Raw genomic sequence first — 57,671 nt, 5'->3', positions numbered from 1 at the left:
AAAAGCCCAGCACCAAGGAAGTCAAGCGCAAAGCAGCCTGGTAGTCGATGGACCGCAAGCCACGATCCAGCAACTACGCAAGTTTAGTGAACAACAAGCAGCTTTACGGGAAGTGAACCAACAGTTGGCGGAAAAAGAAGCCCAACAACAACAAATCACTTCGTACCAAACCTTGACGCAAGCCCAATTAGTACATAGTAAAGAACAATTAGCAACAGCCCAAAAAGAATTGCAGAGCCAACAAGAGCAGCTGCAGCAAACGCAAGCGCAAGTACAAGACTTGCAAGAAAAAGTGGACAAAGAAGCAAAAGCCGCTGAAGAAGCAAAACAAAAAGCCAAAGAAGCAGCAGAGAAAGCGGCAGCCAGTGAATTTTCACTGCCAATCACGGGCTCCGTGTCGATCTCCAGCGGTTTTGGTACTCGAGCTGACCCAACTGGTTTTTCAGGGACGCAGCATGACGGGATCGACTTCACAGGTCAAGTGGGGGAGAAGATCGTCGCGGCTCGTGATGGACAGGTAGAAGATGCTGGCTATGGCCCAAGCACTGGAAACTACGTGATTTTGGCTCACGATAACGGCTTTTACTCGTATTATTTTCATTTAACAGCTGTCAGTGTCTCGAAGGGGGCGACCGTTGCAGTCGGCGACCAAGTCGGTACGATGGGGACGACTGGAAATTCGACAGGCGTCCATCTGCACTTTGGACTAAGTAAGATGTTGTGGTCAGATTTCGTTGATCCAGCAGCTTACTTGCCGCTATAAGCCAAAGCTCCGAGTAGAAACATTGAAAACAATCATCTGAAACCAAAAAGCATGACTGACAAGAGGGGGTTCCTCAAGTCGTCATGCTTTTTTTGTTTACCACAAGCCCGGTTGAGCGATGATCACTAACTGTTCTTTGGTAAAGGGATGCTCTAGATGCAATTCGTAGCCATGCAGCAGCAAACGCGGCGCTGGTTTGTTTTGGTAAAGCGGGTCACCAACGACTGGATGACCGATGCTGGCAAGGTGGACGCGAATTTGGTGGGTCCTACCCGTATCTAACACACAATACACATCGGTCGTCTTTTGTTGGGCGTGGGCGATGGTTACATGGGTGACGGCGGACTGACCGTTGCGGGGGTCAATGATCCGCTTGCGCCGATCGTGACGGTCACGACCGATTTTTTTGGCGATCGTTTGATCTTGCGTAAGTTTGCCCCAAACCGTGGCTTGATAGCGGCGAAAAATCTGTTTGGTTTCCAACATTCGGCCTAAGATCGGCAACACCAAGGGATTTTTTGCGAATAAAACGACACCGCTGGTTTCTTTGTCTAGACGATGGACCACATAAGGCTGCTGCTGTTTCGGCGCAAGGTAAGCAGCGGCATCATTCAACAGGGTATCTGCTTCTAATGGCTGATTGGGGTGCGTCTTGACCCCGGCCGGCTTGTTCAGTACCAATAAGTGCTCATCTTCAAAAAGTACGTCGACTTTGTCTGCTTGGCCTAACTGAATCGGCTGGTAGCTATAATCACTGTCTTCAATGATCAAAGTGATTTGATCGCCGCCACGAACTTCTTGATGAAACATCGCAGGCTGCTGATTGACGGCCACATTTTTCCGTGTGCGCAGAAAATGGCGCACTTTTCGTGGGACGAGCCACTCCTGTTCCAACAACTCGCGAAGCGGCATGGGCCGGTGATTTTCGGGTAAAGTCATGGTGTATTCCATAAAAACGTCCTTTCTTTGCTGTTCGCTACCGACTATTATAGCATCTTTAAGCTTTTCTTATAAAAAAAACAATAAAAAACAGAGTATTCAATGCTAGAATAATAAAGCATTCTTTTCGAATGAAATTACGTCTAGAGCCGTATAACAAAGAAAGTCATTTATGCTACACTTAACCAAAGGAGCGTGAAGTAATGGATTGGAAGCACATCCTTCACAAAATAAAAACCGGTTGGCTGACCTTTTGGCGCTGGTTAAAACCATATTTGCAGCAATTTCATCAATGGCGCAAACGGGTTTGGAAAAAATACCACGTAAATAAAATTTTTATTTTACTTAGTTTAGTTGCTATTTTAATCATGAGCGGGTATTTGTTTTATATCGCCAAAAATACGAAAGTTAGTGAATTAGAGTCAGGTCTGAAAGAATCAACGGTGATTTTTGATGCCAATGGCGATGAAGCAGGGCAATTGTACTCGCAAAAAGGCACGTACGTTTCTCTTGATGCCATCTCCAGTGATGTAGTCAACGCCTTGATCTCAACCGAAGACCGCAACTTCTATAATCACCACGGGTTTGATATCAAGGGGATCGCTCGGGCAGCCCTACGTATGCTGGTCAACCGCAGTGCCGAAGGCGGTGGGGGAAGTACCATCACCCAACAGCTTGCCAAAAATGCCTATTTGTCCTTGGATCAAACCTTTAGTCGAAAAGCCAAGGAGCTTTTCTTAGCGATCGAGATCGAGAAGAAATATTCCAAAGATGAGATTTTGGAAATGTATTTGAACAGTTCCTATTTCGGTAACGGGGTTTGGGGCATTCAAGATGCCTCGCTAAAATATTTCGGTGTCAATGCTTCTGAACTAAGCGTGGGAGAAGCTGCGACGTTGGTGGGGATGCTCAAAGGTCCTTCGATCTATAACCCGATCGACAATCTGGAAAACGCCACGAACCGTCGCGACACCGTCTTGAGTTTGATGGTGGATAACGGCAAGTTGGACCAGTCCGTTGCTGACCAAGAATCACAAGTTGCCTTAGCCAATTTACTGTATGATGGATTTGGCAATTCAGAATCTGGCTATAAGTATCCTTATTATTTCGATGCGGTCATCGATGAAGCCGAATCCTATGGGTTGGACGCCGATGATGTCATGAATCGTGGCTACAAGATCTATACAGCGCTGGATCAAAACTACCAAGCACAAATGGAAGCTGCCTATAAAACCGATGCCTTGTTCCCTGAAAATGCCGCTGATGGCACGATGGTGCAATCTGGCTCTGTCGCACTTGATCCGAATACCGGTGGGGTGCAAGCGGTGGTGGGTCGTCGTGGCGAGCACGTCTTTAGAGGCTTTAATTTTGCCACGCAAATGAAACGTTCACCAGGCTCCACGATTAAACCGATCAGCGTCTTCGCCCCTGCCCTAGAAGCTGGGTTTGAACCCGATAGTATCCTGAAAGACGAGCCCCTTGATTTTTATGATGCTCAAAACTTTGATGGGACCTATGCTGGCGAAGCAGTCATGTATCAAGCCCTCGCCCAAAGCTTGAATCTGCCAGCAGTTTGGCTGCTGCATGAGATCGGCTTAGATCGTGGGTACAGCAAAGCACAAGAATTCGGTCTTTCCTTGACTGAATCCGACAAATATTATGGCTTAGCATTAGGTGGTTTGGAAAAAGGGGAATCACCAATGACGATGGCAGCAGCGTATGGTGTTTTCGCAAATGGCGGGTATTACTACAAACCGCATTTGATCACCAAAATCGTTGATTCTACCGGTGCCGTGATCGTTGACAATACGTCTGTGCAAGGCAAACGCGTGATTTCTAAAGAGACCGCTGATAAAATGACGAGCATGATGCTGGGCACCTTCTCTAACGGGACGGGGGTTAGTGCCAGTCCGTACGGCTTTACGATCGCCGGTAAGACGGGTACGACAGAGACCAACTTTGATGCTTCTAAGGTCAATGACCAATGGATCGTCGGCTATACCCCTGATATGGTTCTTTCAACCTGGCTAGGATTTGAACATGTGAGTGAAGATCATTACTTAACGGGAACTAGCGGACAAGTTGTTGGGAAAATATTTAAAGCAGAGGCCGAAAGCTTACTGCCTTATAGTCAAGGCACCCAATTCCAAGTTGCAGACGCTTATTGGACAGGCGGAAAACTAATGGCAGCCGATGAGGTACCAGATCCTGATAGCAGTACGTCACAAAATGGCAATGATTGGCAGCAAACCATCGATGACTTTGCCGAAAGCGCCAAAGAAGGTATGAAGGAATTCGGCAGCAAGATCAAAGAAGGAACGAAAGAACTGTTTGGCGGCTTGTGGAATTCCATCAGCGGAAATTAAAGGAATTACGCAACTGCTAGTCTAGAACCTGAGAAGAATGGTATACTAGAAAAAAAGAGGAGGCGTCAAAATGGCAAATATTTATGATACAGCAAACCAATTAGAACGTGAATTACGGGAGTCAGAACAGTTTCAAGATTTGAAAGGTTCTTTCGACCGCTTGAAAGCAAATGAAGAAGCCTATGCGTTATTCAAAGAGTTTCAAGAGTTGCAACAAAGCCTGCAACAAAAAATGATGGCTGGCGAAGAAATGACAGAAGAAGAAGCGCAAAAAGCCCAAGAATTATCGCAAAAAATTCAACAAGACGGCATCGTTTCTGACTTGATGCAAAAAGAGCAAGCCTTCAGCTTAGTAGCCAATGACTTGAACCGCATCATCATGGGTCCTGTAAGAGATCTATACGAAGCGTAATCGCCAACAGACAAAGACCAAAGAAGCTAGTGAATCTTCAGAGAAATCGGCTGCAACTGCAAGAGCCGTTTCCAAAGAAGTTTCAAAAGCGCTTCTTTGGTTTTTTTTATGAAAAAGGCGAACAAATTTTCGTATTTTGCTGACGGGATGCCTGAGAAATGTTATGATAGAAGCATTAAGGAGGGAGAAAGAAATGCGATTTTTACATAGTGCAGACCTGCATATCGACCGGTCATTTGAAGGGGTTCATTTGTTATCTGAAAAAGTGAAGACCCAACTCCCTGCCATCAATCAAAAAATCATCCGTAATTTGGTGGATGTTGCCTTAGAAAAAGCGGTCGATTTTGTTTTGCTGGCTGGGGATACATTCCATCAAGCACGGCCGAGTCTAAAAGTGCAGCATGACTTTTTTGCTCAACTGCAACGACTAGGGGAAGCGCAGATCCCAGTCTATATGATTTTCGGCAACCATGATTATTATGATCCGCAACGGTATTGGTTTGCTTTTCCAGAAAACGTCATTCTCTTTTCATCAGAAGAAGTTCAAACGGTTCAAGGAACAACGAAAAACGGTGAAACCTATGCCATCAGTGGATTTAGCTACCAACATCCTTGGATCGCTGAAAATAAAGTAACAGAATTTCCCGCAAGAGCAGCGGTGGATTACCATATTGGGCTTTACCACGGGGATCAAGCCGGTGAACGGTATGCCCCCTTTTCAATCAGTGAAATGAAGCAAAAAGGCTATGATTATTGGGGCTTGGGGCACATCCATGTACCTAAGACACTCTCAGAGCAGCCGCCGATCCTCTATCCCGGTACACCTCAAGGAAAGACCAAGAAAGAACAGACGACTGGGGTGATTTTGGCAGACTTAACGCCGCAAGGATCAACGATCGAGCGCTTGGAGATCGCGGAAATCGCTTGGCAAAAGCAAGTGGTCTCCTTAGCGGATGTGACCGCCTCGAATGCCGTATTGCCAGCGATCATCGAGCGTTTAAAAAGTCCTCGTTCACGCTTGCTGCATCTGGTGTTGACCGATGTGCAGCAGCTGCCGCCAGATTGGTTTCCAGCTGCGGAAAAAAATGAATGGCTAACCTACCTCAATGAACGGTTGGCGCAAACAGAGCCACTGCAAGTGATCTATGCCCTTGAAGTCGAGCAAGCCAATGAAGACAAGATCGCATTGGCGGTATCAGAAGATTATATGCTGCAGTTTTTAGCGATGTATGAGTCACCAGAGATGTTTGCGGACCGACTGTCGGACCTATTGCAGCATCCGCTGATCCAGCGAGGGATCACCCATGAATCATTTCAAGAAGAAGTCTTGCAGCAAGCCAAGCAATTGTTGAGAGACGACTTTCAATGGGAGGAGCAGTCATGAGAATTTTAAAAGCAGAGATTACCGGTTTTGGGAAATACCATGAACAAAGCTTTGCCTTTCATCCGCAAAATCAGCTGCTCTTTGGGCACAATGAGATCGGAAAATCGACGTTGTATCAATTTATTGCCGCCATCTTGTTTGGCTTTCCGAAAAAGACAGCCAAGAAAAAAGACTATACCCCCAAAAACGGTGCTGCTTACGGTGGCAAGCTATGGTTGGCGCTGGAACCCTTCGGCGAAGTGATCGTCGAACGCTATCGGCAAGTGGACCGTGGTCGTGCCAAAGTCCATGTCGCTGGTCAGACGGTTGATGAGCAATGGCTGGCACAACACTTGCAGCCCCTCAATCGAGCGTTGTTCTTCGATGTCTTTACTTTTCAGCAAGAGCAATTGACCCAGATCGATAAGCTAGAAGAAAATGAGCTGCACCAAGCGTTGATTTCTCTAGGGATCAGCGGCAGTCAAAAAATGCTGCAGCAAGTGGCGCAATATGAAACCACCAATCAGCAGCAATACAAGCCGCGGGGGCAAAAGCTGCCTTTGAACCAGGCGTTAAAACAATTAGAAAAACTGCAAAAAACGATTGCGGAAAAAGAAAGCGAAGAAAGCCGCATCCAACAGCAGTATCAGCAGATCGCCCAGTTGAAAGAACAGATCCAAGACTTGCGACACCAGTATCAAGCATTGAATGACGCCTATCAGGAAAATCAGCAGCAGCTGAGTCATTGGGGTCTTTATGAAGAGTGGCAGCAAATGGCACCAGCAGATACGTTAGCCGATCCTCAGCAAGTCCAAGCCATCAAACAGTTTTATCAGCAGTATCAGCAGCTGACGGAAGAAATTCGCAAAAAAGAAGCTGAATTAGATCAGTTGGAGCAAGGAAAAGAATCAGACAAGTATTTCTTTTACCTTGATCATGAGCACCAAATCCATCACTTGCTGCAGCAGCAAGTGACGATGGCGCGTTTGGCAGATCGTGAAGCAGCGGCCAATCAACAAGAAACTGTCGCCATCACGGAGCTGAATCGCTTGATCGAAAAGCGCCAATGGAGCAGAGAATCGCCGCCTCTAGTAACGGCTTCGATCCATGAACAAACCACACGTTTACTACAAGAACGTGTGCAGTTAGAAGAGCTCGAAAAGCGCATGATGCGTTTAGAAGAAAAAGCGCAGCCTTTGCAAGCCACCGCGGCCCGCTTAGAACAGCAGCATCCTCAATTGATTGGCCGCAAGTCGGTTTCTCGCCCACTATGGCCGCTAGGGATCGTCGGTGGGCTGCTAGCAGTGATCGGTATCTTTTTGCCGAGTCCGTGGCGCTGGATTGCATTAGGTGTGGGGATCGCAGCGATTATCGGCAGTGTTTTACCGCTGATGAAAGCAGCGCCAAACAAGCAGCAAGGCATCAAGCAAGAATGGCAGACGGTCCTCATGCAGCTGGATCTGCTGGGCGAAGAGTTGGCACAGCTGGAAAATGAACAGCAGCAAAAGCAGCAGCAGATCAGCCGTGCCCACCAAGCGTTGACACCCTTTTTTGGTGATTTGCTGGTGGAAAACTGGCAGGCGTATCTATTGGCCTATGATGAAGATGTTGCTAGCTATCAAGCCTACTCACAACAACGCAAACAAGCCTATCAAGAACGGCAAGCCGTCGCAGAAGAACTGGCCCCCTTTGAGGAGCAGTTCCGTCCGTATGCGGAGTGGCTGCCGCTGCAAAACAAAACAGTGTTAGAAAAAGCAGCGATCTTACAGAAATTTCATGAAGAGATGCAAACGATCAAGCTTTCACGGCTGCAACAACCTAGCACACTGCTGGCTCAACAATTGAACCGCACCCGCAATGAACGCGACCAGCTGCTTTCCCAAGCCAGTGCGCTCTTGCAGCAACAAGGTTTAGATCACCCTGCAGAAATCAGCCTCTGGTTGAAGCAATGGGAAGCGGCGCAACGCACGCAGCAGCGAGCAGAAGAATTGGCGGAGATGTTAACACCGATCTATCCCAAACCAGTGACACAAGCAGAATTGCTGCAGCAAAAAGACCAGACCAAGCAGCAGCAAACACAGCTTCAAGCACAAATACAGCAGTTGACAGAGCAAAAACAGCGCTTGGAATTAGAAGCAGCAGCCAGTCAAAAAAACGGCACCTTGAATCAGCTTTATCAAGAAGAAAGTGAGCTGAAGGCGGTCATTGAAGAACTCGCTGTGGCATGGGGCAGTCGTCAGTTGGCGGCTTCAATTTTGACGGATGTCACGACCGAATTGTCAGAACAGCAATTGCCGCAGCTATTGTCAGCCGCTTCGACTTATTTTGAACAGCTTTCAAACGGACGTTATCAAAAGATTCTTCTGGAAAATGGTCTGTTAGTAGCGGCAAATGCCAGCGAGACCTTTTCGATCATCGACTTGTCCACAGGCACGAAGGATCAGTTGATCATGGCGTTACGTTTCGGTTATCTAGCGCTGCAAAAAAATCATCCGTTGTGCCCGATCATTATTGATGATGGTTGGTTGCATTATGACAGTGTTCGTAAGGAACGCTTCGCTGCGCTGTTAAAAGAGTTTGGTCAAAGTTATCAAGTAATTTGTTTGTCTTCTGACCAAGAAATGGTAAGCTATTATCAGAAGTACCAGCAGCCTATCCAGGATCTGAGTAAAGGAAGTGAAAGATTTGGCTGATCGGCCAAATAAGCCCATGAAAAAAATTCGTGAATTAACTGTTGATGAAACGTTTCAACTTTTCTTACTGATTAAGAATGCCGATGTACGAATCGCGAAAAACGGCAAAAAATTTATTGCCTTCACCTTTCAAGATACATCTGGCACGATCGACGGAAAGTTCTGGGATGCATCAGATGAAGAAATCGCCCGTTTTGAACCCGGGAAAGTAGTACTGCTAGATGGGAAACGGGAAGTCTACCAAGGCAATCCGCAAGTCAAAATCATGCATTTGCGTTTAGCGAAGCCGGAAGAACCCCACGAACCAAGCCAATATATGGAAAAAGCGCCCTTGCGAAAAGAAGAGATGGAAGAAGAAATCAGTCAAACCTTGTTTGAGATCACAAATCCTCATTGGAATCGCATCGTCCGTTTCTTGTTGAACAAGTATAAAAAGGAATTCTTTGACTTTCCAGCTGCGAAACGCAATCACCATGCCTTCGCCAGTGGATTGGCGTATCATACGACAACTATGCTGCGTTTAGGAAAAGCGATCGTCAAAGAATACCCTGAATTAAATGCTTCACTGCTGTATGCGGGCATTATTTTGCATGATTTAGGAAAAGTAATCGAGTTGACAGGTCCCATGACGACAGAGTATACCTTAGCAGGGAATCTAGTAGGGCATCTCGTCTTAGTGGATGAAGAAATCACACAAGCCTGTATTGCTTTGAAATTTGATGATAAAGAAGAAGATATCGTTGTTTTGCGGCATATGGTCTTAGCTCATCATGGGTTGCTAGAATATGGGTCACCTGTTCGGCCCCGCATAATGGAAGCAGAAATCCTCCATCAGATCGATAACTTGGATGCTTCCATGCAAATGATGCTGACGTCAATCCGTTTAACGGAACCTGGTCAATACACGGATCGTATTTTTGGCATGGACAACCGGAGTTTTTATGTACCGAAAGAAGTGTAGCAGCGACGTTGCAGCACGATCAACCAAAGTGAATGACGGAAAGAACAAAAACCACGCTAGGCTTGCTTAGTGTGGTTTTTGTTAGCTGCTGGAAAAATAGTTGAATCGTAGATAGAAATCTAATCGGCACAAAAAAAGAAGCGCCGCTATGACGGCACTTCTTTTTTCATTATTCAGCAGAAGAATCTGTAGCACTTTCACTCGTTGCAGTAGAGTCATCGGTTGCATCAGTAGCAGAAGAATCTGCTGCAGAACTGTCCGTTGCATCGGTTGCAGAAGAGTCAGCAGTTGAATCTTCTGTTTCGGCCGCTGTGATGTAATCAGAAAGCAAGTCTGCTAAATCAGAGTCTTTCATTTTCACGTTGGCTGCTTGCAATTCTTGACCGATCGTTGCTGCCACGAATGTTTGATCATTCAATAAGGTGTTTTGAGCGATCTCAGTCAAATCATCTTTGTATTTATCCATGTCGTTGCCTTTGTCTTGGTTTTTCACCATTTTCACGATGTAGTATTCTGTCGTGTAAGTTGATGTGTTGGTGGCAGAGATCACTTCAGAGATTTCACCATCTTTTAAGTCAAAAGCGGCTGTTTTTACTTCATTCGGTACAGCTGATGAAGTAGAATCGAATTTGATCGTTCCGCCATCTTCTTTTGTGGCTGCATCGGTTGATTTTTCTTTGGCAATTTCACCAAAATCAGCATCATCTTTTTTCACTTCTTCTAAGACATCTTTGGCATCATCTTCACTTGCTACTTTGATGATTTGTGCCTCTACCTCTGGGTGGAAAGAATCCCATGCTGTTTTCATGTCTTCGTCAGTAATATCCATGTTGGCTTTTAAACCTTCGCGTAAAGCAAGTTGTTGCTTCAATTCTGCCCGGTAAGACTTCACCGTATAACCAGAGGCAGTCAAGGTTGATTCAAAGGAATCATTCCCACCGTATTGTTCAGCCATATTGTTGAATTGCTCATCGATCATGTCTTCGGTAACATCATCACCATATTTTTCAGTAAAGACTTTTAAGACGATCATTTGACGCAACGCATTTTGGTTTTCTGAACTTGTTTTTGCTTGGTCATAAAAATCTTGAACAGTGATTTTACCGCCCTTCATTGTTGCGATTTCCTCACTTGAATTACCACAAGCCGCTAATGCAAAAAGACTCATTGCACTGACTGCTACTAAAATTAATTTTTTCTTCATTCGTTTAAGCACTCCTAATTCTAAAAAAGATTCATAATAATCACTGCACCTACTATACCACTTCTAGAAATGGTTGGGAAGAAAACAGTGGATGTTTCAAACAAAATTCATAAAAACTACAAATTTTCAATTTGTTTGGTATCCTCTGCGCTTTGGGCTTGAATCGTCGTGATGTGCTGATTCAACTGCTCCATTTGGGTTTTGATCCGAGCAAGGCGCGGTTGCGCTTGGAATTTGAAGGCTTCCAGATCTTTCGTAAAAGATTCGGTCACAACGGGGATGGTTTCGTCGATCGTTTTGCGGGTCACCATCACAGCATCCTTTAGCTGTTTAACGCTGTCATTGAATTCTAAGGTCGCTTCTGTCGTGTCATCTAAATAGCGAATCAATTCTTCACGAGTTTCATTGCCGCTTTTCGGTGCAAAAAGCAAACCACCTAAGCCGCCGGCGATGGAACCGAATAATAGTCCTTTAAGAAAATTGCCGATCATTTAATCCACCTGCTTTCCAATTTTTTCGGCGATTGCCGCTAGTTCTTCCCCCGTGTAGTTGTCTGCGTGATTGCCAAAATGGATCTTGAAATCATCGTCTTTGCTGTAACGAGGAATCAAATGGACATGGGAATGGAAGACCGATTGGTACGCCAATTCTTTATTGTTGTTGATGATATTTAAGCCTTCGATCTCAGGGAATGCTTTTTCGATCGCTCGAGCAATCTTAGGAATGCGGGCAAAAACCGCTGCTGCCAACGTTTCATCGTACTCAAAAATATCCGTCACATGAGTTTTGGGGATCACCAATGTATGACCCGGGGTGACTTGGGAAATATCTAAAAAGGCATAGACTTGCTCATCCTCGTAGACTTTGTAGCTAGGAATCTCACGATTGTTGATTTTACAAAAAATACAATTTTCCATTGTAAAAAAACCTCCTTGATCTAGTACCTCTACTTTACCATATTTTGCTTTTTTTCGTCTGGTTTCCTCTTTGAAAAAGTCGGAACAAGGCAACTGTTCCTTCAACAAAGGCGCTTTTTTAAAGAAATGCGAAAAGCGAGCGAGAAACGCTTGCATTTAGATTCCAACAACCCTAGACTTAATATCAGAAATCATTTGGAAAGAAGGAACCTATGAAACCGATCATTAGAGAAACCTTACAGAAAAAAACAACGACTTCAGCGAAGCTTCGCTACTTAGCCTATGCCTATAAAGAGTGGTTGATCGCGATCACGCTGTTTGTGGTGTTCGCAGGTTCGATCACCTATTCGCTAACGCGTCCAAAAGAAGAAGTAGTCAATGCCGCCATCGTCACTGAAACAGCGATGGACCCTACGGTGCAAAGTGAATTGGAGACAGCCGTTGAGACCTGGGCGATCGACCAAGGGTATCAAAAAGAAGAGCTGAGGATCAGTCTGGTTTCCTATGCTGAACCTGCGGCTGTTCAAGCCTTTACCACCCGTCTTGCTGCTGGTGCGATCCAAATGGTCGTCTTTCCAGCCAGCGAAGCACAAACGTGGCAAGAGCGCTTTGGCAGCCAAGAACTGCCGCAAGAACCCATTACAGTGGGAGAAAACGAATTTATCTTGCAAGTTACGAATAAAGAAAAATAAATAACTGTTTTGCCAGCTGACTGAATTGAACAAAAAGAGCCTACGTTGAAAAAGTGTCGTAATTAGGTGAATCGGAGGAAAAAAATGACTTTACAAGTAGCAAACGTGACAGGCGGCTATAATCAGCTGCCAGTCTTAAAAAATATTGATTTTACGATCGGCAATGGGGAACTCGTCGGCTTGATCGGCTTGAACGGGGCAGGAAAGAGTACGACGATCAAAGAGATCATCGGGTTACTGCAACCTCACAGCGGCACCATCACGATCGATGGCCTGACCCTGAAAGAAAACCCAGAGCAATACCGCAAACAAATCGGGTATATCCCTGAAACCCCTTCTTTATATGAAGAATTGACCTTAAGAGAGCACATCGAAGTGACGGCGATGGCCTACGATCTTCCGCAAGGAGAAGCCATGAAGCGAGCAGAACGCTTGTTAAAAACGTTTCGTTTAGAAAACAAACTCGATTGGTTCCCAGCAAATTTTTCAAAAGGAATGAAACAAAAAGTCATGGTGCTCTGTGCCTTTTTGATTGAACCAAGCGTTTACATCATCGACGAACCCTTCTTAGGATTGGATCCTTTAGCGATCAATGCATTATTGGAACTGATGAATGAGATGAAACAAACTGGAGCATCGATTTTGATGTCCACCCACATTTTAGCAACCGCAGAGAAGTATTGTGATAAATTCATTCTACTGCATAACGGTGAGATCCGCGCACAAGGGACCTTGGCGCAACTAAGAAGCCAATTTCAAGCACCGGAAGCCTCCCTTGATGATCTGTACCTCGCATTGACAAAGGAGAGTCAAGCATGAAGCAGTTTTTCTCGCAACGCTTACAGCGGCATCAAAAACAGATGACACGCTATTTGCGCTATGTCTTCAATGATCATTTTGCTTTGATCAGCACCTTTTTAGTCGGAGGCCTCGGTCTTTACTATTCGGAGTTATTAAAAACATTGCCGCGGCCGTTTCCCTTAGGCGGCGTCATCGTGGTGGCTGTTTGGTTATTTGTTTTACCGTTAGGACGCTTAGCGACATTGACAAAACGGGCAGACTTGATTTTTCTTTTAGCCAAGGAAGGACAAATGACAAGTTACCTCAGCCAAGCGTTACGTTATTCCCTCTGGCTGCCCTTTGGGGTTTTATTTTTAACCGTAGGGGCAACAATGCCTTTGGTCGTGGTAACAGCAAACAGCACCTTTGCCTCATTCCCATACTTTTTAGGGATGATGTGGCTCTTAAAACTGGGGGATCTTTCACTACAACGGATCCGTTTGTATCAAGAAACCCAGCAGCAAGTCAAACAGCAGCGAGGCATCTGGTTGGTCAGTGCGCTAGTTGCTGCACTTGCTAGTATTTATGTAGTACCTTGGCTAGGCTTGGTGATCAGCATTCTCCAAGCAATCTGGTTCCTCTTTGGACTGAAAGCCGATAGTCAGCTTTTAGATTGGGACTATATGATCCAAGCCGAACAGTCGCGCTTAATGCGGATCTATCGGTTTATCAACTTATTTACAGATGTTCCCCAAATCACGACGGAAGCCAAACGGCGCAAATACCTCGACTGGTTGCTGGCAAAGATCAAACCAGCCCAAAGCAATACGTATCTTTATCTTTACTTGCGCCGAGTGATTCGTGGTGGGCAATACGGCGGCCTTTATGTCCGCTTATCCTTGATTGGTGGGTTCGTCTTGTTCTTTGTCTATGAGCTTTGGATCAGTCTGCTGATCGGCTGCTTGTTTCTTTATCTGATCGGTTTCCAACTGATTCCTTTGATCAATGAATTTCAATACATGGTTTTGACCCATCTGTATCCCGTGCCAGAAAAACAAAAAGCCGCAGCGATCAAAAAAATTCTTGTGGCACTCTTACTGGTGACCGCAGTTCTTTTCGGCGTGATCTGTTGCTTGCGCTTGCCTTTTGTTTGGCAAGGCGGTATCGCGTTTCTTGGCTTCTTAGGGTTTGCGGGTCTCTTTTTAGGCATCTATTTACCAGGGCGATTAAAGAAAATGCATGCTTGATCTACAAGTGGCTTCTCTTACAAAAAGCGAACGCATATGCGCTTGACGGCGACCCTTTGGGAAGCTAGAATAAGAGGTACTGCGAAATAAGGAGAGAAGCTAGGATGGATATTCGCTTGGATCAAGATTGGCGTATGCGGCCGATCAAAGGCGACACCGGGAAAGCCTATATCGGGCTCAAGGACAACGACAAAGTCTTTATCAAACGAAATACGACCCCGATGCTTGCGGCACTCTCTAAAGAGGGCATTGCACCCAAACTCGTCTGGACGAAACGGACGGGAAATGGCGATACGCTCTCCGCACAAGAATGGCTGGATGGACGGGTCTTAGATCCCGATGAAATCGGCCAAAGAAATGACGTCATTGATGTGTTGTATCACTTGCATCATTCAAAAACACTGGCACAGATGCTAAGTAAAATAGGGGGACAAGTCAGATCTCCTGAACAGATGCTGATGGATTATCAGGATCAGCTGCCTTCTGCGGTCGCCCAAAACGGTTTTATTCATTTGGTCACCGAGTATTTAAAAGCTAATATTCCAGCTTTTGACGAGCAAAAAGCCGCGGTCGTCCATGGCGATGTCAATTATCGAAATTGGCTAGTTTGTCAAAATTATTTATATTTAGTCGATTGGGATTCCGTGATGTTTGCAGATCCAGCAATCGATATCGGGACTATTTTAGGTCACTATGTGCCGCTATCCAGCTGGTCCCATTGGCTGGTGCGCTATGGTATCCATAGCAGCAGCGAAGTGATCGAAAAGATTTATTGGTATGCATTGTTGAGTATGCTGCAAGAGGTCAAAAAATATTATCTGCGGGGCGATTACAAAGCCATGAATGCAGAGATTTTACAATTAAAACGAATTTATAGTGAATGAAGAGAAGATGGAGCGAGGCAATTTGGTTCCATCTTGTTTTTTCGGAAAGGAAGAAACATGAGAGTAAGAAAACGAGCAGGTGCAAAAGAGCTGATTGAAGCTCATCCACAATACGTCGTTGCAGAGCCTACCGAATGGAAAGGGCGTTGGCATGAACGCTTTGGCAATGATCATCCGCTACACATCGAAATCGGCATGGGCAAAGGCCAATTTATTACAGAAATGGCGAAAGCTCATCCCGAGATCAATTATATTGGCGTGGAGATGCAGATCAGTGTCGTTTCAATCGCATTGGATAAAATGATCGAGCAGGAGATCCCAAACTTGCAACTGCTGCATGTGGATGGTTCCGCATTGACCAACTATTTTGCGGACAATGAAGTAGACCAGATCTACTTGAATTTTTCTGATCCATGGCCTAAGAAGAAGCATGAGAAGCGCCGTTTGACTTCCAAAGCCTTTTTAGCGGTGGACGAGCAAATTTTACGGCCCAATGGCGAGATCCATTTCAAAACGGACAACCAAGGATTGTTTGAGTATTCCTTAGCGAGCTTTTCTCAATATGGCATGATCATCAAACAAGTTTGGTTGGACCTGCATAACAGTACCTTTGAGAACAATATCATGACGGAATATGAAGAAAAATTCTCCAGTCGCGGTCAGCGAATCTATCGGGTGGAAGCCCAATTTGTGGCAAAAGAACCACAGAAATAAACGAATGATGAAAGATGAAGCAAATTTGCTTCATCTTTTTTTCTATTCTCAAAGCGTTTGCGTATTTCTTTTTAGGAGGGATAAGTCGTGGATATTCAAGCATTCTCAGACGAGTTGATTCTTTATGGAAGACAAGAACGCATGCAGGATCTGGCCATTTTGCCGAGTAGTACACAGATGGAGGTGATTTTCAGTAAAAGCTATCTCAGAAAGACCTATCAAGTACTGACCAACGAAGAAGCCCAGCAGCTGATCACTCGCTTCAAATTTTTAGGAGGAATGGAGGTGGGAGAGCGGCGTAAAGCTCAGTTAGGCGCAGTCAGTTATCCGTTAGGCGATCAGCTGCAGCGGCTGCGAATCTCCACAGTCGGTGACTACCAAGGGCGTGAAAGTCTCGTGATGCGGTTTCTTTATCCCTTGACTCAGGAGCATCTGCGCTATTTCTTTGCAGAAGATGTCCAGCAGATCCAGCAGGGGACCAAACAAAGAGGGCTGTATTTGTTTTCAGGCCCCACTGGATCAGGAAAGTCGACCCTCATGTATCAGTTAGCACGGGCAACCAAGGGGCAAGTCATTACCATTGAAGATCCCGTCGAGATCGAAGAGCCCCGCTTTTTGCAGCTACAAACTAATTTGAAGATCGGGCAAGATTATGATGAATTGATTCGCTTGTCTTTGCGGCATCGTCCGGACCTGCTTTTGATCGGCGAGATCCGTAACAAAGAAACGGCGCAAGCCGCTGTTCGAGCCGCTCTGACAGGTCACCGAGTATTTGCCACGATCCATGCCCGAGGTGTAGCAGAAACCAAGACGCGGCTGCTGGAATTGCTCGGGACAGACGATCGTCTGGCACATGCGCTGCAAGGGATCATTTATCAGCGATTGCTGCCAAATGAAGCGAATGAACCTCATGGATTGCTGGCGTATCACTTTTATGAGGGGCAAGTGGAAAAACAGTGGCAGCACGTACTAAAACGAGTGAAAGAAAGTGGGTGGATCAGCGATGAAGTTTATGAAAAAGAAGCCCCAGCTACCACGCCGTGCAACTGAAGCCCTCTTAGTCACCTTCACGGTGTTATTGGAGAGTGGCTTTTCCCTACAAGAAAGCCTCCAAGTGCTGCTGCGCAGCCGCCAGTTTTCTGAACCTGTGATCGAACAGCTGATTGTCCATCTTGCCCAAGGGCAAAGCTTTGCAGCAGCGGTAGCGCCGTTGTCGTTATCGGCTACTGAAAAAAGTCAGCTTCATTTAGCAGAAAGGCATGGGGATCTCACGGCGACCTTGCGGCGGATGGTCGACTACCACAAATTGGTCAACAAGCAAAAACAGCTGCTGTACAAAGTAGCTGCCTATCCGCTTTTGTTACTGGTCTTTTTACTAGCTGCACTTTTTGGGATGCACCGCTTTTTATTGCCCCAATTGTTATCCTCTGGCATGATCGACGAAGGTCATTGAGGCATTCGCGCCATCACTTGGGCACCCGCAGTACTTATCCTCTTCTTGTTGTTCAGTGGGCTGCTTTTTGTGACCAGCCGCTGGGTGTTTGCCCGCCGCACTGCCTTGCAAAAAGCTGTGTTTTTCAGCCGCCTGCCATTGTTCGGAGCATTGTACACGAGTTATCACACGAGTTTTTTCGCATTGGAATGGGGCAAGTTGTTTCAGCAAGGGTTAGATATCCAACAGATCATTGAGTGTATGGAGCACACCAATAAAGCTACCTTGATCCAAGAATTAGCACGAGAGCTGCGAGTGACCTTGACACTTGGGGGAGAACTCCCAGAAAAACTTCGTCATTTCTCGTTTCTCACACCAGAATTTTCTTTGATCGTCTTTCAAGGAGAAGTACGAGGAAAGTTAGGAGAAGAGCTTTTTTTATACAGTCAATTATTGATGGAACGCTTGTTTCAGCGGATCGAAAAAGCCATCCACTGGATTCAGCCTCTGATTTTTTTGTTGGTTGCTTTAATGATCGTTGGGATCTATGCCGCTATGTTTTTACCAATCTATGGAAATATCCAAGGAGTGATCGAATGATAGAAAAGAAAGTAGCATCTCCTCGCAAGCAGGGGATTTGGCGTGTCAAAAAAGGCTTTACATTGGTTGAAATGCTAGTCGTTTTATTAGTGATCAGTATTTTGGTTTTATTGTTTGTCCCAAATCTTGCCAGTCAAAGAGGAATCATTGATGAGAAAGGAAATGCGGCGATCGTGAAAGTAGTGGAAACCCAGATCGAACTCTTCCGTCTGAATGAAAATCGGGAGCCTTCGAGAGAAGAATTGATTGCTGAAGGGTATGTATCTGAGGAACAATATGCGATTTATGAGCAGGGGCACTGAGGACTGTCAATGGCGCTCTTTTGCTGGGTTTACCTCTATAGAAAGCCTTTTGGTCCTTCTTGTCAGTAGTATGTTTCTCTTTTTCCCTGTTGTGGCCATTGAATACTATCAGCAATCTGCCGAAGTCTTAGGCTTTTGTGCTCGCTTAGAAAAAGGGCTCTACACTTTACAGCAAACGGCCATCATCGACAACACACAAACCCGGGCCGTCTATCAAGCAGAGCCAACGCCAACTGTTTCATTTTATGGCGCTGCAACTGAGCCGGTCACCAAGATCGAAGTTCCTCCTCAACTAGCGATGCAGGCGTTTCCCGATATTCTTTTTAGTAGTCAATCCGGCAACAATAGCAGTCTGCGAAAGATCGTTTTTTATTGGCAGGAGAAAAAGCAAACCATCAGCTATAAGTTTTTATTTGGGAGTGGCCGTTATGAAAAAATCGTTGAATAGCGGGTATATCTTGGCCGAAAGCCTGATGGGGGTTGGGGTGTTAGCAACCTGTATCTTATTGTTTTTAGTGATGCAGGCTGCTGTACTTGCGCAAAGTGCGGCATTGCAGGAAAAAGCCCAGATGATGAGGGTGCTGTATGAAGAAGTCCAGAACCATTCCTTTGATTCTTCAGCCATCACCTACACGACGCAGCGTCAGGCGGTCTATCAAGTTCGCTTTTGGCAAGCAGCGCGGCATCAACAGGCACGCATCCAAAGTGGCGAACAGCTCTGGGAGATTTTGTATGAAGAGTAAAGGCTTTACTTTGTGGGAGTGCCTGTTGTCTTTATGGGTATTGGCGATCTGCTTATTGATGATCAGTGGGATCGTCAAGCACCTGGCACCGGTCAATCAGCAGATCATGGCTCGCAAAGATCAAGAGTGGCATGTGTTTTTGCTTCAGCTGGAACGGGAATTAAGTACCTGTACCTATCTATCAGTCAGCGAGACGACGCTATATTTGCGAAGCAGTCAAAACAATTCGGTAACGATCGATCGCATCAATCGCGTGCTGCGGAAACGGGACAACAATGGCTATCAACCACTATTGACAGAAGTAGCGGATGTGTCTTTTGAGAAAATTGGCGCAGCGATCCGCTTTACCGTTTCCTTTGAGAATGGAGAGCAAAAAATTGGGCAATGGAAAATACACACACAAGAGGCGGCATAAGGGCGGTATTTTATTGACAGCTCTATTGTTTGTACAGCTGATGAGTTTGATGCTATTACTGGTGTTAGAAAATAGTCGTACAACGGCACTTTTTTATACAAAAACCATTGAAACTTATGAAGCTCGCATCATGAGTGAACTGTTCCATGCGGAATTCTTGCAAAACGAAATGGCTGATCAAGGGTCACGTCTTTATAATGTGGGAAAGTTGACCTATGAACGGCAAGGACAGGTCTTACAGATCGAGTGCCATGTCAAAAGCCGCCGCTTTACATTTACCTTTTTGTTACCCGAAGAACAGCCTGAAATAGACACAGAAGACCAAGAAGAATAGTACAGGGAAAGGATGGTTGTTTCGACCATCCTTTTTCATACAGAAATAGAAAAAGAATGTTTACAGCTTCACAAATTATTCTAAACGAAAGCGATTGATTATTTTGGGTGAATCGGCTAAAATTAAACAGGTATATATGTTGTTATAGTTTTGAAAAGAGGTGCAAGATGTCCGCAGAAAAAATGGAAACGTCTTTTCATTTGACCGTTGAAGCGATCCAATTGCTTCAAAACGCATTGGAAACGTCTTTTTTTGATGCTTACGTAGAGACGATCGAAAATTTTGTTGATCAATACCAAGTTCGTGTGATCGATGGGGTACCTGATGAAGCAACTGCTGCTCGTTTAGAAACCATCTATCAAGAAATTCGAGCAATGGAACTATCGGCAGAAGAAAAACGCAAGCTTGCGCAGTTGGTTTTGCTCAAAGGCAGCCAAACGGAGCGCTTGCAGGCCAATCACCAACTGACACCAGATAGTCTTGGGTTTTTATTCGTTTATCTGATCGAGCAACTAAGCAGTGCCGATCAACCAGTGAAACTTCTGGATTTATCGGTAGGCATGGGGAATCTCTTATTGACAGTCTTGCTGAATCTACAATTAGCCAAGCGGCCAGTAGAAGGAACCGGTGTGGATATTGACGAAACCTTGTTGGCGATCGCAGCTGCAACGGGGGAATGGACCAAAGCGCCTTTGCATTTGTTCCATCAAGATGGCTTACAAGAGCTATTGATCGAACCAATGGATCTGGCAATCAGCGATCTACCGGTGGGCTATTACCCACAAGATGAAAAAGCCCGCAGCTTCATTACGGCGGCTCCAGAAGGGCACAGTTACGCCCATCATTTGTTGATGGAACAAGCGATGAACTATGTCAAAGCTGGCGGTTACGGTTTGTTCTTAGTACCAAGCAACTTCTTGGAAACGGAACAGAGTGAATTTTTGAAAAAATGGCTGAAAGAAAAGGTTTATTTGCAAGGAATGATTCAGCTTCCTGAAGAACTCTTTAAAAATGAACATTCACGTAAAAGTATTTTGCTTTTACAAAACCATGGAGGGACAAGCAAACAAGCAGACGAAGTCTTGCTGGTTAAGCTAGCCTCACTGAAAGAACCAAAGAACATCACAAAACTTTTTGAACAATTTGCGGCTTGGAAAGCAGCAAATCTGTAATATAATTCGGATAAGGAGATCATCATGTCAAAAACAATCGCAATCAATGCTGGAAGTTCAAGTTTAAAATGGCAATTATATCAAATGCCAGAGGAAACAGTTGTCGCTAAAGGAATCGTTGAACGAATCGGTTTGAAAGATTCTATCTTTACCATCAAATATGGGGAAGATCAAAAATTCGAACAAATCATCGACATCAACGATCACGAAGTAGCGGTAAAAATGTTATTGGATCAACTGATCGAATTAAACATTTTAGGTGCCTATGATGAAATCACTGGTGTCGGCCATCGTGTCGTTCACGGCGGAGAAGATTTCCCTGATTCTGTTGTGATTACAGACGAAGTGATGGAACGCATCCAAGCATTGGCTGAATTTGCGCCATTACACAATCCAGCAAACTTGATGGGGATCACTGCTTTCAAAAAAATCTTGCCAGAAATCATTAGTGTCGCTGTTTTTGATACTTCTTTCCATGCAACGATGCCAAAACACAATTACCTATACAGCTTGCCATTAGAGTACTATAACGAGTTTAAAGTACGTAAATACGGCTTCCACGGTACAAGCCACCGTTATGTTTCTGAGCGTGCAGCAGAAATGTTAGGCAAACCAATCGAAGAATTAAAAATCATCACTTGCCATCTAGGGAACGGTGCGTCGATCACTGCGGTTGACGGCGGAAAATCAGTGGATACCTCAATGGGCTTCACGCCATTAGCTGGTGTAACGATGGGCACACGTTCAGGTGACATCGATCCTGCTGTTTTACCATATTTAATGGAAAAATTAGATTTGAACATCGATGAAATGGTGGATGTTTTGAATAAAAAATCTGGTCTATTAGGCTTAACTGGTATTTCAAGTGACATGCGGGATCTAGAAGCAAACTACGACAAAGAAGAAGTCAAAGTTGCTTATGATGTCTTTACTGACCGGATCCGTAAATATATCGGTGGCTATGTCACAACCATGAATGGCGTTGACGCGATCGTCTTTACTGCTGGTATCGGTGAAAATGATGCCCACGTCCGTAGCGAAGTCATCAAAGGCATGACTTGGTTTGGTTGCGAATTAGATGCCGATAAAAATGCAAAACGCGGCGAAGAATTAGTGATCTCAACTGAAGAGTCAAAAGTCAAAGTGCTTTTGATCCCAACAGATGAAGAATTAATGATCGCTCGCGATGTGGAACGTTTACGCGGCTAAGCCAAAGCAATCCTTAAATAGAAGAGGAAGCATATGCAAGAGGAAATACTTGCATGTGCTTTTTTGTAGGAAAATCCCAAAAATGGTGTCAGAGGTAAAAATTGGTGAAGACCAGTTTCTAATTTTTTAAACAGAATATTTAATAATTATACATATGAAAAGTGGTTCATACTGGACTTATTTAGAAGGCTTCTCATTTTACTTTCATTTGAATTTAAATTTCCCTCCTTTTTTGCAGGATGTTCTCAGGGAAATACCCTTGTAAAAGTTGCCAAATGGGAATAAACTGGCATTTGTGAATTTTCAGAAAAATTCTGCTATTTTATTTTCACTAATTTTTATAAGGGGCCATTCATATGGAAAAAGAAAAAACATTTTTAGGTCAGCCGCGTGGGCTGTCGACGTTATTCTTCACGGAAATGTGGGAACGATTCAGTTATTATGGTATGCGGGCGATTTTGGTGTACTTCATGTACGATGCAGTTGCCAACGGCGGCTTAGGGTTGCCAAAAGGAACGGCTGTGGCGATCATGTCGATTTACGGTTCCTTAGTGTATATGTCAAGCATTGTTGGCGGCTGGATCTCGGACCGTCTTTTAGGATCAAATAAATCCGTCTTTTATGGTGGGATCTTGATCATGTTAGGACACATCGTTTTGGCAACACCTTTAGGGATTCCAGCGTTGTTTGTGTCCATGATGCTGATTGTCATCGGAACCGGACTATTGAAATCCAACGTATCGGGTATGGTAGGGCATTTGTACAGCAAAGACGATATCCGTCGGGATGCTGGTTTCTCGATTTTCTATATGGGGATCAATATCGGCGGCTTGTTAGCACCGATCATCGTCGGGATCTTAGGACAAGAAGTTAACTACCACTTAGGCTTTTCCGTTGCTGCTATCGGGATGTTTATCGGTTTGGTGCAGTATTATGTGCAAGGAAAAACCACGTTGAAAAGTGTAGCGATCGCGCCAACGAATCCTTTATCGGCAGCCGAAAAGAAAACCTTCTTCCGAGCAGTCGTTCTGGTTCTTCTCGCATTGGCAGTGTTGTTTGGCGCAGCAGCTGCAACGGGGCATCTGACGGTTGATTTCTTCATCAACTTTATCAGTGTTCTAGGTATTTTCTTACCAATCTACTACTTTACCAAAATGCTGCGTTCGAAAGATGTCACACCAGATGAAAAGAAAAAAGTATTGGCCTACATTCCGCTGTTTTTGTCAGCGATCGTCTTTTGGTCCTTAGAAGAACAAGGCTCATCGATCTTGGCATTGTTTGCCGCTGACCGTACGCAATCAACGTTATTCGGCATCAATATTCCAGCAAGTTTGTATCAAACCTTAAATCCACTTTTTGTTGTCTTACTGACACCTGTCTTTGTTTGGTTGTGGACCAAACTAGGTTCTCGTCAACCGCGGACAGAAGTGAAGTTTGCCATCGGTTTAGTCTTAGCCGGTTTATCTTTTCTCTTATTGATGCTGCCAAGCCTTTTGTTTGGAGTAGAAGAACGGGTCAGCCCATTATGGTTAGTATTGAGCTTCTTCATTATGATTGCTGGGGAAATGTGTCTTTCACCGGTGGGCTTGTCGGTGACGACCAAACTTGCGCCGAAAGCCTTCGAAGCACAAACCTTGGCGATTTGGCTGCTAGCAGACGCGTCTTCACAAGCCATCAATGCGCAAATCGCTCGGTTCTACACACCGCAAACAGAAGGGATGTACTATGGCATCGTCGGCGGAGTAGCCGTTGTTGTCGGCATCATCTTGTATTTAGCTAGAAAACCGATCCGCAACTTGATCGGCAACATTCATTGATCAAAAAATAAAAACTTGATTTTCCTACCGTATGCATTGGTTGTTCAATCAATGCATAGGCGGAAAATCAAGTTTTTTGTTGTGAATCAATGTCTTAGTCAATCAAGGGACTCAGAGATTGGCGCGTGATCTGCTGCTGTGCAATGACTAGGGCCTCTTGGAAGTGCTGCTGTAAAAAGTAGCGGTCATGGCTGACTGCCAGCAGGGTCCCTTGATATTCTTGCAACATTTCTTCAATTTCTTCTCGGGCATAGCTGTCGAGGTGATTGGTTGGTTCATCCAAAATCAGGACGTTGATTTTTTCTAAAAAGAGTTTCAGTAACGCCAAACGGATTTTTTCACCACCAGATAAATCTTTGATTCGTTTGGCTACATCACTTTGATAAAAACCGCTTTTAGCTAACTGTCGGCGAGCCGTTTCTTCGTTTCCTGTCAACGTCTGTACGTAGGCCAACAAACGGCTCTCGGGGGCGGCAAACTGCAGTTGCTGGGGCAAATAGCCGATTTGTAAGCTGCTGCCGCGCTTGATGGTGCCGCCACTGGGAATTTCCTCACCGAGGAGTAACTTGAGTAAGGTTGATTTTCCGGTACCATTGTCGCCGATGATCGCTAGATGCTCCCCACGGTAGACCGCAAAACTGCTGTCTTTGAATAGGAGCTGATCGGCATATTGCTGGTGCAAGTCGCGAACGATGAACACCTCTTTGCCCGATTTTCCGCCATTTGCCAAGCCATGCAGCCGATTTTTCGGGGGCGCTGGCGGTTTGACCAGGGTTAGTTTCGCTAGGCGGCGCTCCAATTCTTTGGCTTTTTTGAAGAAGGCCTCATTGTCTCCTTCATTGGCCCACTGACGAAATCGCCGAATCATGACTTTCAGTCGCTGGACCTCTTTTTGCTGCAGTTCGTAGTTTTTGGTCAGCTCCGCCAAGCGAGCTTCTTTCAAGACACGAAACCGGCTGTAGTTCCCGGGATACTCAATCAAGGCGCCTTCTTCCAGTTCCCAGGTCTTGGTGGTGACTTGATCAAGAAAGTGCCGATCGTGAGAAACGACTAGGATCGCTTTTTTCGTATTCTGTAAATAATTTTCCAACCAGCGGATACTTGAAAGATCCAAGTGATTGGTTGGTTCATCCAGTAACAGCAAGTCAGCATCGGCAACTAGCACTTTGGCTAAAGCGACTTTGACCCGTTCGCCACCGCTAAGCTCTGTTAGCCGTGCGTCCTGTCGATGGGGAATTCCTAAGCCTTGTAAGATCGCGGAAATTCGGTCTTCTAATCCATAACCGCCCAACTCTTCAAAGCGCTGCTGCAACTCGCCATAACGGATCAGACACTTCTCTAAATCAGTATTGGGTTCTGCCATCAAGGCTTCGTAATGACTCATTTGTTGTTTGAGTTCTTGAATGTTAGCAGCAGAATGGAGCAGGTAGTGGATAACGGTTGCTTCAGAAACGGCCAGCTCTTGCTCGACCGTCCCGATCCTCAAGCCTTTTTGGCGGCTAATAACGCCACTATCGACGCCTTCAGCGCCAGTCAAGATTTGTAAAAAGGTTGATTTGCCCGTTCCGTTGATGCCGACTAGGGCAATTTTTTCCCTAGCTTCGATTTGGCAGGATAACTCCTCAAATAACGGATTCCCGCCGATGGTTTTTTTAATAGCAATTGCTTGTATGATCATGATCTCTCTCCTTGAGACCACTCAAAAAGGCCATGGTTATCCATGGCCAGTGTTATTTAAACTCAGATTCTTTCGAGAAAAATACCTTGAGATGGCCATTGATTTTACGTAAATTTCACTGTTTTGGACAGACTCGTCCCGTCAACAGCAACTGTAAAACCAATTGCATGGCTAAATGCGATATGGTATCGTTGGTAATTTTCATTACTTGTTATTTTAGTCATGCGCATCATGGTCGTTTTCCCTCCTTTGTGTCTTTGTCTTTTCAGTGTACCTGAAAGTATCAGAAAGTTCAACCAGGACTGGCGGTTTCTTAGCGTTCCTCGATGCGTAATTCTGTCAGAGAGCTTTCTTTCATCTGACCGATGACCAATGGAACGGTCTCATGAACCACATCACTATATTCTAAGCCGAACCAGCGTTCCGGTGAAATCGTATGGCGTTTGATAAAAAGCTTCGTCTGCATGACTTGCTTCTGCCATTTGCTTAATGCCGTTGCATTCGACAGCTCTTCTTCGATCATCACGAATTGGAAATCACCCACATTGCGTCCAGGCGTTAAGGAGTAGCGTTGCGGCTGCAGCGGCAAGCGACCATCTTTCATCAATTCTTGAATGATTTGGCGAATGTAGAGATTGACTTCTTGCGGCACCCGAAAGCCGAGATAAAGCTTTAGTTTAACGATAAAATCGGTATCTGCCATCGAAACTTCATATTTTTTCGTATAGGGTTCATCGGTGACTTCTACATTGACGAACCAATACACTTTGGCACGCTTCGGCCGTTTATCTAAAATGGAATAGATGAACTGCTGACCGATCTGATCGTCTTGCAGTTTAGGAACCATGAAGACGACATTCGTCTGAGATAATGGCAAAGAATCATCTTCCCGCAACTGTTTCAATTGAGGGATGTAGGTAGAAAGTGCAACTTCTTCGGCAGCATTTTCTTGAATACGATTGCCCCATTCCCAAATCAGCATCACGCCGATGATTAGGCAGGCTAGTAAGATGGCAACGTAACCGCCGTGGAAAAATTTGGTCGCACTGGAGATAAAGAAAATGCCCTCGATCACTGCAAAAAAGAGCGTGATGAACGGTGCCAAGAAACGGGTCTTCTTGTTTTGGTGCAAGTAGAAATAGAGCAAAACAGTGGTCATCAACATCGTTACCGTAATGGCCAATCCATAAGCGGCTTCCATATGCGTAGAAGTCCTGAAGAATAAGACCACGCCGGAACAGGCGATCCACAACAAGGTGTTCAAGGCAGGAATATACATTTGCCCGATAGACGCCCCCGGATAGATGATTTGCATCCGCGGCAATAGTTTCAACTTGATGGCTTCAGAAACCAAGGTAAAGGAGCCAGACAGCAGGGCTTGCGAAGCAATGATGGCAGCGAGGGTGGCAAAGCTGACACCAAAGACTGTCCACCCTTGCGGCAACGCTTGGAAGAATGGATTCAAGTTTTCGATTTCTTGATAAGTCGGATTTTGATAGACTTGCAGCAACCACGCCGCTTGACCAAAGTAATTCAGCATCAAGCAGATTTTGATATAGGGCCAGCTGGCATAAATGTTTTTCTTACCCACGTGACCTAAGTCCGAGTAGAGGGCTTCTGCACCAGTCGTTGCCAAAAAGATATTGCCGAGAATAAAGAGCCCGGAACTGTTATCGGGACTAAAGAGCAGATTGATTGCATACCGGGGATCAAGGGCGCGAATCACCGAAAGGTCACCGGCAAAGTTCATCACCCCGACGATGCCTAAGAAGGTAAACCAGCCTAGCATGATCGGTCCGAAGGCTTTGCCGACAAACTCAGTCCCAAAGCGCTGCAGGGCAAAGAGGACCAATAAGATTGCTAAGGTGATGCCGACGATGATCGATTGGTCATTGCCGAAGCGATCAAAAAAGACTGGAATCCCTCGTAATCCTTCGATGGCAGTGGTCACCGTCACGGCCGGCGTCAACACGCCATCTGCTAGCAGGGCTGCGCCCCCGATGATTGCTGGAATAATCAAATAGCGGCTGTTTTTACGAACTAAGGTATAAAGGGAGAAAATCCCGCCTTCTCCATGGTTATCCGCGTTTAATGCGATCAAGACGTACTTAATCGTCGTTAACAAGGTCAGCGTCCAAAAGACGAGCGAGACGCTGCCTAAGATAAAATCAGGTGTTAAGGTGCGTAGTCCGCCATTATCCTCCACCAAGGCTTTCATTACGTAAAGTGGGCTCGTACCAATATCACCGTAGACCACCCCCATGGCGACTAAAAGTCCGCCGGCGGTCACTTTTTTCATTTTGCGTGAACTCATTGACTGTTTTCCCTCCATTTTAAACTGCAAAAAGACCTAAGCGGCCCCTTGCCACTTAGGTCTTGCAAGAAACATCTTAAACCAGCGGATTCCCGCTTGCTGTTGATCTAAGATCATGGAACGATCCATGTGCTACTCCCCTAAAGTGCTCTTATTATCTTTGTTTTTGCAGCTCCTGTCAATCTATTTGCTAAAAATGGCAATAAACATTTTTCATTTCCTGCTTTTCAGCGTAAGATAACAATAGGTATGGAATAAGGAGGCAGGAAAATGATTGAGATCAAGAATCTGACAAAACAATATGGACCAAAAAAAGCGTTGTCTGATCTTTCCCTGACGATCCGTCAAGGGGAGATCTTTGGCTTTCTGGGACACAACGGAGCAGGGAAGTCGACTACGATCAAAAGCTTAGTGAGTATTTTGCAGCCAACGAGTGGAGAAATCTATTTTGATGGTCAATCCCTCGTGGAACATCGGGAAGCGATAAAAAAACAAATTGCTTATGTGCCGGACACACCAGATTTATTTTTACAGCTAACAGCAGGGGAGTATTGGGACTTGATTGCCGCAGCGTATGAGGTGCCAGCAGCGGAAAAGGCTGAGCGTTTGCAAAAATTAGGGCGCTTGTTTGATATGCTGTCTCATGAAGAAGAGACCATCGCCAGCTTTTCCCATGGAATGCGGCAAAAAACACTGCTGATTGGGGCATTGATCCCCGATCCAGACATTTGGATCTTGGATGAACCATTACAAGGCTTAGATCCCCAAGCGGCGTATGATTTAAAAGAAATGATGAAACAGCACGCTGCCAAGGGCAAGACCGTGATTTTTTCCACCCATGTCTTGGACACCGCCCAGCAGTTGTGTGATCAATTGGCGATTTTGAAAAAAGGCGAGCTACTGTACAATGGCTCAGTGGCAGATTTGCTGGCACAGCATCCGTCGCTTTCTTTGGAAACGATCTATCTGCAAATGACTGGGAGAAGTCAAGAAGAAGCGATTCTTGCAGAAGCGGAGGAAGCGTAGATGCGAAAACAACAATTTCTGACGCTGACCTCCGTTAATTTGCGGTATGCCAATCCCCAACTAACAGACAAAGCCCGCAAAAAAGGCAAGGCTGGTTCGACTTTGACCAGTTATTTGTTGTTTCAATATGCGCTTTCTGGGGTAGTGTTTTTGCTAGTCTATGGGTTGACGATGATCACATTGGATTTTAGTCAGATGCCAGGCTTTTTTACCGCTTATGTCGCTTTGTTCGGAATTTTAGGCTTTTCCCAAGGGATTTCGTCTATTTACAATGTCTTTTTCGAGAGTCAAGACCTGCCAGCGTATTTGCCGCTGCCCTTTCGACAGAGCGAAATTTTTCTGGCAAAAATCGTGGTGGTATTTCTCACCGTTGCGCCCTTTATTTTTCCTTTGTTGGTCTTATTTCTCCTGACAGGGATTCGGGCAAACGTCTTTTTCTTGCTGACGATCTTATGGGCGTTTTTGCTGTTCGGCTTGTTTTTAGTCTTGATCTTCAGCATTTGCAGCTTGATCGTCTTCAGCCTGACGCGGACCAAGTTTTTCTTGAAGCATAAAAAATTGGTCACTAGTTTGTTGCTAGGCGTGACGATGCTGGTTGTTGTGATCGGGGTCTTAATGATGAATCAGGTGAATACCTACGAGGCAGACGTGGTAGACCGAGGAGCGATCAGCTTTTTATTGCCCTTTTATTATGTGATGGTGGCGCCGTTTCAAACAACTGGTTTGCTTAACTTGCTAGGGATCATCGCCACAGCAGGCGTGTTGCTTTTTGCCCTCTATCGGTTGATCTTGCCGAAGTTTTATGAGCAAGTGGCAGCCGCGGCGCCCAACCAAGGAAGTGTTCGCCGGAAGCATAAACCCAATCAAGGCTTGGGCCAGCAGTTGTTTAATTACAATTCGCAGTTGATCCGTGATCCGAATTTGATTATGCAAGTCTTCTCTTCTTCGTTGCTGATGCCCATCATTTTCTTAGTGTCCTTTGTGTTTACAGGAGCGATTCAGTTAAGTGAATTGGATGAGCGATTTATCGGTGTCGTTTTTGTGGCGGGGATCGCCTTGGCAGCATTGATGGTCAACCCGACTTCTTTTATCAGTAATTTGATCTCACTGGATCAGGAGAATTTCTTGTTTGTCCGCTCCTTGCCGCTATCGATGAAGCGCTACTTGCGGGAAAAATTCCGCTTTGGGGTCGTTTTGCAGCTGAGCTTAACGGCAGTCATCGTGCTGGCAGCAGTCCTTCTGTTCAAAATGCCGCTGATTTTGGCTGTCTCTTTTCTAATCGGGGCACTTTGGAGCAGTTTTCTTTTGTGCTTGAAATATTTTGCTCGTGATTATCGATTGCTGCTTTTGGATTGGACCAATATCAGTCAATTATTTACGAGAGGGGCGGGGAGTCTTGGGTTAGCCATTGGAACGATCGCAACGCTGTTTCTTTCCATCATTGTTATCATCCTTTATGGCTTTGCTGCAACTTCGGTTGATTTTTGGTTATTGAATGGTCCGATTTTCTTCGTGATCCTCTTGACCAGCGGCCTCTGGATAGCCCATTATCAATACAGATTTTGGCGTCGTTTTTCCTAAGGGAAACGACGCTTTGCTTTTTTATTAAACGACGGGCAAATTGACTATTTATTCAGAAAATTCAGAAAAACTATTTACAATCAAAAGGAAACATGGTTAGATAGGAGTACCTATTACTTTGCTTTCATTTTTTGCTGTACAAGTTTGGATAACCGACTTGTCAAAGAGCTGTGACCAAAGGCAAAAAGACCAATGAGACCTAAGTGCTCGTTGCCTCTTTTGCTTTTGTCACGGTTTTTTTTGCACAAAAAAACCTGCCGTTCGTCGGCAGGTCGTCTCACTATCAAGCTTTGGTGTGGTCTTTTTCTGGTAATTTGTTTTCTAGATCTGTCCGTACAACTAACACATCACAGCCAGCATGGCGAATGACATACTCAGACACAGAACCGATAAAGATTCGTTCCACGGCATTTAACCCAGTGGCACCGATCATAATCAAATCGATGTCGTGATCTTCGGGCAATTGTTTGGCAATGATCGGTTTTGGCGAGCCATATTCGATCACTGTTTTGACAGCAGTTACTTGGTGTTTGCGTGCATAATCCTCATAGTCTTTCAAGGTTTGTTTGGCCATTTCGGTTGCTTGCTCAGCAAGCATGCCGTCAAAAGAAGAAACGGTTTGAAAGGCCCGAGTGTCGATCACATGTGCTAAAACTAATTCAGAATCATTCCGCTGTGCCACGTTCACGGCTTTTTTGAAGGCTAATTCGGACTCGCTGGACCCATCGACGGCTACCATGATTCGTTGATATTGTTGTAACATAAGAAACACTCCCATCTGTTATCTTCTACTTTTATTGTAATGCTTTTTTCTGAAAAAGGAAAACCTAATCTTCCTTTTTTTTCATTTTTTGTGCCAGCAAGATGCTGAAAGATGCGGAAGAGAGCAGCAGCAAAGCCAAATAAAACAAGGCAATCAGCTCCCTATCGACAAAGCCCACAACCAATGCCACCACGCCTAAAAGGAAATGAATGAGGCTATAGGTTTTTAAGAAGACCTTATTCGCCTCGGTGGTAGGGATCAAAGTGAAAAAAATCGCTTGTTTGGCATAAAGCAAATAACTGGTGCCGAATAATACGAGTGCCACGATCGTAAATAATAGAAGAATCATAAACATACGCCATCCTGTCCTAAGTTGATAGGTTTAGTATAGCGAACCCTAGAAAGAATAGCAAAAGCCACCCTTACTTTGATATCAGATGAAGGACGTTGTACGGTTTCTAACGGCTAGAAAACGCAAAAAAGCCATCTGTTAAAAACAGATGGCACATTCTAAAAAGAATGGGTAATATCCGTTGATGCCGTTCTTTTTCCCATAGTATTGATCCCGCAAATTCTAGCAGGTGGGTTCCACGGTCTAAGCTTCGAACTACCAAAGGAAAAGGCGTGTTACCAGCATTGACACAAGACGGATCCCAAGATATCAATAAAAATGTTCGGTCAACACACAAAAGGGACAACTCGTACATCACAGAATTCCCACCCTTATAGTAGCATAGGAATGACGAAGGTGCAATAAAGTTGTTTGAAAACGATACCAAAAAGTCGCTATTTTTCCTAAGCACCTAGTTTTTTTTCTTTCGTTGCTGCAATTGTTGGTACCGTTGGCCTAGTGCTTGCTCATATTTACCGGTGGCTTTTGGTTGGTAATAATGAGTATTTTTCAGCTTATCAGGTAAGTATTGCTGATCGACCCAGGCATCATCAAAATTATGCGGGTATTGATAGCCAACACCCCGATTCAAGCTTTCGGCACCTTTGTAATGACTGTCTCGTAAATGATCCGGGACATCGCCAGCTTTGCCGCTGCGAATATCTGCGATCGCTGCATCCAATGCCATGTAGGCAGAGTTGGATTTGGGTGACAGACATAGATCGACCACTGTATCGGCTAACGGAATCCGAGCTTCCGGTAAGCCCAAACGTTCAGCGGCTAACACAGCATTGACGGTTCGAGCAGCGGCTGCTGGGTTAGCTAAACCGATGTCTTCATAACCGATGACCATCAAGCGCCGACAAATGATCGCCAGATCGCCTGCCTCTACTAAACGACCTAAGTAATGCAGCGCACCATCCACATCACTGCCACGAATCGATTTTTGAAAAGCAGAGATTACATCATAGTGCGCATCCCCATCTTTATCGTGGGTCAATGCTTTACGCTGTACGCACTCTTCGATGATTTCTAAGGTCAAATGAATAATGCCGTCTGGACCTTTTGGTGTGGAACGGGCAGCGAGTTCTAAGCCGTTTAGCGCACTTCGTAAATCACCGTTGGTCGCTCGCGAGAGATGCAAGCGGGCATCATCGGTCAGTACGATGGTTTCTGATCCAAGTCCGCGAGTTTCATCTGCTAAGGCTTGATCAATGGCAGTCAAAATATCTTCTTCTTGGAGCGGTTTGACTTCAAAAATCTGTGTCCGACTGCGAATCGCTGGATTGATCGTAATGTAGGGATTTTCCGTCGTGGCACCGATCATAATGATCTTGCCGCTTTCTAAATGGGGCAGTAAAAAGTCTTGTTTTGTCTTGTCTAGTCGATGGACTTCATCCAGCAATAAAATGACAGTACCGCTCATTTTGGCTTCCTCTGCCACGATTTGCAGGTCTTTTTTTGTATCTGTGGCGGCGTTCAGCATGCGAAACGCATAGCGTGTCGAGCCGGCGATCGCACTGGCAATGCTGGTTTTTCCGGTTCCCGGCGGTCCGTATAGGATCATCGAAGAAAGCATTTTGGCTTCGACCATTCGGCGAATGATTTTCCCCGGGCCAACCAAATGCTGCTGTCCGACGACTTCATCTAAGTTCCGTGGCCGCATTCGATAAGCAAGTGGCTGCTGCATAAAACGATCCTCTCCTTTTCCTGTAAGTATAACATAAGAACGTACATTCTCATAAACAAGCTGATTTGCGCCCTTACGGAAACAAAAGGGCCCTTATTTTCCACTCAGTCAGCAAAAATCAGGTTCGTTGAAAAGAAATCGTTGAGATCGTCGTAACTCTGTAGTCAAAGATAGTAAGTTCGTCGAGAATTGTGTAGAATAAAGAGGGTGATGAGAATGGATGAATTAATGGCACTTTTTGCGACACAGCCGACAACGACCATCGCACGTGCCTTATTAGGGATGTATTTGGAACATGAGACCCCAGTAGGAACAGTAGGTGGGTATATCGTGGATTGTGAAGCGTATTTAGGTCCCGATGATCTGGCGGCTCATAGTGTGGGCATGCGAAACACACCAAGGGTTCGGGCGATGTATCAGGAACCCGGTACGATTTATTTATATGCGATGCACACGCATCGAATCGTCAACTTTATTACGCAGCCAAAAGGCATCCCGCAAGGAATCATGATTCGCGGGCTAGAACCGGTGGATGGGATCGCCTTGATGGAACAACAACGACAAAAAACAGGACCGGATGTAGCAACGGCCCCGGGAAACTGGTACAGGCACTGCAGATCCCCGCTGAGCTTTATGGAGAATCGATTTTTACAAGCCCGCTGCATTTGGTTCCTGAGCGCCGACGTACCCCAAAAGAAATTTTGGCATTGCCTCGGATCGGTATCCCAAATAAAGGGGAATGGACCCAGATGCCGCTTCGTTTTGCGGTGGCTGGCAATCCTTATTTGACAAATATACGAAAAACCGCTGTTCAGCAAGACCATGGATGGCGTTAAGAAAGAAGGAATAGTGATGGCGAAAGAAACGATATTGACTTACTTAGATCAGCGATTAACGAAAAAAATCACCGACTATGATGTGGCGATCGATTGGGATGCTAAAAATCATACCATCGAATTGGTGCTGCGCTTGTTTGCCGAAAATCCTCACCACGTGCAGATCGACGATGCGCAAGGTGTGGCATCAGAAGAAGCAATCATTGAATTTGAAGATGGGATTTTGCTGTATGATCCACAAAAATCAACGTTTGATGAAGAAGATTATTTAGCGACGATCCCTTATGCAGGGAAAAAAGGGATTCAAAAAGCCTTGTTAGACGGATTGGTTGATTACATTCAAGAAATTTTAGAAGAAGGTCAAAGCGATCTGCTTGATTTCTTGAACGATGACAGTGAAGAAGCGATCTTTGAATTGCGATTCAACGAAGAAGCATTTGTGGAGAAAATGACGAACTATCAAGCCGGGGCTGGGGAAACCATGATCCCGTACCCTAGTTACTAAGGAGAACGAACATGAAGTGGAATGAAGTAACCGTAGCGACATCTAGCGAAGCAGTGGAAGCAGTCGCCAATATTTTAATGGAACACGGAGCAAGTGGGGTAGCGATCGAGGACGTTTTAGATATCGAAAATTTTAAAAGCGATGCATATGGCGAAATTTTGGATAAAGAAACCTATACGACCTTAGAAGAAGGCGCCCAAGTCAGTGCCTATTTCCCAGAGACGATCTTTTTACCAGAAGTGCTGCCGACGATCAAAGCAGCCATCGACCGTCTGCCAGAGTATGGTTTGGCGATCGGCAAAAACACCATCACAACGAGCGAGGTCGTGGAAGAAGCATGGGCAACGGCCTGGAAAAAATATTACCATCCAGTCCGTATCTCCCGCTATCTGACGATCGTGCCGAGCTGGGAAAACTATCAACCGCTGCAAGAAGATGAAAAGATCATTACCCTTGATCCGGGAATGGCTTTTGGGACCGGCACACATCCTACGACACGTTTGACATTACAAGCCCTAGAAGTCTTCTTACGAGGCGGCGAAACCGTCTTAGATGTCGGGACGGGCTCAGGCGTGTTGAGTATCGCCAGTAAATATTTAGGTGCCAAAGACGTGTTCGCTTATGATCTAGATGAAGTCGCTGTAAGGTCCGCCCAAGAAAATATGGCGATGAACCCTATTGCTCACGATGTGACTGTCCAAGCCAATGACCTTTTGCAAGGAGTGACAGTCCCTGCTGATCTTATCGTTGCCAATATTTTAGCGGACATCATTTTATTGATGATCCCTGATGCGTGGCGTCTATTGAAGCAAGAAGGCACCTTGATCGTTTCTGGGATTATTGAGACGAAAAAACAATTAGTGATCGATGCCATGATCGCACAAGGCTTTGAGATCGATCAATTGTTCAATCAAAAAGACTGGTATGCGATCGCCTTTAAAAAATCAGAGGTAGAGTAAGATGCAACGATATTTTTTACAGGAGCCTTATGAAGCAAAAGCGGTGTTTGCCGTTTCGGGAGAACCTTTCCACCATATGATCCGAGTGATGCGCATGACGCCCGGCACGAAAGTCGGTTTAGTCTTTGAGGATCATTTGGCGATCATCGCCAAGATCAAAGAGGCCGATGAAGAAACGGTTTACTTAGAGGAAGTCGAAAAAGAACAGCAGGACAAGGAATTGCCTCTGCAGGTCACGGTCGCTAGCGGCTACCCGAAAGGCGACAAGCTGGACCTGATCGTTCAAAAAGGCACGGAACTTGGGGCAGCAGCCTTTATCGGTTTTCCTGCGCAAACTTCGGTCGTGAAATGGGATCAAAAGAAGTTACAGAAAAAGCAGCAGCGGCTGCAAAAAATCGCCCAAGAAGCGGCGGAGCAATCCCAACGGCAGATCGCACCAGCCATCACACTGCTGGATAACGCCAAAGCATTTTGGCAAAGCCTCAGTCAGTATGATGCGGTCCTAGTGGCTTATGAAGAATCAGCCAAGCAAGGAGAAGCAGCGATGCTGCTGCAAGTGATCACCGCATTGCCCGTTGGTAGCAAAGTTTTAGCGATCTTTGGCCCAGAAGGCGGTCTGACCCCCTCCGAAATCGAAGAAGCCCAGGAAAACAACGCCAAATTATGCGGGTTAGGCCCTCGGATTTTACGAACAGAAACAGCACCGTTTTATTTTTTAAGTGCTGTCAGTGTGTTAACGGAATTAAAGAGGATGTGAGTTGATGAATAAGAACCAAGAAGCAATCAGTGTCCGTTTGTTGACGGCCGATCTGACCGACTGGGTCTTGAAGGATTTTATCAATCAATATAAGACGACCTTAAAGGAAGTCGTCGTTTTGCCTAGTGCCATTCGGCGGGCGAAAATCTTGGCACAAGGCTCTTCCCTACAAATCGGCGCAGTGATCGATTACCCCCTTGCCCAAGGAACACTGGCAAAGGTAGCGTTTGAAATCGGTCGGGCGTTTATGGAAGGTGCCGATTTTTTAGAAGTCTGGCTACCGGCTTCTTCCTTCATGGAAAATGATCGTGGCTTTGCAGAGTTGACCGAAACGATCCGCTCCTTGACCTTGACAGGAGGGGAGATCCGCTTAGCTGTACAGACCGAAATCATGAATGAATTGACGAAGATCCAAGTGGCACAGCGCTTGAAAGAAGAAGCTTGGCCAAAGATTGTGTTAGGACAAAAACAACCACTAGCAGAAGCATTGCATGACGTGAGCTTGTTTTCCTTAGATGGTGGCAGCCAACTGTCGATCCAGATCAATCCCGATACGGTCGATGAACAAGCTCTGGAATCATTACGAGCTGCCGGCGCCGAAAAAATCGGGCTCTCGTATCATGTTTTTGAAGAATTGCTTAAGGACCAGCCAGCACCCGATATGCTTTGAACAACAGCGATTGAAAAATAGCTGAAAAATTTGTATAATAATACTACTAAATAAGAACTGCAGGTTAGACAGGAGTCCCATGCTTAGAACGTTTGTCCGCAAGGCTTTGGGTGCGTGACGAGACGTTAACAGTGACTTCTGTCTGCCTTTTTGATAGCACAAAAAAGAAGAGCAGGAGGCGGAATGAATGGCAAAAGAAGTTATATTGACCGGGCCCAATGTCATCAAATTGGTCGCTCATTATATGAGTGAAGAACACGTTGCCTTTGTCCAAAAAGCATTAGACTATGCGACAGAAGCCCACAAAGAACAATTCCGTAAATCCGGCGAGCCTTACATTATTCATCCAATCCAAGTTGCGGGGATCTTGGCAGAATTGCAGATGGATCCTCATACCGTTGCAACAGGTTTTTTGCATGATGTCGTCGAAGATACTGATGTGACGCTAGCCGATCTGAAAGAAGAATTCGGTGCCGATGTAGCGATGCTAGTGGATGGCGTGACCAAGCTGGGTAAGATCAAGTACAAATCTCATGAAGAACAATTAGCAGAAAATCATCGGAAAATGTTGATCGCCATGGCGCAAGATTTACGGGTCATCATGGTCAAACTGGCTGACCGTTTACATAATATGCGTACGTTGAAACATCTGCGGGAAGACAAACAACGCCGTATCGCCCAAGAAACGATGGAAATCTATGCCCCATTGGCTCATCGTTTAGGGATCAGCCGCATCAAATGGGAATTAGAAGATATTTCTTTGCGTTACTTGAATCCACAGCAATATTACCGAATCGTGCATTTGATGCAGACCAAACGAGAGGAACGGGAATCCTACGTTTCCGAAACCGTGGAAGAGATTCGGATCGCTACGGAAGAACTAGATATCTATGCTGAGATCTATGGTCGACCAAAGCATATTTACTCGATCTATCGCAAAATGAAAGACCAAAAGAAACAGTTCAATGAAATTTATGATTTGTTGGCGATCCGAGTGATCGTTGACTCCATCAAAGATTGTTACGCGGTTTTGGGAACGATCCATACAAAATGGAAACCAATGCCAGGGCGGTTCAAGGACTATATCGCGATGCCAAAAGCCAACATGTACCAATCACTGCATACGACGGTTATTGGTCCTAAAGGCAATCCTGTCGAGATCCAAATTCGGACCCATGAAATGCATGAGATCGCTGAATTTGGGGTTGCTGCGCACTGGGCCTATAAAGAAGGCAAGACGGAAAAAGTCAAAGCCGACAAGATGACCCAACAAGTTGGCTGGTTCCGCGAAATCTTGGAACTACAAGACGAAAGCTATGATGCTTCTGAATTTATGGAAGGTGTCAAAGGCGATATTTTCAGCGACAAAGTCTATGTCTTTACGCCAAAAGGTGATGTGACGGAGTTGCCTCAAGGCTCCAGTCCACTGGATTTTGCCTATAGCATCCATACCGACATCGGTAACAAAACCACCGGTGCCAAGGTCAATGGCAAGATGGTCCAATTGGACTACAAGCTAAAAAATGGGGACATTATCGAGATCTTGACCTCACCAAATTCCTTTGGGCCAAGCCGCGACTGGGTCAAACTAGTGGCTACCAGCAAAGCGAAGAACAAAATCAAACGATTCTTCAAAGCCCAAGATCGTGATGAAAACATCATCAAAGGGCATGAGGCAGTGGTTCGTACCTTACAAGATATGGGCTTTGTGCCAAAAGAATTCTTGACGAAAAGCAAAATGGCGGAAGCTTGCGAACGATTCAATTATCAAACAGAAGATGATCTGTTTGCCTCTGTCGGTTATGGGGAAGTCAGTCCCACGACCTTAGCCAACCGTTTGACCGAAGAAGAACGGCGCGAGAAACAAATCGAGAAGCAAAAGCAGCAAGTCCAAGAGATGATCAATCAACCGGCGAAAAAAGAACCAGAAAAAATGAAGGTTCGTCACGAAGGCGGCATTGTCATTGAAGGGGTCGATAACTTGTTGATCCGCATCTCCCGCTGCTGCAATCCGGTTCCTGGGGATTCGATCGTCGGCTACATTACCAAAGGCCGGGGGATCTCGATCCACCGCAGCGATTGTCCCAATGTTCAAAACAAAGACGCCGCGAACCGTTTGATCGACGTTGAGTGGGAAGATGCCACCGACATCAACAAGGAATACGATGCCGATCTTGAGATCTATGGCTATGATCGTTCTGGTTTACTCAACGATGTCTTACAGACAGTCAATAGCGTCACCAAGCGTTTGGTAAGTGTCGAAGCCAAAACCAACAAAGACAAAATGGCAACGATCCGCATCACGGTGGCGATTCAGAATTTGACTCATTTGAAATCGATCGTTGATAAGATCAAACAGATTCCAGATGTTTACAGCGTCAGACGTACGAAGGGATGAGAAAGAATGCGGGCAGTGATCCAGCGAGTCAGTCAAGCAAGCGTGTCGATTGAGGACAATGTCGTCGGTGCGATCCAACAGGGATTCATGGTTTTGTTGGGGATCACCCATGAGGATACAGGTGACGATGTGGCTTATCTCGTAAGAAAAATCAAGAATTTACGGGTTTTTGAAGACGAAGAGGGCAAAATGAATCGGTCACTGGAAAGCATAAACGGTTCCGTCTTGAGTATTTCACAGTTTACCCTCTATGGGGAGACCAAGAAAGGCAATCGCCCCAGCTTCATTCAAGCGGCACCGCCAAGTATTGCGATCCCGCTTTACGAAGCCTTTAATGAAGGCTTAAAAGCCGAAGGGATCACTGTTGCTACCGGAAAATTTGGCGCAGATATGCAAGTCGCCTTGGTCAATGATGGCCCGGTGACGATCGTGATCGATACGAAAGAAAAATAAGTGATACAAAACGAAGGATTTTCTCGCTGGAAAAAGTGGGAGAAGTCCTTCGTTTTTTTATCCTCTTGAAAGCGCTAAGCATTTTTGATGGGATTCAAGTGAAATATAAGTTGCAATCGGGAAATCTTACAAAACTGTTAGCAAAAACCTCATTCTTTTATTTGTTATTTAACATCTTTTTCTTGTTCTTTTATAAGGGGTTTTAAATGAAAATATCGTTTGCGCTCGTTTTTTAATATTTCAAATTCGAAAAACGATCCTTTATTGCGATTGTTCTTAAGGGAGAAGTATGGAATAATTGTTAAAAAATAATGTCACTGGAGGAAATAACAATGAACTTTTGGCAGCGTGCATTAAAAAGTATCACCAGAAGAAAAGGGAAATCATTTATTTTATTTTTAGTTCTATTTATTTTAGGAAATGTGATCGCTGGTGCTGTAGCAATTCAACAATCCACTGCCAACGTGGAGCGAGAGACGAAACGCAAAATGGGGAACGTAGCTACGGTGGAAATGGATTGGGAAGGTTTTGAAAAAGACAACGCAGATGTTTCGGATGAAGAGCGGTCTCGAGAGGATTTTTATCCGAAACCACCAGCATTGGATGTTTATGAGCAAATCGGTCAGTTAAGTTATGTGAAATACTTTGATTACCAAAATCAAGCGTGGTTAGAAACAACAAAATTGAAAGCCTATACGCCAGAGGATGGCTCGGTCGGCATGGGTGGCAACTATTTCACCTTGAAGGGTGGAAATTTGGTTGAGCCATTAGACATGCAAGAAGGCTTGATTCGCTTGGAGGAAGGCGAGGGATTGACAGAAAAAGATGTCAGTGAGTTGACGAACGCGGTATTGATCAGTAAAGAGATCGCAGAATTGAATAACCTGAGTGTCGGTGATCAATTGGTGTGGGATACACGGGCAGAAGTCATGATGGAAGAAGGCTCAAGCGAAGCAGTGAGTGACGATAGTGAGGAGGCGACGGACGAAACAGCTGAAAGTGGCAATCGTGTCGCAACCTTTGATTATCCCGTGACCATTGCAGGGATCTTTTCTGTCGTTAAAAAGGATCAAAGCAATCAAGGCAATTCATCAGATCAGAGCAATTCTCAAAATAGTGATCAGATATGGCAAGTGATGGATCAAATCAACACCTTTTATGCTAGCAATAATTTAGTGCAAGATTTTAACAAATTGCAGTCTGAAAAGCTTTGGGGTCAAGAAGTGATCGAAGAAGAGTCAGACGCCTATTATCAGCCGATCTTTGTCCTAAATTCAACGGATGACGTCGAAGCTTTTAAACAAGAAGCCGGTGCGTTATTGCCGCAATATTACCGCGTCGTTGCCAATACGGATCAATACGAGCAGATCGCCGGTGGTTTTACTCGTTTAGGAGTGATCGCAAATTACATCGTGATCATTGCATCGATCGCAACCATCTTTATCATTTCCTTAGTGGTCCTACTTTTCTTACGAGATCGGAAACAAGAATTAGGCATCTATCTCTCCTTAGGGGAAAGCCGTGGGAAAGTCATTGGTCAGATCGTGATTGAAGTCTTGCTGGTTAGTTTAGCCGCACTGCTATTGTCCTTAGTGACCGGGAACTTATTAGGTGGGGCCGTTTCAAATACCTTGATGCAAAACGATTGGATGAGCAATCAAAATGATATGGGCGGTGTTTATTATGGCGGTTTGATGGCAGCTAATATTGATTACATGGATATCAAAAATGCTTATCAAGTATCCTTCTCAGCCGGCTACATCATCACGTATCTGCTATTAGGTCTAGGAACTGTCTTACTCTCAGCGATTTTACCGCTATTGTATATTTTACGCTTGAATCCAAAGAAAATCATGATGTAGGAGGAACCAACGATGACTTTATTAGAAACCAAAGCAGTCGATTACTATTACCAAGATGGCGATCAGCGTCGCTATATACTGAAAGAGACTTCTGTTTCTTTTGAAAAAGGCCGATTTTATGCCATCTTAGGTCAATCTGGTTCGGGAAAAACGACGTTTTTGTCCTTGATCAGTGCACTGGATAGTCCGAAAAGTGGACAAGTACTTTATGAAGGCACCGATATCGAAAAAATCGGGCATGAGAATTACCGCCGCGACGACATCAGTATTATTTTCCAAAGCTATAATCTGATTCCTTATTTGAGTGCAGTCGAGAATGTCTTAGTGCCGATGGCAATCACGAAAAATCAGTTGCCGGACAATCAACGAGAAGTGGCGTACAATTTGCTGGATTATATTGGCATCACCAAGGAAAAAGCTGATCGGCTCGTCAATCAATTATCTGGTGGTGAACAACAACGGGTAGCGATCGCGCGGGCATTAGCCACCAATGTCGATATCATTTTAGCGGATGAACCAACCGGAAATTTGGATGAAGAAATGGAGCAAGAGATCATCGATATCTTTAAAGAGCTGGCTCACGTCCACAACAAATGTGTGATCGTCGTGACCCACGCCAATGAGATCGCCCAACAAGCAGATGAAGTCTTGTATTTACGTAAAGGTGTGTTGAGTAAGCATGAGTGATTTTTTATCAAATTTCAGCCCGGACAACTATGATGGCAAAAAGAAGCCTGCTGGCAATAGCGAGAAAAAAACTAGCGAACCTGTCGGAGATCAAAATGCAAGCGGCGCTGAGCAAGCGAGCAAACCAGCGGAGCCAACGACGGTTCACCAATCAGAAGAGCCGACAGCTAGTGAGCCGATGAGTCGCTCGGCAGCCCGTCAACAAACACAGACGACTGAAGCAAAAGCAGCGAGTTCTTCGACGGAGAAGATAGCGTCAAAGGAACCAGTCAGCCGTTTTGGGAAAGAAGAAACGGAATTTGATCCGACCTACAAAAAGCGTCGGCAGAAAAAAATCTTGCTGATTGCCCTGCTGACCGCCTTGGCGGTTACCGTGATCGGGATCGTCTATTATCAGATGATCCATGTGAAGGTGCCGGATTTCACTGCCCAAGATCTGTCAGAAGCGCGGACGTGGGGCATGGAAGAAGGCGTCGCTATCAAAGTGGAGCAAGAATATGACTTTGACAAAGACGTCAACCAAGTAATCGACCAAAGTGTTGACCCTGACAAAAAGATCAAGAAAGGTGCCACACTGACACTGACGGCGAGTCTCGGGCCTGATCCTGAAGAACGCTTAGAGCTGCCAGATTTTTCAGCAATGCAAGTGACCGAAGCAAAAGAATGGATCGCCAGCAATAAAGCCGAGAACCTCTCTTTGATCGAACAATTTGACGACAACGTAGCAGCAGAAGCTTTTATTAAACAAGAGGCGGCCAACAAAGAGCTTGATTTAGCCGAATACAAACGCAAAGACCGTTTGAGTGTCTATTATTCAAAGGGCAAAGAAGTCTTTGAAAAAAATATTGAAGTACCTGATTTTACAGGCAAAGCCAAAAGTGAAGCTTCCGAATGGGCGAAAAAGAATGACTTGAAATACAAAGAAGAAACCGTCTTTTCTGACAGTGTCGCCCTAGACCTGGTGGTTTCACAAGAACCAGTCAAAGGCAGCAAACTTGCGAAAAAAGAAGAATTTGTGGTGAAGGTCTCAAAAGGCCAGGCTTTGACCGTTCCAGATTTTTCACAATACACGATCGAAGAAGCCCAAGGTCTAGAATCGAAGATCCCGCTGCAAGTCAGCACGGTCTATTCCGATCAAGTGGCGTATGGTAGTTTCTTGAGTCAGTCAGAGGAAGCAGGCAAAGAATACAGCGAAAGCGATACTTTGCCAACTGTCAAAGTCGTCTACTCATTAGGCAGACCGTATTTGAAAGACATCCGTTTCCAAGCAACGGAAGGCGACTTGCCAAAACTATTCTTTGATGAATACAAATCAAAAGGCGCCAATGTCTATTACGAAATCTACTATGTCGATTCGGCGGAACCGAAAGGAACCGTCGTTGAAATGAGCCGCTACGGCGAGTTTATTCCCTTAGAAACGTGGATCACTATCGGGATCAGTCGTGGCAATCTTCAAGGCAGTACCCAAACACCGCCGGCAGATGATGGCGGTGACGATACCGATGAACCGGTCAGTACCGCTGGTTCATCTGCTGCCGAATAATCTCGCAACCAACACTTTTTCACACAGTATCAAAAGGTAAGCACCCTTCCTTGGAAGGGTGTTTTTACTTACTAATTGTAAAAAAAACACGAGCGAGCCGCTTGAAATCGCTGGATCGATAAAGTAAACTTGATGGTAACGATAAAAAATGGCTCCGCAGTGCCATCTATAGAAGGGACGAAACAAATGATAAAAAAATTACTCGCGAATGTTGGCAGCTATAAGAAGGACAGCTTGCTGACCCCTGTGTATGTAGCAGGAGAGGTTGCCTTAGATGTCATTATGCCCCTGATCATGGCCATGATGATCGACCAAGGGATCGAAAAAGGAGACGCCGGTGTGATTCTAAGAGATGGCGGCTTGCTTTTTTTATGTTCCTTGATCGCATTACTTTTAGGAACGCTTGGCGGACGAACCGCAGCGATCGCTTCGGCTGGTTTTGCCCGCAACCTGCGGCACAATCTGTTTCGCCGAATCCAAGATTTTTCCTTTTCAAACATTGACCGCTTTTCTTCCTCCAGTTTGATCACCCGCTTGACCACTGACGTGACCAACGTCCAAAATGCGTATCAAATGATTATTCGTATTCTGGTCCGCAGCCCGTTAGTTCTGATTTTCTCACTTGCAATGGTTAGCACCATCAGCCCAGAACTTATGACGATCTACTTAGTTGTTTTGCCGATCTTAGCGATTGGCCTTGCCTTAGTGATTCGTTTTGCCCACCCACTGTTTCTAAAAGTATTCCGCATTTATGACCGCTTGAATAATGTGGTGCAAGAGAATTTACAAGGGGTTCGTGTCGTGAAATCGTATGTCCGGGAAGAACAGCAAGAAGAACTGTTTGGCGAAGTGTCCACCGATGTTTATCGGAATTTCACGCTGGCGCAACGGATCGTTTCCTTTAACATGCCATTGATGCAATTTGCAGTCTATACATGTATGCTGCTCTTGTCATGGTTTGGTGCCCAGTTGATCGTGGAACAAAGTAGCCTGACGACGGGTGAATTAGTCAGCATGTTCAACTACACGATGCAGATTTTGATGAGCTTGATGATGATGTCGATGGCTTTCGTGCAGATTTTGATCGCACGAACGTCGGCAGAACGGGTCGTGGAAGTATTAGATGAAGAAAGTGACTTGAAAAATCCCGCCGATCCGGTCAAAGAGATCAAAGACGGCTCCATCGTTTTTGAAAATGTTGGCTTTAGTTACGCCAATGACAAAAACAAGTTGGCGCTGACGGATGCGAATCTACACATCGAATCCGGGGAAGTCATTGGAATCATTGGTGGAACCGGGAGTGGGAAATCCACCCTCGTCCAGCTGATCCCGCGCTTATATGATGTGATTGAAGGGCGTGTCATCGTCGGCGGTCATGATGTTCGCGACTATGATTTAGAAGCATTGCGGGACCAAGTAAGTATGGTCTTGCAAAACAACGTACTCTTTAGCGGCACTATCAACGACAATTTGCGTTGGGGCAATGAAGAGGCATCGGATGAAGAGATCCAGCGCGTGGCAATGATCGCACAAGCCGATCCCTTTATTCAAGAGTTTCCTGACAAGTATGAAACACAGATTTCGCAAGGAGGAAACAATGTTTCCGGTGGGCAAAAACAACGGTTGACGATTGCTCGCGCCTTGCTGAAGAAACCGAAAATCTTGATTCTCGATGATTCTACTAGTGCCGTCGACACCAAAACCGATCGCAGTATCCGCGAAGGCTTGAAACGAGAAATTCCGGGAACGACGACGATCATTATTTCTCAACGGATCAACTCGATCGAAGACGCCGACCGGATCATCGTAATGGATGATGGAAAAATCAACGGCATCGGTACCCACGAAGAATTGTTGGCAAACAATGCCATCTATCAAGAAGTGTACCATTCGCAGCAGAAAGGATTTGGTGAAGGTGAAGAATAGACAAGCAGCAAATCCCAAGCGCACATTGAAACGTTTATTGCGAACGATGTTTGGCGACTACAAAGGACAACTCCTGTTCGTCGTGGTCATGATCTTGTTAAGTGCCTTTGCCAACGTACGCGGTTCGTTGTTTTTACAAGTCGTGATCGACGATCATATCACACCCCTCTTAGGGCAAGCCAATCCTGATTTTGGCGGCTTGTTTCGGGCGATCGTTCAAATGGCGATCATCTACCTGATTGGAATCTTGGCCGCACTGACCTATAACTTTATGATGGTCAAAATCAGTGAAGGGACCCAGAAAAAAATCCGGGATCAAATGTTCACGCATATGCAGTCTCTGCCCGTCGGCTACTTTGATGCCCGCTCAGATGGCGACATCATGAGCCATTTTACTAATGATACGGATACGTTGCGTCAAATGATCTCTCAAAGTATTCCGAACTTGATGATGGCGGCAGTAACCTTTTGTTCCGTCTTTATCGCCATGTTCTCCATCAGTGTCCCATTGACTCTGTTCGTGATGCTGTCGGTTATTTTGATGCTAAATGTGATCCGCATCATTTCTCGCCGCAGCGGCCGCTTCTTTGGCGCACAGCAACGAGATTTAGGCGCTGTCAACGGGTATATCGAAGAAATGATGCACGGGCAAAAGGTCGTCAAGATCTTCAATCATGAAAAGATCGTCATGGAAGAATTTGATGCCTTAAATGACCAACTACAAGAAAGTGCCACTAAAGCCAATGTCAATGCCAATACCTTGATGCCGATCATGATGAACTTACTGAATGTCCAATATGTCTTGATCGCCATCATCGGTGGCCTGTTTGCCATCAATGGTGTTTCTGGACTAACGGTTGGGATGATCGCTTCTTTCTTGCAGCTGAGCCGTTCATTGAATGGTCCTATCAGCCAAGTGTCACAACAAATCAACTTTGTGATCATGGCGTTAGCCGGTGCTGAGCGAATTTTCAACCTATTAGATGAAACGCCAGAAATCGATCATGGCTACGTCACACTGGTCAATGCCAAATGGTCCCAAGGTCAGCTAGTTGAAACCAAAGAACGAACCGGCACGTGGGCGTGGAAACATCCCCACGAGGATGGAACCATTACCTATACGGAAGTGACGGGAGATGTGCGGTTTGAAGACGTTGATTTTGGTTATGTCGACAATCAACTGGTCTTACATGATATCAATCTTTATGCAGAACCCGGACAAAAAGTTGCCTTTGTCGGTGCCACAGGTGCTGGTAAGACAACGATCACCAATCTGATCAATCGATTCTACAATATCCAAGATGGGAAGATTCGCTATGATGGTATCAATATTGAAAAAATCCATCTGGAATCCCTGCGCCGCTCCTTAGGGATCGTTTTGCAAGACACCCATTTGTTTACTGGAACGATTCGCGAGAATATTCGCTTCGGGAAACTGGATGCTAGTGATGAAGAAGTGCTGGCAGCTGCGAAATTAGCTAATGCCGACATGTTTATCAACCATTTGCCAGAAAAATACGATACCGTGATCACGGGAGATGGCGAAGGACTTTCCCAAGGGCAACGGCAGCTGTTGGCCATTGCTCGCGCAGCGATCGCTGATCCACCAGTGATGATCTTAGACGAGGCCACCTCAAGTATCGACACCCGTACAGAGCGGATCGTCCAATCAGGGATGGACCGTTTGATGTCTGGACGGACCGTGTTTGTGATCGCCCACCGATTGTCTACGATCCAAAACTCCGATGTCATCATGGTAATGGATCATGGCCGCATCATTGAGCGGGGGACCCATGAAACGCTATTGGCTGAAAAAGGCACCTATTATCAGCTATATACTGGAAAAATCGAATTGGATTGATCCTGCCAGTGCTATGGCTCAAAGTTGGAGCAGCTGGAGAGCACCCTGTTTTCCCACTATTTGCAACGACCGATTGACAATAAGCCAATCGGTTTTTTTGCGCAGCTCGAAAAAATGGTATACTGTCACTGAGACAGCTGCACAACGGCGGCTGCACGTAAGCAGTTGTGTTGCGAAAAATGGATTCCATGAGGTGAAAACATGAAATTAGCATTGGCAAAGATCGTTTTAGAAGAAGAATGGTATGAGGTGGTCCAATCGGAAAAAGGAATGGTTTATTTTGGTCGACAGCAGGATCATCATGAGTTACTCAAATTCTTTCCGCTAGCTGAAATCAGCAGCACAGTTGACCTCGATCCAGTAATTGAAGCGCAACTACAAGCTTATTTCGCAGGTGAACCGGTTACGTTTACTTTTGCGTTTGATTTTGTCGGGACGCCGTTTCAACAAACCGTTTGGCAAGCACTGACCCAAATTCCTTATGGACAAACGACTACGTACAGTGACTTGGCGCTGCGCATCCAACGTCCGACCGCTGTTCGAGCTGTCGCCAATGCAGTGGGGCGTAACCCGATGATGATCGTGGTTCCTTGTCATCGTGTGTTAGGAAAAAACGGCCGCTTGACGGGGTATCGGGGCGGGTTAGCAACCAAACGCCGATTACTGCAACTGGAAGGAATTCCTTTTAAAGAATAGATGAAGCAAACTATTTATAGTAAAAAATACTAAAAAGCAATTTCATTTCCTTATTTCTCTGGTATAATAAAATTGATTCCGGTTACAAGAAGGGGTGGAGGAAATGAACATCGTTGAATTACAAAATGGTTCTGATATTCGGGGAATTGCGATCGCCACTGAAAAAGAACAGGTGACACTGACGGAGCAAGCGGTCCGGCAAGTTGCTTCAGGCTTGCGCAATTGGTTGGGAACAAAGGGCAGCGGACCTTTTCGCGTGGCAGTCGGTCGTGACAGTCGCTTGAGTGGCGAAGCACTGCAAGAAGTGTTGATGGCACAGCTGCAGCAAGAAGGCGTGGCAGTGATCGATTGTGGCTTGGCAACGACACCAGCCATGTTTATGAGTACACAATTTGAAGATTTTGACTGTGATGCCGGTGTGATGCTGACAGCGAGTCATTTGCCTTATTACTTTAATGGAATAAAAATTTTCAGCCGCCAAGGCGGTGCGGAAAAATCCGATATCCACTATATTTTGACCCACACTACCGTTCATGAAGCAGCGGATAGAGGAAGTTATCAGCAAAAAGACCTACTGACGCCTTATGCCCAAGATCTGCTGCAAAAGATTCGCCAAGGAATGGGCACCAATACCGAAAAACCTTTGGCTGGATTAAAGATCATTGTTGATGCAGGCAATGGTGCCGGCGGCTTTTTTGCTGAAAAGGTATTACTGCCGCTAGGGGCAGATACGAATGGCTCGCAATTTTTAGAACCAGATGGGCATTTTCCTAACCATATTCCCAATCCAGACAATAAAGAGGCGATGGCGAGTATCCGTGAAGCCGTCTTACGAGAACAAGCCGATCTAGGCATTATTTTCGATACCGATGTCGACCGTTCAGCCGTCGTGACCAAAAGCGGTGAGCCATTGAACCGCAACAATATGATCGCTGTATTAAGCAAGATCATCTTAGCGGAACACCCTGGCACACGCATCGTCACCAATTCGCCAACCTCCAATCATTTAAAAACCTTTATCGAAGCACTGGGGGGACAGCAAGTACGCTATATTTCTGGCTATCGTAATGTGATCAACAAAGCGATCGAATTGAATGAAGCAGGACTGGACACACAGTTAGCCATCGAAACCAGCGGGCATGCCGCGTTTAAAGAAAATTTCTTTTTAGATGACGGAGCGTACGTGATCGCGAAGCTATTAATGATGCTGCCACAACTGCAAGAGCAAGGCACGACGCTGGATGAACTGATCGCAGCATTGCAACAACCCGCTGAGACCCAAGAATTGCGCTTTGCGATCCAACAAGCCGACTATCAAGACTATGGTCGCCAAGTGATCGCGGATTTAGCCAATCATTTGATTCTAGGCTGGCAGATCGATCCAGAAAACGAGGAAGGCATTCGTATCAATCTAACGGGTCCCTATGGTCAAGGCTGGTTCTTGCTGCGAATGAGCCTGCACGAACCATTGCTCGTGCTGCAGATTGAAAATGATGAAGCGGGTCATCTACCGGCAGTCGTTCAAGCGATCGGTCGCTTCCTATCGCAGTATGAAGCCATCGATCAAAGCAAGCTGACACAGTTTTTAGCACAGCAACCAAAAATTTGAAGAAAAGCAGGGAACTAAAATGGTGATTTTGATGCTGCTGATCATGGCAGTGACATATGGTGTGAACTTTTTCTTGTTTCGTTACTTGAACAAACGACCAAAAATCGATGTCGTTGAACGGTTATCGATGTTATTAGGTGTCAACATGAGTGTGCTTTTTTTCGATGGGATTTTATTGTTTATCGGAAAATTACTAATTGAGACTGTCGAGATCATCGAGTAACCTAGTCGTCCGTTTTTTGTTTGCCTCTTCACTGATTCCTCAGGACAGTGAAGAGGTTTTTTAGGGTTTGCTAAAAACGACGATTAATGTTCGCATTCGTTTTTGATATTTGATAAAGTATAGAAGAGAAAATTACGCAAAGTGAGGGAATTCACGGATATGGCAAAAATAATGGTAGTAGAAGATGAAGCGGTGATTCGTCAACTGATTATCGAAGAACTAGAAAAATGGCAGTTTGAGACCTTTGGCACCACGGATTTCCATCAAGTGTTGACTGACTTTGAAGAACAAGAGCCCCAACTGATTTTACTGGATATCAACTTGCCGGTTTTTGATGGCTACTATTGGTGTCAAAAAATCCGCGAAGCTTCCAAAGTACCAATCATTTTTATTTCCAGTCGCAATACCAATATGGATATGATCATGGCCATGAATATGGGGGCGGACGATTTTGTGACAAAACCTTTTGAGATCGACGTTCTGATTGCAAAAATCAACGCTCTGCTGCGCCGTTCCTACAACTATGTAGAAAGCAGCAGCGAAACGTTAGTGCATAACGGTTTGACCCTCAATATCGACAACAGCAGCATGTATATCAATGGCGAAAGCATCGATCTTAGCAAAAACGAATACCGCCTGCTGTATATTTTGATGAAAAATCACGGCAAGATTTTAAGTCGGGAAAAACTCTTACGGGCCTTATGGGATGACGAGCGTTTTGTAGATGACAATACCTTGACGGTCAATATCAATCGTTTGCGACGAAAAATCGAACAAGCAGGGATGAATGGCTACATTGAAACCAAGGTTGGTCAAGGGTATATCGTACCATGACAAAGTGGCGGGTTTTGCGCAGTTTTTTGAAAGATCGTTGGCTGCTGTTTATTGGCTGGCTGGTCTTTTTCGTGTTGACGGTCTTAGTTTTTTGGCTGACTCCTCATTCCCCAATGGATTGGGGCACAGTCGGGTATCTCTTTTTGATGCAAAGTGTCTTGATGGTGTTCTTTTTAGCAATCAGCTACTTATCTAAGCGGCGCTTTTGGCAAAAAATCACCCCCAAGCCCGGAGACAGCTTGCTGCAAAACTACTTGCAAGGAGCACGCTCGGCAGAAGAAGAACGGATCGAATCCTACATCAATCAGTTGATCCGAGAGCACCAAGAATTGATGCAGCAAGTGGTCAGCAATCAAGAAGAGCAAAAGGAATACATCGATTCGTGGGTCCATGAAATCAAAGTACCTTTAGCCGCATCACGATTGCTTTTGCATTCGATCGAATTTGATATTCCTGATGAAAAATTTATCTTACTAGAAAATGAATTGAACCGTATGAATGAATACGTCGAGCAAGTCTTGTACGTCGCCCGTTTGGATAGCTTTTCAAAAGATTATCTGGTCCAAGAAATTTCATTGAAAGCCGTCATCCAGCCAGTTTTACGCAGTCAGGCCAACTATTTTATCCAAAAGAACTTGCATTATGCTGTTGAAGGCGAGGACCAGCAAGTGTTGACCGATGAAAAATGGCTCGGCTTTATCTTTCGACAACTGGTCAGTAATGCCGTGAAGTACACACCACAAAATGGACAGCTGACGATTCGGATCGAAAAAGATGCCCAAGGGACCTATCTCCACTTGCAAGATAGTGGGATCGGCATTCCTAAAGAAGATATGCGGCGCATCTTTGATAAAGGCTTTACGGGCGAAAATGGGCGCCAAACGGACACCCACTCGACGGGATTGGGGCTCTTTTTAGCGAAAAGTTTAGCGAAGGAACTAGGCATCGAGCTAACGGCTTCGTCGACGGTTGGAAAAGGAACCACCATGACGCTGTTCTTCCCGTTACTAAGTTATTATGAGGAAAAACGCTAATCTGCTTTTTTTCGAGTATCTTTTTGTGTTTATTGACAAAAATCACTTGTCCCTAGAACGTTTTCACTGATACACTAAAGCCTGTGTTTAAAATTGAATGGTAAGGATGAATGAAATGGAGATACTCGTTGCATTAGTACCAATGTTTGCTTGGGGCAGCATTGGTTTGGTAAGTGCCAAACTTGGCGGGGATGCGAACCAGCAAACGCTAGGAATGACGATTGGTGCCTTTTTCTTTTCTCTGGTCGTATTTTTTGTGACGATGCCAGTGATTGATGGAAAGGTGATTTTGATCGGTCTTTTGTCTGGTCTCTTTTGGTCCGTCGGTCAAAACGGTCAATTCCATGGTATGAAATATTTAGGTGTGTCTGTTGGACTGCCGCTTTCAACCGGCATGCAGCTAATTTTAAATACGGTCGCCGGTGCATTGTTTTTTGCGGAATGGACCCAGACCCGCGATTATGCATTAGGTGTTAGCGCATTGATCTTGTTGGTGATCGGGGCGTATCTGACCGCTCGCCAAGATGCCGAAAGTCCGGTAGAAGCCGGCAGCAAGATGCTTGATTTTCCTAAAGGATTTCGGGCTTTGATCTCATCAACGATCGGTTACGGCGCCTATACGATTTTGATTACTTGGGCAGGATTGGATCCGCTAGCGATCATTTTGCCGCAAAGTATCGGAATGCTGATCGGAGCTAGTCTGTTTGCTTTAAGAAAGACGAAGGTCGATCGTTTTGTAGGAAAAAATACTTTGTCAGGGTTGTTATGGGGCATCGGCAATGTCTGCATGCTGATCACGGTTCAGCAAGTCGGATTAGCGGTGGGCTTCTCATTGTCACAGATGGGGATCATCATTTCAACGCTAGGCGGGATTTTTATTCTCGGCGAAAAGAAAACCAAGAAAGAACTGCGTTATGTGGTGATTGGTTGTCTGCTGGTGATTATCGGCGGTGTTTTGCTAGGGTATATGAAAGCAACATAAACGTATATGTTTGAGGAGGAGTTATGGATTTATTTCGAAAAAAAGTCATACAACGGGAAAGTGTGACGAATTTAAAAAAAGAGTTGAAGTTAAAAGATTTGATTATGTTGGGGATCGGCGCCATTATCGGCACAGGTATCTTTGTTGTTACAGGGACTGCTTCTGCTGAGTATGCCGGACCGGCATTGATTCTTTCCTTTGTTGTAGCTGGTATCGTTGTTGTGTTATCAGGGCTTTCTTTTGCGGAATTTGCTTCTCGGATCCCTGTTTTAGGGGGCGCCTACTCGTATTTATATGTCGTTTTTGGTGAATTTACCGCGTGGCTGGCAGGCTGGTTTTTGATTTGCGAGTTCTTATTGGCCGTTTCTTCGGTGGCATCTGGCTGGTCAGGCTATGTGCAAGGCTTTTTGGCCAGTGCGGATATCCATTTACCAACCGCTTTGACTGGCGGTTATGACCCAAGCAAAGGGACCTACATTGATTTGATCGCTGGTTTAGTCATTATTTTTGTAACCTTATGGGTTAGCCAAGAAGCGAAAAAAGCGTTACGTTTGAACAATGCCATGGTATGGGTGAAATTCGGCGTGATCGTCTTGTTTATCGTCTTTGGTGCTTTTTTCGTGGAACCAGACAACTGGCAGCCTTTTATGCCCTTTGGGTTTTCAGGCGTCTTTAATGGTGCAGCGTTAGTCTTCTTTGCTTTTCTTGGCTTCGATGCTGTCGCAATGGCGGCGGAAGAAGTCGAAGATGCCAAGAAAAATGTCCCTCGGGGGATCATTGGTTCGATTGCGATCGCAACGGTACTGTACATCGTTGTTACCCTGATCATGACAGGGATCGTGCCGTTTGCTGAATTAGGAGTCAATGATCCGGTGGCTTTTGCTATGCGTTATGTCGGTCATGGGGTTGTCGGATCAATCATTTCCGTAGGGGCGATCTTGACCTTATTAACAGTGACGATCGCTATGATGTACTCCTTGGCGCGTCTGTTATATGCCATCAGTAAAGATGGGTTATTGCCAAAAGCCATGCAAGCCATCGATCCAAAACATCAAACACCAAAGAAAGCGACCTATATCGCCGGTGTTTTTGCTTTCTTCTTTGCAGCAGCTTTCCCATTGAATATCTTAGCAGAATTGACCAACATTGCGGCATTGTCGTATATGATCTTGATGTCCTTAGGGATCATCAAGCTGCGGAAGATGATGGCCCCCCCTGCTAAAGGCGAATTCAAAGTACCACTGGTACCGTTATTGCCTTTGTTGTCCGTTGCCAGCTGTCTCTTCTTGATGACACGCCTGAAAACGGCGACTTGGATCGTTTTTGGGATCTCCTTAGTGATCGGAATCGCGATCTATTTTGTATATGGCTATCGTAACAGCGAATTAAATGAGAAAATCGACGAATAGGATTGTGAAAAGGCAAAGACCCGGATGCGGTTTTTGTCTTTTTTTATGTAAATATAGCCGAGCTTCCTATAAGCAGCGTTTTAGGAGGCTTTTTTTGTTACTCAAATAGTGGTCAATTCTGGTGCTGATCATTGCAACGACAGTCTTTCTTGATCAAACGTCCTCTATGAATCTGCTTTTTTTGAGAAATTTTCCAAATGACAGATTCACTAAAGGTTCATCCAGTATGCTTTTATTAGAGAAAAAAAGAGAGGATGTTGGCAATTGAATTATATGAAACGGGCATGGCTGAGTGTGACGAGAAAGCGAGGGAAATCTGCAATATTGTTTGCTGTTATTCTGATTTTAGGAAATGTGATTGCTGGCGCAATTGCGGTCAATCAGTCGACTCAAAATGTCGAAAAGCAGATCAAAAACCAATTAGGTTCCCTCGCAACGATCGATATCGACTATGAAGCCTTGATGGCAAATAGTGAGGGCGGCGCAAGTATGGAGGAGATTCAGCCGCTGCCGGAGGAGCTGATCAAACAAATTGGCGAGCGCTCGGAAGTCAAACAGTATGACTATTTGCGAGAAGCATCGATTGCTGTTGAAAACTTCAAACCTTATCGTTTTAGTCGTCAAGAAGATGATGACAATGTCATGATCGTTGGGGGCATGCTTTCCTTGATCCATTTAGCAGGAACCAATCTCTTAAAGCCGCTAGACTTTGAAGAAGGCACGGTGAATTTAACACAGGGACGCTTCTTCACTGAAGAGGAACAGCGTACCGGAAAACGTGTGGGGTTGATTTCTGAAGAGTTGGCTCAGGAAAACGGCTTAGCCGTTGGTGACACCATGGTCTTAGATGGACAGTTTATCGACTATTCGTCTGGTGAGGAGCCAGAGAAACAAAAAGGCAATGATTATCCTATCGAAATCGTCGGGATCTTTAAAAATACAAATTTAGAAAAAGCGAATGAAAAAAATGATAATTCGAGTTCGTCCTTTTTTGATGATAGTCCCTTCAATCGGATCTATATGCCAAATGATGCTGTGAAAACGATTGTTGAAGAGGAACGTACGGGGCAACAAGCGGCATTTCCAGCGACAGATCCTGGTTCTGATAAGGATTTCTTTACCCCGCAATTTATTTTGAATCAACCAGAAGATGCAGAACAATTCAAACAAGAGGTGACACCACTCTTGCCAAATGGCTATAAGGTCAATGCTTCTACGGATGAGTATGACCGTGTGGGAACCAGTATGAATCGCTTATCACAAATTTCCTCGTATGTCGTAGTGATTGCGGTGATTGCTTCCTTGATTATTATCTCCTTGATTATTGTGTTGTTTACCCGAGATCGTAAATATGAATTAGGCATCTACCTTTCGTTAGGAGAACGTCGGAAATATGTTTTTGCACAAATCGTGATCGAACTCCTGCTGATTGGTATCAGTGCGATGTTGATTTCCTTAGTCACCGGCAACATGCTGGGCAAGATGGTTTCTGAATCTTTGTTAGCCAGCAGTATGCTAGAGGCAAACCAAGCAGGGATGGAGCAATTCTTTGTGGGTGCACCGAAAATCGACCAAGCGACGATCAACGAGGCGTTTCGCGTTCAATATACCTTATCTTATGTGATCGCCTTTTTAGCGACTGGGATCGTGACGATCTTGCTTTCGGCAGTGGTGCCGCTGTTGTATATTTTACGGTTGAATCCGAAAAAAATCATGCTGTAAGGAGCGATGAACATGGCAATTTTAGAAACAAAAGACATGACGTATTACTACCAAGATGGCGAGAATCGCCGGAAAATTTTAGATAAAACCAATATCTCCTTTGAAAAAGGCAAATTTTACACGATCTTAGGAAAATCAGGCTCAGGAAAGACCACTTTTCTTTCCTTGATCAGTGCATTGGATCAGCCAACCGATGGGGAAGTGTTTTTTGAAGAAAAAAATATCAAAACGATCGGTTATGAAGAATATCGCCGCAACAAGATCAGTTTGATTTTTCAAAGTTACAACTTGATCCCTTATTTGACGGCTTTAGAAAACGTCCTTGTTTCAATGGCGATTTCAGACAACAAACTACCAGATCAGCACGATCAAATTGCGTATCGTTTGCTGGACTATATCGGCATCAATTCCACGAAAGCCGATCGTTTCGTCAATCAGCTTTCCGGTGGGGAACAGCAGCGGGTCGCCATCGCTCGTGCCTTAGCGACCAATGTTGATATCATTTTAGCCGATGAACCTACCGGGAACTTAGATGAAGGCATGGAACAAGAAATCGTGGATATTTTTAAAGAACTAGCGGCGATCCACAACAAGTGCATCATCGTAGTGACCCATTCGACTGAGATTGCCAAGCAGTCAGATCAGACATTTTACTTAAAAAAAGGTGCGTTGACAGCCTATGAGTGATTTTTTATCAAAGTTTGAAGAAGCAAAAGAGTCGGAAAAGAATGCGGAAACAGTTGTAGAACCTTCTTCTCGTTCGTCACGAAAAGAAAAGACGGCAGCTGCTGGAGAAGAGGGGATCGAACACGATCCCTCCTTCAAAAAGAAGCGGCGGAAAAAAAGGCTGCTGGGGCTAGCTGCCCTGCTCGGACTACTTATACTCAGCGGCTTTTTATTTTTCCAGTTGGCGTATGTCCGGTTGGATAACTTTGTGGACAAAGAGATCTCAGAGGTCAGGGAATGGGCGGCGGAACATGATCTTGCGGTTGCTGTCACACCAGCCTATAATGAAGCCCCAGCCAATCAAGTGATTGCCCAAGAAGAAGCTGCCAGAAGCCGAGTCAGAAAAAGAAGCACGTTGCATCTAACGGTTAGCCAAGGACCAGATCCAGAAGAGAAATTGGCGTTGCCAGACTTTATGGAAATGACCAGGGACGAGGCAGCAGAGTGGATCGAAAAAAATCAAGCCAGCAATTTGACGATCGTCGATGAATACCACGATGAGATCGAGGAAAAAGCACCGATTCGAGTAGAATTTACCAATAAAGAAGTCTCACGAGAAAACTATCATCGTCGAGAT

53 protein-coding genes, 1 other RNA gene and 2 pseudogenes (2 of these 56 only partly in view) are annotated in these 57,671 nt (G+C 45.1%); 45 read left to right on the top strand and 11 right to left on the bottom strand.

Features of this window, described 5'->3' with window-relative positions:
* On the top strand, positions 1 to 763 hold the 3' portion of the coding sequence (locus tag CO692_RS06195) for a M23 family metallopeptidase (protein ID WP_096741848.1). It extends 314 nt beyond the left edge of the window; only the last 763 of its 1,077 coding nucleotides appear in the window; its start codon lies off the left edge, out of view; the stop codon is at positions 761 to 763.
* Positions 764 to 859: 96 nt separating this feature from the next.
* Here the strand turns inward: CO692_RS06195 and CO692_RS06190 are convergent, their stop codons facing one another.
* The gene (locus tag CO692_RS06190) at positions 860 to 1,714 is read right to left on the bottom strand and encodes an RluA family pseudouridine synthase (RefSeq protein WP_096741847.1); all 855 of its coding nucleotides are present in this window, start codon (positions 1,712 to 1,714) and stop codon (positions 860 to 862) included.
* A 191-nt stretch (positions 1,715 to 1,905) separates the two neighbouring features.
* On the opposite strand from CO692_RS06190, the gene CO692_RS06185 reads away from it, so the two are divergent.
* The 5 genes from CO692_RS06185 to CO692_RS06165 all read left to right on the top strand — a co-directional run bounded on the left by CO692_RS06185 (position 1,906) and on the right by CO692_RS06165 (position 9,497).
* Positions 1,906 to 4,068 carry a PBP1A family penicillin-binding protein gene (locus CO692_RS06185; protein ID WP_096741846.1) on the top strand — a complete coding sequence of 721 codons (2,163 nt, stop codon included), beginning with the start codon at positions 1,906 to 1,908 and terminating at the stop codon, positions 4,066 to 4,068.
* 70 nt (positions 4,069 to 4,138) lie between these two features.
* Positions 4,139 to 4,480, top strand: coding sequence for a YlbF family regulator (locus CO692_RS06180; protein ID WP_005227708.1), 342 nt, complete (start codon positions 4,139 to 4,141; stop codon positions 4,478 to 4,480).
* A gap of 193 nt (positions 4,481 to 4,673) precedes the next feature.
* Positions 4,674 to 5,864, top strand: coding sequence for a metallophosphoesterase family protein (locus CO692_RS06175; RefSeq protein ID WP_226818261.1), 1,191 nt, complete (start codon positions 4,674 to 4,676; stop codon positions 5,862 to 5,864).
* Positions 5,861 to 8,536 (top strand): AAA family ATPase, encoded by a 2,676-nt coding sequence (locus CO692_RS06170; protein ID WP_192940728.1) that lies wholly within the window; start codon positions 5,861 to 5,863, stop codon positions 8,534 to 8,536. Before CO692_RS06175 ends, CO692_RS06170 begins: the two co-directional genes overlap by 4 nt.
* 16 nt (positions 8,537 to 8,552) lie before the next feature.
* Positions 8,553 to 9,497 carry a 3'-5' exoribonuclease YhaM family protein gene (locus CO692_RS06165; protein WP_081117852.1) on the top strand — a complete coding sequence of 315 codons (945 nt, stop codon included), beginning with the start codon at positions 8,553 to 8,555 and terminating at the stop codon, positions 9,495 to 9,497.
* A 169-nt stretch (positions 9,498 to 9,666) separates the two neighbouring features.
* On the opposite strand, the gene CO692_RS06160 is transcribed toward CO692_RS06165, so the two are convergent.
* The 3 genes from CO692_RS06160 to CO692_RS06150 all read right to left on the bottom strand — a co-directional run bounded on the left by CO692_RS06160 (position 9,667) and on the right by CO692_RS06150 (position 11,618).
* Complete coding sequence (locus CO692_RS06160; RefSeq protein WP_077452359.1) at positions 9,667 to 10,701, bottom strand: peptidylprolyl isomerase; 1,035 nt, start codon at positions 10,699 to 10,701, stop codon at positions 9,667 to 9,669.
* Between the two features lie 116 nt (positions 10,702 to 10,817).
* Entirely contained in the window at positions 10,818 to 11,192 is a 375-nt protein-coding gene (locus tag CO692_RS06155) for a YtxH domain-containing protein (RefSeq protein ID WP_077452358.1), read from the bottom strand.
* A complete protein-coding gene (locus tag CO692_RS06150; RefSeq protein ID WP_005227719.1) occupies positions 11,193 to 11,618 on the bottom strand; it encodes an HIT family protein in 426 nt (141 codons plus the stop codon).
* Positions 11,619 to 11,830: 212 nt separating this feature from the next.
* On the opposite strand from CO692_RS06150, the gene CO692_RS06140 reads away from it, so the two are divergent.
* The 15 genes and pseudogenes from CO692_RS06140 to CO692_RS06070 all read left to right on the top strand — a co-directional run bounded on the left by CO692_RS06140 (position 11,831) and on the right by CO692_RS06070 (position 23,959).
* The gene (locus tag CO692_RS06140) at positions 11,831 to 12,310 is read left to right on the top strand and encodes a hypothetical protein (RefSeq protein ID WP_096741843.1); all 480 of its coding nucleotides are present in this window, start codon (positions 11,831 to 11,833) and stop codon (positions 12,308 to 12,310) included.
* An 84-nt stretch (positions 12,311 to 12,394) separates the two neighbouring features.
* A complete protein-coding gene (locus tag CO692_RS06135) occupies positions 12,395 to 13,129 on the top strand; it encodes an ABC transporter ATP-binding protein (RefSeq protein WP_096741842.1) in 735 nt (244 codons plus the stop codon).
* Positions 13,126 to 14,337 (top strand): ABC transporter permease, encoded by a 1,212-nt coding sequence (locus tag CO692_RS06130; RefSeq protein WP_096741841.1) that lies wholly within the window; start codon positions 13,126 to 13,128, stop codon positions 14,335 to 14,337. The genes CO692_RS06135 and CO692_RS06130 overlap by 4 nt, the downstream gene beginning before the upstream one ends.
* Before the next feature lie 104 nt (positions 14,338 to 14,441).
* The gene (locus tag CO692_RS06125) at positions 14,442 to 15,221 is read left to right on the top strand and encodes a phosphotransferase family protein (protein ID WP_077452353.1); all 780 of its coding nucleotides are present in this window, start codon (positions 14,442 to 14,444) and stop codon (positions 15,219 to 15,221) included.
* Positions 15,222 to 15,278: 57 nt separating this feature from the next.
* On the top strand, positions 15,279 to 15,935 hold the full coding sequence (gene trmB / locus CO692_RS06120; RefSeq protein ID WP_077452352.1) for a tRNA (guanosine(46)-N7)-methyltransferase TrmB: 657 nt from the start codon (positions 15,279 to 15,281) through the stop codon (positions 15,933 to 15,935).
* A gap of 87 nt (positions 15,936 to 16,022) precedes the next feature.
* Positions 16,023 to 16,985 carry a competence type IV pilus ATPase ComGA gene (gene comGA, locus CO692_RS06115; protein ID WP_096741840.1) on the top strand — a complete coding sequence of 321 codons (963 nt, stop codon included), beginning with the start codon at positions 16,023 to 16,025 and terminating at the stop codon, positions 16,983 to 16,985.
* Positions 16,939 to 17,967: pseudogene (comGB, locus tag CO692_RS18095) on the top strand (competence type IV pilus assembly protein ComGB). The gene comGA and the pseudogene comGB overlap by 47 nt, the downstream one beginning before the upstream one ends.
* Positions 17,964 to 18,269: a competence type IV pilus major pilin ComGC gene (gene comGC, locus CO692_RS06105; RefSeq protein WP_096741839.1), complete on the top strand. Its 306-nt coding sequence runs from the start codon at positions 17,964 to 17,966 to the stop codon at positions 18,267 to 18,269. Before comGB ends, comGC begins: the two are co-directional and overlap by 4 nt.
* Positions 18,244 to 18,717 (top strand): competence type IV pilus minor pilin ComGD, encoded by a 474-nt coding sequence (gene comGD / locus CO692_RS06100; RefSeq protein ID WP_192940727.1) that lies wholly within the window; start codon positions 18,244 to 18,246, stop codon positions 18,715 to 18,717. The genes comGC and comGD overlap by 26 nt, the downstream gene beginning before the upstream one ends.
* A complete protein-coding gene (locus CO692_RS06095; protein WP_096741837.1) occupies positions 18,698 to 19,012 on the top strand; it encodes a hypothetical protein in 315 nt (104 codons plus the stop codon). Before comGD ends, CO692_RS06095 begins: the two co-directional genes overlap by 20 nt.
* Positions 19,002 to 19,427 (top strand): competence type IV pilus minor pilin ComGF, encoded by a 426-nt coding sequence (gene comGF / locus CO692_RS06090; protein ID WP_077452346.1) that lies wholly within the window; start codon positions 19,002 to 19,004, stop codon positions 19,425 to 19,427. The genes CO692_RS06095 and comGF overlap by 11 nt, the downstream gene beginning before the upstream one ends.
* Positions 19,428 to 19,440: 13 nt before the next feature.
* Positions 19,441 to 19,761, top strand: coding sequence for a competence type IV pilus minor pilin ComGG (gene comGG / locus CO692_RS06085; RefSeq protein WP_226818255.1), 321 nt, complete (start codon positions 19,441 to 19,443; stop codon positions 19,759 to 19,761).
* A 167-nt stretch (positions 19,762 to 19,928) separates the two neighbouring features.
* Positions 19,929 to 20,933 (top strand): class I SAM-dependent methyltransferase, encoded by a 1,005-nt coding sequence (locus tag CO692_RS06080; protein WP_096741836.1) that lies wholly within the window; start codon positions 19,929 to 19,931, stop codon positions 20,931 to 20,933.
* 24 nt (positions 20,934 to 20,957) lie between these two features.
* Positions 20,958 to 22,142, top strand: coding sequence for an acetate/propionate family kinase (locus CO692_RS06075; RefSeq protein WP_096741835.1), 1,185 nt, complete (start codon positions 20,958 to 20,960; stop codon positions 22,140 to 22,142).
* Positions 22,143 to 22,498: 356 nt separating this feature from the next.
* Positions 22,499 to 23,959 carry a peptide MFS transporter gene (locus CO692_RS06070; RefSeq protein ID WP_081117826.1) on the top strand — a complete coding sequence of 487 codons (1,461 nt, stop codon included), beginning with the start codon at positions 22,499 to 22,501 and terminating at the stop codon, positions 23,957 to 23,959.
* A gap of 94 nt (positions 23,960 to 24,053) precedes the next feature.
* Here CO692_RS06070 and abc-f read toward each other — a convergent pair whose 3' ends face one another.
* From abc-f to CO692_RS06060, 3 genes are all read right to left on the bottom strand, one after another.
* Positions 24,054 to 25,637, bottom strand: coding sequence for a ribosomal protection-like ABC-F family protein (gene abc-f / locus CO692_RS06065; protein WP_096741834.1), 1,584 nt, complete (start codon positions 25,635 to 25,637; stop codon positions 24,054 to 24,056).
* Between the two features lie 104 nt (positions 25,638 to 25,741).
* A complete protein-coding gene (locus CO692_RS18025; RefSeq protein WP_005233423.1) occupies positions 25,742 to 25,870 on the bottom strand; it encodes a hypothetical protein in 129 nt (42 codons plus the stop codon).
* Between the two features lie 80 nt (positions 25,871 to 25,950).
* Positions 25,951 to 27,951, bottom strand: coding sequence for a KUP/HAK/KT family potassium transporter (locus tag CO692_RS06060; RefSeq protein ID WP_096741833.1), 2,001 nt, complete (start codon positions 27,949 to 27,951; stop codon positions 25,951 to 25,953).
* A 270-nt stretch (positions 27,952 to 28,221) separates the two neighbouring features.
* Between CO692_RS06060 and CO692_RS06055 the strand changes: the two genes are divergently transcribed.
* Positions 28,222 to 28,977 (top strand): ABC transporter ATP-binding protein, encoded by a 756-nt coding sequence (locus tag CO692_RS06055; protein ID WP_005227750.1) that lies wholly within the window; start codon positions 28,222 to 28,224, stop codon positions 28,975 to 28,977.
* The gene (locus CO692_RS06050) at positions 28,978 to 30,558 is read left to right on the top strand and encodes an ABC transporter (protein WP_096741832.1); all 1,581 of its coding nucleotides are present in this window, start codon (positions 28,978 to 28,980) and stop codon (positions 30,556 to 30,558) included.
* 283 nt (positions 30,559 to 30,841) lie between these two features.
* Here CO692_RS06050 and CO692_RS06045 read toward each other — a convergent pair whose 3' ends face one another.
* From CO692_RS06045 to CO692_RS06030, 4 genes are all read right to left on the bottom strand, one after another.
* A complete protein-coding gene (locus CO692_RS06045) occupies positions 30,842 to 31,321 on the bottom strand; it encodes a universal stress protein (protein ID WP_077452339.1) in 480 nt (159 codons plus the stop codon).
* 64 nt (positions 31,322 to 31,385) lie between these two features.
* Complete coding sequence (locus CO692_RS06040) at positions 31,386 to 31,676, bottom strand: hypothetical protein (RefSeq protein WP_005233435.1); 291 nt, start codon at positions 31,674 to 31,676, stop codon at positions 31,386 to 31,388.
* Positions 31,677 to 31,844: 168 nt separating this feature from the next.
* A non-coding RNA gene (gene ssrS / locus CO692_RS06035) (6S RNA) lies at positions 31,845 to 32,039 on the bottom strand.
* A gap of 85 nt (positions 32,040 to 32,124) precedes the next feature.
* Positions 32,125 to 33,402, bottom strand: a complete 1,278-nt coding sequence (locus CO692_RS06030) for a replication-associated recombination protein A (RefSeq protein WP_077452338.1) — start codon at positions 33,400 to 33,402, stop codon at positions 32,125 to 32,127.
* Between the two features lie 210 nt (positions 33,403 to 33,612).
* Between CO692_RS06030 and CO692_RS18090 the strand changes: the two are divergent.
* The 22 genes and pseudogenes from CO692_RS18090 to CO692_RS05920 form a co-directional block, all read left to right on the top strand.
* Positions 33,613 to 34,238: pseudogene (locus tag CO692_RS18090) on the top strand (DNA-3-methyladenine glycosylase).
* A gap of 16 nt (positions 34,239 to 34,254) precedes the next feature.
* Positions 34,255 to 34,743 (top strand): DUF3013 family protein, encoded by a 489-nt coding sequence (locus tag CO692_RS06020; RefSeq protein ID WP_086291600.1) that lies wholly within the window; start codon positions 34,255 to 34,257, stop codon positions 34,741 to 34,743.
* 11 nt (positions 34,744 to 34,754) lie between these two features.
* Entirely contained in the window at positions 34,755 to 35,702 is a 948-nt protein-coding gene (prmA, locus tag CO692_RS06015; RefSeq protein ID WP_096741831.1) for a 50S ribosomal protein L11 methyltransferase, read from the top strand.
* 1 nt (position 35,703) lies between these two features.
* A complete protein-coding gene (locus tag CO692_RS06010; protein WP_096741830.1) occupies positions 35,704 to 36,459 on the top strand; it encodes a 16S rRNA (uracil(1498)-N(3))-methyltransferase in 756 nt (251 codons plus the stop codon).
* 4 nt (positions 36,460 to 36,463) lie between these two features.
* Positions 36,464 to 37,129 carry a deoxyribose-phosphate aldolase gene (locus CO692_RS06005; protein WP_096741829.1) on the top strand — a complete coding sequence of 222 codons (666 nt, stop codon included), beginning with the start codon at positions 36,464 to 36,466 and terminating at the stop codon, positions 37,127 to 37,129.
* 187 nt (positions 37,130 to 37,316) lie between these two features.
* Positions 37,317 to 39,527 (top strand): RelA/SpoT family protein, encoded by a 2,211-nt coding sequence (locus tag CO692_RS06000; protein ID WP_077452332.1) that lies wholly within the window; start codon positions 37,317 to 37,319, stop codon positions 39,525 to 39,527.
* Positions 39,528 to 39,533: 6 nt separating this feature from the next.
* The gene (gene dtd, locus CO692_RS05995; RefSeq protein WP_077452331.1) at positions 39,534 to 39,980 is read left to right on the top strand and encodes a D-aminoacyl-tRNA deacylase; all 447 of its coding nucleotides are present in this window, start codon (positions 39,534 to 39,536) and stop codon (positions 39,978 to 39,980) included.
* A 311-nt stretch (positions 39,981 to 40,291) separates the two neighbouring features.
* Positions 40,292 to 41,842 carry an FtsX-like permease family protein gene (locus CO692_RS05990; RefSeq protein ID WP_077452330.1) on the top strand — a complete coding sequence of 517 codons (1,551 nt, stop codon included), beginning with the start codon at positions 40,292 to 40,294 and terminating at the stop codon, positions 41,840 to 41,842.
* 12 nt (positions 41,843 to 41,854) lie between these two features.
* Positions 41,855 to 42,529: an ABC transporter ATP-binding protein gene (locus CO692_RS05985; protein WP_010749041.1), complete on the top strand. Its 675-nt coding sequence runs from the start codon at positions 41,855 to 41,857 to the stop codon at positions 42,527 to 42,529.
* Positions 42,522 to 44,072, top strand: a complete 1,551-nt coding sequence (locus CO692_RS05980) for a PASTA domain-containing protein (protein WP_096741828.1) — start codon at positions 42,522 to 42,524, stop codon at positions 44,070 to 44,072. Before CO692_RS05985 ends, CO692_RS05980 begins: the two co-directional genes overlap by 8 nt.
* A 186-nt stretch (positions 44,073 to 44,258) precedes the next feature.
* Positions 44,259 to 45,998 (top strand): ABC transporter ATP-binding protein, encoded by a 1,740-nt coding sequence (locus tag CO692_RS05975; protein WP_096741827.1) that lies wholly within the window; start codon positions 44,259 to 44,261, stop codon positions 45,996 to 45,998.
* Positions 45,937 to 47,859 (top strand): ABC transporter ATP-binding protein, encoded by a 1,923-nt coding sequence (locus CO692_RS05970; RefSeq protein ID WP_229045650.1) that lies wholly within the window; start codon positions 45,937 to 45,939, stop codon positions 47,857 to 47,859. The genes CO692_RS05975 and CO692_RS05970 overlap by 62 nt, the downstream gene beginning before the upstream one ends.
* A gap of 201 nt (positions 47,860 to 48,060) precedes the next feature.
* A complete protein-coding gene (locus tag CO692_RS05965; RefSeq protein WP_096741826.1) occupies positions 48,061 to 48,555 on the top strand; it encodes a methylated-DNA--[protein]-cysteine S-methyltransferase in 495 nt (164 codons plus the stop codon).
* A gap of 103 nt (positions 48,556 to 48,658) precedes the next feature.
* Positions 48,659 to 50,164: a phosphomannomutase/phosphoglucomutase gene (locus CO692_RS05960; protein WP_096741825.1), complete on the top strand. Its 1,506-nt coding sequence runs from the start codon at positions 48,659 to 48,661 to the stop codon at positions 50,162 to 50,164.
* Positions 50,165 to 50,183: 19 nt separating this feature from the next.
* On the top strand, positions 50,184 to 50,387 hold the full coding sequence (locus CO692_RS05955; RefSeq protein WP_005227790.1) for a hypothetical protein: 204 nt from the start codon (positions 50,184 to 50,186) through the stop codon (positions 50,385 to 50,387).
* 159 nt (positions 50,388 to 50,546) lie between these two features.
* Positions 50,547 to 51,221 carry a two-component system response regulator SapR gene (gene sapR / locus CO692_RS05950; RefSeq protein WP_005227794.1) on the top strand — a complete coding sequence of 225 codons (675 nt, stop codon included), beginning with the start codon at positions 50,547 to 50,549 and terminating at the stop codon, positions 51,219 to 51,221.
* Entirely contained in the window at positions 51,218 to 52,255 is a 1,038-nt protein-coding gene (gene sapS / locus CO692_RS05945; RefSeq protein ID WP_016621950.1) for a two-component system sensor histidine kinase SapS, read from the top strand. The genes sapR and sapS overlap by 4 nt, the downstream gene beginning before the upstream one ends.
* Before the next feature lie 115 nt (positions 52,256 to 52,370).
* Positions 52,371 to 53,237, top strand: a complete 867-nt coding sequence (locus CO692_RS05940; RefSeq protein WP_096741824.1) for a GRP family sugar transporter — start codon at positions 52,371 to 52,373, stop codon at positions 53,235 to 53,237.
* Positions 53,238 to 53,260: 23 nt separating this feature from the next.
* Positions 53,261 to 54,646 carry an APC family permease gene (locus CO692_RS05935; RefSeq protein ID WP_096741823.1) on the top strand — a complete coding sequence of 462 codons (1,386 nt, stop codon included), beginning with the start codon at positions 53,261 to 53,263 and terminating at the stop codon, positions 54,644 to 54,646.
* Between the two features lie 273 nt (positions 54,647 to 54,919).
* Entirely contained in the window at positions 54,920 to 56,368 is a 1,449-nt protein-coding gene (locus tag CO692_RS05930) for an ABC transporter permease (RefSeq protein ID WP_096742855.1), read from the top strand.
* Between the two features lie 12 nt (positions 56,369 to 56,380).
* Positions 56,381 to 57,055, top strand: coding sequence for an ABC transporter ATP-binding protein (locus CO692_RS05925; RefSeq protein WP_008379303.1), 675 nt, complete (start codon positions 56,381 to 56,383; stop codon positions 57,053 to 57,055).
* Positions 57,048 to 57,671, top strand: the 5' end (the start) of a protein-coding gene (locus tag CO692_RS05920; RefSeq protein WP_096741822.1) for a PASTA domain-containing protein. The gene runs 687 nt beyond the window's last position; only the first 624 of its 1,311 coding nucleotides appear in the window; the start codon lies at positions 57,048 to 57,050; its stop codon lies off the right edge, out of view. The genes CO692_RS05925 and CO692_RS05920 overlap by 8 nt, the downstream gene beginning before the upstream one ends.

It is taken from the genome of Enterococcus sp. FDAARGOS_375 (assembly GCF_002393265.1).
Lineage (GTDB): Bacteria > Bacillota > Bacilli > Lactobacillales > Enterococcaceae > Enterococcus_D > Enterococcus_D innesii.
This window is presented reverse-complemented; position numbering and strand designations above follow the sequence as displayed.

What these genes read in the sequence shown, in the direction of transcription:
- CO692_RS06040 (WP_005233435.1), bottom strand. Translation starts at nt 31,676, where the DNA reads ATGTTTATGATTCTTCTATTATTTACGATCGTGGCACTCGTATTATTC.
- CO692_RS06190 (WP_096741847.1), bottom strand. Translation starts at nt 1,714, where the DNA reads ATGGAATACACCATGACTTTACCCGAAAATCACCGGCCCATGCCGCTT.
- prmA (WP_096741831.1), top strand. Translation starts at nt 34,755, where the DNA reads ATGAAGTGGAATGAAGTAACCGTAGCGACATCTAGCGAAGCAGTGGAA.
- comGC (WP_096741839.1), top strand. Translation starts at nt 17,964, where the DNA reads ATGATAGAAAAGAAAGTAGCATCTCCTCGCAAGCAGGGGATTTGGCGT.
- CO692_RS06030 (WP_077452338.1), bottom strand. Translation starts at nt 33,402, where the DNA reads ATGCAGCAGCCACTTGCTTATCGAATGCGGCCACGGAACTTAGATGAA.
- CO692_RS06160 (WP_077452359.1), bottom strand. Translation starts at nt 10,701, where the DNA reads ATGAAGAAAAAATTAATTTTAGTAGCAGTCAGTGCAATGAGTCTTTTT.
- sapR (WP_005227794.1), top strand. Translation starts at nt 50,547, where the DNA reads ATGGCAAAAATAATGGTAGTAGAAGATGAAGCGGTGATTCGTCAACTG.
- abc-f (WP_096741834.1), bottom strand. Translation starts at nt 25,637, where the DNA reads ATGATCATACAAGCAATTGCTATTAAAAAAACCATCGGCGGGAATCCG.
- CO692_RS05965 (WP_096741826.1), top strand. Translation starts at nt 48,061, where the DNA reads ATGAAATTAGCATTGGCAAAGATCGTTTTAGAAGAAGAATGGTATGAG.
- CO692_RS06005 (WP_096741829.1), top strand. Translation starts at nt 36,464, where the DNA reads ATGAATAAGAACCAAGAAGCAATCAGTGTCCGTTTGTTGACGGCCGAT.
- CO692_RS06020 (WP_086291600.1), top strand. Translation starts at nt 34,255, where the DNA reads ATGGCGAAAGAAACGATATTGACTTACTTAGATCAGCGATTAACGAAA.
- CO692_RS06185 (WP_096741846.1), top strand. Translation starts at nt 1,906, where the DNA reads ATGGATTGGAAGCACATCCTTCACAAAATAAAAACCGGTTGGCTGACC.
- CO692_RS06135 (WP_096741842.1), top strand. Translation starts at nt 12,395, where the DNA reads ATGACTTTACAAGTAGCAAACGTGACAGGCGGCTATAATCAGCTGCCA.
- CO692_RS06080 (WP_096741836.1), top strand. Translation starts at nt 19,929, where the DNA reads ATGTCCGCAGAAAAAATGGAAACGTCTTTTCATTTGACCGTTGAAGCG.
- CO692_RS06130 (WP_096741841.1), top strand. Translation starts at nt 13,126, where the DNA reads ATGAAGCAGTTTTTCTCGCAACGCTTACAGCGGCATCAAAAACAGATG.
- CO692_RS05935 (WP_096741823.1), top strand. Translation starts at nt 53,261, where the DNA reads ATGGATTTATTTCGAAAAAAAGTCATACAACGGGAAAGTGTGACGAAT.
- CO692_RS05990 (WP_077452330.1), top strand. Translation starts at nt 40,292, where the DNA reads ATGTCACTGGAGGAAATAACAATGAACTTTTGGCAGCGTGCATTAAAA.
- CO692_RS06125 (WP_077452353.1), top strand. Translation starts at nt 14,442, where the DNA reads ATGGATATTCGCTTGGATCAAGATTGGCGTATGCGGCCGATCAAAGGC.
- CO692_RS06010 (WP_096741830.1), top strand. Translation starts at nt 35,704, where the DNA reads ATGCAACGATATTTTTTACAGGAGCCTTATGAAGCAAAAGCGGTGTTT.
- CO692_RS05975 (WP_096741827.1), top strand. Translation starts at nt 44,259, where the DNA reads ATGATAAAAAAATTACTCGCGAATGTTGGCAGCTATAAGAAGGACAGC.
- CO692_RS06070 (WP_081117826.1), top strand. Translation starts at nt 22,499, where the DNA reads ATGGAAAAAGAAAAAACATTTTTAGGTCAGCCGCGTGGGCTGTCGACG.
- comGD (WP_192940727.1), top strand. Translation starts at nt 18,244, where the DNA reads ATGCGATTTATGAGCAGGGGCACTGAGGACTGTCAATGGCGCTCTTTT.
- CO692_RS06060 (WP_096741833.1), bottom strand. Translation starts at nt 27,951, where the DNA reads ATGAGTTCACGCAAAATGAAAAAAGTGACCGCCGGCGGACTTTTAGTC.
- CO692_RS06155 (WP_077452358.1), bottom strand. Translation starts at nt 11,192, where the DNA reads ATGATCGGCAATTTTCTTAAAGGACTATTATTCGGTTCCATCGCCGGC.
- CO692_RS05930 (WP_096742855.1), top strand. Translation starts at nt 54,920, where the DNA reads ATGAAACGGGCATGGCTGAGTGTGACGAGAAAGCGAGGGAAATCTGCA.
- CO692_RS05960 (WP_096741825.1), top strand. Translation starts at nt 48,659, where the DNA reads ATGAACATCGTTGAATTACAAAATGGTTCTGATATTCGGGGAATTGCG.
- CO692_RS18025 (WP_005233423.1), bottom strand. Translation starts at nt 25,870, where the DNA reads ATGATGCGCATGACTAAAATAACAAGTAATGAAAATTACCAACGATAC.
- CO692_RS05985 (WP_010749041.1), top strand. Translation starts at nt 41,855, where the DNA reads ATGACTTTATTAGAAACCAAAGCAGTCGATTACTATTACCAAGATGGC.
- CO692_RS06000 (WP_077452332.1), top strand. Translation starts at nt 37,317, where the DNA reads ATGGCAAAAGAAGTTATATTGACCGGGCCCAATGTCATCAAATTGGTC.
- CO692_RS06150 (WP_005227719.1), bottom strand. Translation starts at nt 11,618, where the DNA reads ATGGAAAATTGTATTTTTTGTAAAATCAACAATCGTGAGATTCCTAGC.
- CO692_RS06055 (WP_005227750.1), top strand. Translation starts at nt 28,222, where the DNA reads ATGATTGAGATCAAGAATCTGACAAAACAATATGGACCAAAAAAAGCG.
- CO692_RS05970 (WP_229045650.1), top strand. Translation starts at nt 45,937, where the DNA reads ATGCCATCTATCAAGAAGTGTACCATTCGCAGCAGAAAGGATTTGGTG.
- CO692_RS06175 (WP_226818261.1), top strand. Translation starts at nt 4,674, where the DNA reads ATGCGATTTTTACATAGTGCAGACCTGCATATCGACCGGTCATTTGAA.
- dtd (WP_077452331.1), top strand. Translation starts at nt 39,534, where the DNA reads ATGCGGGCAGTGATCCAGCGAGTCAGTCAAGCAAGCGTGTCGATTGAG.
- CO692_RS06045 (WP_077452339.1), bottom strand. Translation starts at nt 31,321, where the DNA reads ATGTTACAACAATATCAACGAATCATGGTAGCCGTCGATGGGTCCAGC.
- CO692_RS06170 (WP_192940728.1), top strand. Translation starts at nt 5,861, where the DNA reads ATGAGAATTTTAAAAGCAGAGATTACCGGTTTTGGGAAATACCATGAA.
- CO692_RS05955 (WP_005227790.1), top strand. Translation starts at nt 50,184, where the DNA reads ATGGTGATTTTGATGCTGCTGATCATGGCAGTGACATATGGTGTGAAC.
- trmB (WP_077452352.1), top strand. Translation starts at nt 15,279, where the DNA reads ATGAGAGTAAGAAAACGAGCAGGTGCAAAAGAGCTGATTGAAGCTCAT.
- CO692_RS06095 (WP_096741837.1), top strand. Translation starts at nt 18,698, where the DNA reads ATGAAAAAATCGTTGAATAGCGGGTATATCTTGGCCGAAAGCCTGATG.
- CO692_RS06075 (WP_096741835.1), top strand. Translation starts at nt 20,958, where the DNA reads ATGTCAAAAACAATCGCAATCAATGCTGGAAGTTCAAGTTTAAAATGG.
- CO692_RS06180 (WP_005227708.1), top strand. Translation starts at nt 4,139, where the DNA reads ATGGCAAATATTTATGATACAGCAAACCAATTAGAACGTGAATTACGG.
- sapS (WP_016621950.1), top strand. Translation starts at nt 51,218, where the DNA reads ATGACAAAGTGGCGGGTTTTGCGCAGTTTTTTGAAAGATCGTTGGCTG.
- CO692_RS05980 (WP_096741828.1), top strand. Translation starts at nt 42,522, where the DNA reads ATGAGTGATTTTTTATCAAATTTCAGCCCGGACAACTATGATGGCAAA.
- CO692_RS05925 (WP_008379303.1), top strand. Translation starts at nt 56,381, where the DNA reads ATGGCAATTTTAGAAACAAAAGACATGACGTATTACTACCAAGATGGC.
- CO692_RS06140 (WP_096741843.1), top strand. Translation starts at nt 11,831, where the DNA reads ATGAAACCGATCATTAGAGAAACCTTACAGAAAAAAACAACGACTTCA.
- comGF (WP_077452346.1), top strand. Translation starts at nt 19,002, where the DNA reads ATGAAGAGTAAAGGCTTTACTTTGTGGGAGTGCCTGTTGTCTTTATGG.
- CO692_RS06050 (WP_096741832.1), top strand. Translation starts at nt 28,978, where the DNA reads ATGCGAAAACAACAATTTCTGACGCTGACCTCCGTTAATTTGCGGTAT.
- CO692_RS05940 (WP_096741824.1), top strand. Translation starts at nt 52,371, where the DNA reads ATGGAGATACTCGTTGCATTAGTACCAATGTTTGCTTGGGGCAGCATT.
- CO692_RS06165 (WP_081117852.1), top strand. Translation starts at nt 8,553, where the DNA reads ATGAAAAAAATTCGTGAATTAACTGTTGATGAAACGTTTCAACTTTTC.